At 62.1% G+C, this 57,671-nt stretch carries 36 protein-coding genes and 1 pseudogene (1 of these 37 running past the window's edge); 32 read left to right on the top strand and 5 right to left on the bottom strand.

Features of this window, described 5'->3' with window-relative positions; genetic code table 11:
- From P3G66_RS20455 to P3G66_RS20360, 20 genes and pseudogenes are all read left to right on the top strand, one after another.
- On the top strand, positions 1-1,437 hold the 3' portion of the coding sequence (locus P3G66_RS20455) for a mycofactocin system FadH/OYE family oxidoreductase 1 (protein WP_276117047.1). It extends 495 nt beyond the left edge of the window; the window shows 1,437 of its 1,932 coding nt (coding positions 496-1,932); its start codon lies beyond the left edge, outside the window; it ends in the stop codon at positions 1,435-1,437.
- The gene (locus P3G66_RS20450) at positions 1,434-2,261 is read left to right on the top strand and encodes a mycofactocin-coupled SDR family oxidoreductase (protein WP_003941966.1); all 828 of its coding nucleotides are present in this window, start codon (positions 1,434-1,436) and stop codon (positions 2,259-2,261) included. The genes P3G66_RS20455 and P3G66_RS20450 overlap by 4 nt, the downstream gene beginning before the upstream one ends.
- Positions 2,261-4,210 carry a mycofactocin system FadH/OYE family oxidoreductase 2 gene (locus P3G66_RS20445; RefSeq protein WP_276117046.1) on the top strand — a complete coding sequence of 650 codons (1,950 nt, stop codon included), beginning with the start codon at positions 2,261-2,263 and terminating at the stop codon, positions 4,208-4,210. The genes P3G66_RS20450 and P3G66_RS20445 overlap by 1 nt, the downstream gene beginning before the upstream one ends.
- A gap of 41 nt (positions 4,211-4,251) precedes the next feature.
- Positions 4,252-5,490, top strand: a pseudogene (locus tag P3G66_RS20440) (DUF222 domain-containing protein).
- A gap of 98 nt (positions 5,491-5,588) precedes the next feature.
- Positions 5,589-6,281, top strand: coding sequence for a mycofactocin biosynthesis peptidyl-dipeptidase MftE (mftE, locus tag P3G66_RS20435; protein WP_054186896.1), 693 nt, complete (start codon positions 5,589-5,591; stop codon positions 6,279-6,281).
- A 97-nt stretch (positions 6,282-6,378) separates the two neighbouring features.
- Positions 6,379-7,776 carry a mycofactocin biosynthesis glycosyltransferase MftF gene (gene mftF / locus P3G66_RS20430; protein WP_007730153.1) on the top strand — a complete coding sequence of 466 codons (1,398 nt, stop codon included), beginning with the start codon at positions 6,379-6,381 and terminating at the stop codon, positions 7,774-7,776.
- Positions 7,773-9,254 (top strand): mycofactocin system GMC family oxidoreductase MftG, encoded by a 1,482-nt coding sequence (mftG, locus tag P3G66_RS20425; RefSeq protein ID WP_064689520.1) that lies wholly within the window; start codon positions 7,773-7,775, stop codon positions 9,252-9,254. Before mftF ends, mftG begins: the two co-directional genes overlap by 4 nt.
- Before the next feature lie 105 nt (positions 9,255-9,359).
- On the top strand, positions 9,360-10,673 hold the full coding sequence (locus P3G66_RS20420; RefSeq protein WP_276117045.1) for a helix-turn-helix domain-containing protein: 1,314 nt from the start codon (positions 9,360-9,362) through the stop codon (positions 10,671-10,673).
- Positions 10,674-10,816: 143 nt separating this feature from the next.
- Entirely contained in the window at positions 10,817-12,340 is a 1,524-nt protein-coding gene (gene adh / locus P3G66_RS20415; RefSeq protein WP_007730158.1) for an aldehyde dehydrogenase, read from the top strand.
- Between the two features lie 91 nt (positions 12,341-12,431).
- Complete coding sequence (locus P3G66_RS20410) at positions 12,432-12,992, top strand: DUF779 domain-containing protein (RefSeq protein WP_270008936.1); 561 nt, start codon at positions 12,432-12,434, stop codon at positions 12,990-12,992.
- A gap of 165 nt (positions 12,993-13,157) precedes the next feature.
- Positions 13,158-14,630, top strand: coding sequence for an ethanolamine permease (eat, locus tag P3G66_RS20405; RefSeq protein WP_003941913.1), 1,473 nt, complete (start codon positions 13,158-13,160; stop codon positions 14,628-14,630).
- The gene (locus tag P3G66_RS20400) at positions 14,627-16,051 is read left to right on the top strand and encodes an ethanolamine ammonia-lyase subunit EutB (protein WP_019744243.1); all 1,425 of its coding nucleotides are present in this window, start codon (positions 14,627-14,629) and stop codon (positions 16,049-16,051) included. The genes eat and P3G66_RS20400 overlap by 4 nt, the downstream gene beginning before the upstream one ends.
- Entirely contained in the window at positions 16,048-16,821 is a 774-nt protein-coding gene (gene eutC, locus P3G66_RS20395) for an ethanolamine ammonia-lyase subunit EutC (protein WP_276117044.1), read from the top strand. The genes P3G66_RS20400 and eutC overlap by 4 nt, the downstream gene beginning before the upstream one ends.
- 82 nt (positions 16,822-16,903) lie before the next feature.
- Positions 16,904-18,202, top strand: a complete 1,299-nt coding sequence (locus P3G66_RS20390) for an HAD-IB family phosphatase (protein ID WP_276117043.1) — start codon at positions 16,904-16,906, stop codon at positions 18,200-18,202.
- 142 nt (positions 18,203-18,344) lie between these two features.
- Positions 18,345-18,884 (top strand): hypothetical protein, encoded by a 540-nt coding sequence (locus tag P3G66_RS20385; protein WP_003942083.1) that lies wholly within the window; start codon positions 18,345-18,347, stop codon positions 18,882-18,884.
- A gap of 331 nt (positions 18,885-19,215) precedes the next feature.
- Complete coding sequence (locus P3G66_RS20380; RefSeq protein ID WP_085998903.1) at positions 19,216-20,493, top strand: MFS transporter; 1,278 nt, start codon at positions 19,216-19,218, stop codon at positions 20,491-20,493.
- A 207-nt stretch (positions 20,494-20,700) separates the two neighbouring features.
- A complete protein-coding gene (locus P3G66_RS20375; RefSeq protein WP_039973143.1) occupies positions 20,701-22,338 on the top strand; it encodes an AMP-binding protein in 1,638 nt (545 codons plus the stop codon).
- A gap of 4 nt (positions 22,339-22,342) precedes the next feature.
- Complete coding sequence (locus tag P3G66_RS20370) at positions 22,343-24,010, top strand: helix-turn-helix domain-containing protein (protein ID WP_276117042.1); 1,668 nt, start codon at positions 22,343-22,345, stop codon at positions 24,008-24,010.
- Positions 24,011-24,118: 108 nt separating this feature from the next.
- Complete coding sequence (locus P3G66_RS20365; RefSeq protein ID WP_019744236.1) at positions 24,119-25,618, top strand: aldehyde dehydrogenase family protein; 1,500 nt, start codon at positions 24,119-24,121, stop codon at positions 25,616-25,618.
- A 47-nt stretch (positions 25,619-25,665) separates the two neighbouring features.
- A complete protein-coding gene (locus tag P3G66_RS20360) occupies positions 25,666-26,778 on the top strand; it encodes an NDMA-dependent alcohol dehydrogenase (protein ID WP_003942086.1) in 1,113 nt (370 codons plus the stop codon).
- Between the two features lie 55 nt (positions 26,779-26,833).
- Here P3G66_RS20360 and P3G66_RS20355 read toward each other — a convergent pair whose 3' ends face one another.
- Positions 26,834-28,282: a hypothetical protein gene (locus P3G66_RS20355; RefSeq protein WP_276117041.1), complete on the bottom strand. Its 1,449-nt coding sequence runs from the start codon at positions 28,280-28,282 to the stop codon at positions 26,834-26,836.
- A gap of 224 nt (positions 28,283-28,506) precedes the next feature.
- On the opposite strand from P3G66_RS20355, the gene P3G66_RS20350 reads away from it, so the two are divergent.
- The 3 genes from P3G66_RS20350 (at position 28,507) to P3G66_RS20340 (ending at position 33,737) form a co-directional block, all read left to right on the top strand.
- The gene (locus P3G66_RS20350) at positions 28,507-30,753 is read left to right on the top strand and encodes an MMPL family transporter (protein ID WP_047268953.1); all 2,247 of its coding nucleotides are present in this window, start codon (positions 28,507-28,509) and stop codon (positions 30,751-30,753) included.
- Between the two features lie 183 nt (positions 30,754-30,936).
- Positions 30,937-32,376, top strand: coding sequence for a hypothetical protein (locus tag P3G66_RS20345; RefSeq protein ID WP_276117040.1), 1,440 nt, complete (start codon positions 30,937-30,939; stop codon positions 32,374-32,376).
- Entirely contained in the window at positions 32,373-33,737 is a 1,365-nt protein-coding gene (locus P3G66_RS20340; protein ID WP_230359662.1) for a PQQ-binding-like beta-propeller repeat protein, read from the top strand. The genes P3G66_RS20345 and P3G66_RS20340 overlap by 4 nt, the downstream gene beginning before the upstream one ends.
- Positions 33,738-33,782: 45 nt before the next feature.
- On the opposite strand, the gene P3G66_RS20335 is transcribed toward P3G66_RS20340, so the two are convergent.
- Both P3G66_RS20335 and dctA read right to left on the bottom strand, forming a co-directional pair.
- Positions 33,783-34,616, bottom strand: coding sequence for a glycosyltransferase family A protein (locus P3G66_RS20335; RefSeq protein WP_276117039.1), 834 nt, complete (start codon positions 34,614-34,616; stop codon positions 33,783-33,785).
- A 569-nt stretch (positions 34,617-35,185) separates the two neighbouring features.
- Positions 35,186-36,583 carry a C4-dicarboxylate transporter DctA gene (gene dctA, locus P3G66_RS20330; RefSeq protein WP_276117038.1) on the bottom strand — a complete coding sequence of 466 codons (1,398 nt, stop codon included), beginning with the start codon at positions 36,581-36,583 and terminating at the stop codon, positions 35,186-35,188.
- A gap of 188 nt (positions 36,584-36,771) precedes the next feature.
- Between dctA and P3G66_RS20325 the strand changes: the two genes are divergently transcribed.
- The gene (locus P3G66_RS20325) at positions 36,772-37,032 is read left to right on the top strand and encodes a GlsB/YeaQ/YmgE family stress response membrane protein (protein ID WP_003942027.1); all 261 of its coding nucleotides are present in this window, start codon (positions 36,772-36,774) and stop codon (positions 37,030-37,032) included.
- Positions 37,033-37,189: 157 nt separating this feature from the next.
- On the opposite strand, the gene P3G66_RS20320 is transcribed toward P3G66_RS20325, so the two are convergent.
- Together P3G66_RS20320 and P3G66_RS20315 are read right to left on the bottom strand one after the other, a co-directional pair.
- Positions 37,190-37,936, bottom strand: a complete 747-nt coding sequence (locus P3G66_RS20320; protein ID WP_024487832.1) for a GTP pyrophosphokinase family protein — start codon at positions 37,934-37,936, stop codon at positions 37,190-37,192.
- 48 nt (positions 37,937-37,984) lie between these two features.
- The gene (locus P3G66_RS20315) at positions 37,985-38,584 is read right to left on the bottom strand and encodes a TetR/AcrR family transcriptional regulator (protein ID WP_003941968.1); all 600 of its coding nucleotides are present in this window, start codon (positions 38,582-38,584) and stop codon (positions 37,985-37,987) included.
- Between the two features lie 98 nt (positions 38,585-38,682).
- Between P3G66_RS20315 and P3G66_RS20310 the strand changes: the two genes are divergently transcribed.
- The 8 genes from P3G66_RS20310 to P3G66_RS20275 all read left to right on the top strand — a co-directional run.
- Positions 38,683-40,272, top strand: a complete 1,590-nt coding sequence (locus tag P3G66_RS20310) for a carboxyl transferase domain-containing protein (protein WP_276117037.1) — start codon at positions 38,683-38,685, stop codon at positions 40,270-40,272.
- Between the two features lie 5 nt (positions 40,273-40,277).
- Positions 40,278-42,317, top strand: a complete 2,040-nt coding sequence (locus P3G66_RS20305) for an acetyl/propionyl/methylcrotonyl-CoA carboxylase subunit alpha (RefSeq protein ID WP_042453639.1) — start codon at positions 40,278-40,280, stop codon at positions 42,315-42,317.
- On the top strand, positions 42,317-43,480 hold the full coding sequence (locus P3G66_RS20300) for an acyl-CoA dehydrogenase family protein (protein ID WP_007730190.1): 1,164 nt from the start codon (positions 42,317-42,319) through the stop codon (positions 43,478-43,480). The genes P3G66_RS20305 and P3G66_RS20300 overlap by 1 nt, the downstream gene beginning before the upstream one ends.
- Positions 43,477-43,965: a MaoC family dehydratase gene (locus P3G66_RS20295; RefSeq protein ID WP_003942078.1), complete on the top strand. Its 489-nt coding sequence runs from the start codon at positions 43,477-43,479 to the stop codon at positions 43,963-43,965. The genes P3G66_RS20300 and P3G66_RS20295 overlap by 4 nt, the downstream gene beginning before the upstream one ends.
- Complete coding sequence (locus tag P3G66_RS20290) at positions 43,962-44,789, top strand: CoA ester lyase (protein ID WP_003942031.1); 828 nt, start codon at positions 43,962-43,964, stop codon at positions 44,787-44,789. Before P3G66_RS20295 ends, P3G66_RS20290 begins: the two co-directional genes overlap by 4 nt.
- 3 nt (positions 44,790-44,792) lie before the next feature.
- Entirely contained in the window at positions 44,793-45,548 is a 756-nt protein-coding gene (locus P3G66_RS20285) for a CoA transferase subunit A (RefSeq protein ID WP_007730192.1), read from the top strand.
- Between the two features lie 41 nt (positions 45,549-45,589).
- Positions 45,590-46,195: a 3-oxoacid CoA-transferase subunit B gene (locus P3G66_RS20280; protein ID WP_178377296.1), complete on the top strand. Its 606-nt coding sequence runs from the start codon at positions 45,590-45,592 to the stop codon at positions 46,193-46,195.
- A 457-nt stretch (positions 46,196-46,652) separates the two neighbouring features.
- Positions 46,653-57,671 (top strand): non-ribosomal peptide synthetase (locus P3G66_RS20275; protein ID WP_276117036.1); only part of this gene is annotated, 11,019 nt, incomplete at its 3' end.

Here is a 57,671-nt window from a genome sequence, read left to right as displayed (position 1 = left end):
AGCATTCTGCGACAATTCCTTTCGGGTCTGACCAACACTCGGCAAGACCGATACGGTAGCGATCGCGTTGCTCTTGTTCGCGAGGTCATCTCGGCAGTGCGCGAGGAATTCGGGTCGGATCACGTTGTCTCCCTGCGGTTGTCCTGTGACGAGGAAGCTCCATGGGCGGGCCTGACGCCCGATCTTGCCATCGGTATCGCGCGTGAGGTGTCTCCGTTCCTCGATCTCCTTGTCGTCGTTCGTGGCGGACTCTATTCGTCCGACCGGTACCGCCCCGATTTTCACTGCCCGCCGAACTTCAACCTCGATCTGTGCCGTGAGATCAAGGCCGCTCTGTCGATTCCTGTTGTCGTGCAGGGGAGCGTCGTGGACATCGCCGACGCTCACGCGGCGCTGGAAGTAGGTGAGTTCGTCGAGATGACCCGGGCCCAGATCGCAGACCCGGACCTGGTTGTGAAAGCCGCGCGCGGCGATCGTCCCCGGCCGTGTGTGCTCTGCAATCAGACGTGCCTCGTGCGTGATCCTCGCAATCCTGTCGTGACGTGCGTCGGGAATCCGAGCGCGGGTTTCGAGACGGTGGACCCCGATGAGCGAGAGCAGATTTCGACACCGGGAGCCGTGCTGGTCGTGGGGGGTGGCCCCGCTGGGATGGAAGCCGCACGGATCTCGGCGGTGGCGGGGCACTCGGTCACACTCGTCGAGAGTTCATCGCAGTTCGGCGGCATGATCCGAACTTTTGCGCGAGGTGACGGCCGTAGCCGGTTCGCACTCCTCGCGCAGTGGTTGGAGGACGAATGCCGTCGTAGCGGCGTGACGATGCGGACCGGGGCGGCGCTCGACGCCCAAGACCTGGGTGACGCACGCAGCCGGGGCGAGTTTGTTGTCGTTGCCTCCGGTAGTGCTGCGAGGCCGCCGACGTATCCGGTCGACGATTCGGTTCGATGGTTGGATGCGTCGGAAGCCTTCGAGAAGTTGAGCACCGTGGGGCCGGGTCCGGTCGCGCTGATCGATCCCCTCGGTGGACCGATCGCGGTGGCGCTCGCAGAAGCACTCGCGGCCCATGGCATCTCCGTCTCGATTGTGACTCCCGACAGCATCGTCGGTTCGAGGCTCGGTGCGAGTGGGGATCTGGTCGGCGCCAACACGCGCATCCAGCAGGCCGGGGTCACCAGGGTGCTCGCGTCACGTGTCACCGAAATCGCTCGAGGGGCCGTCTGCGTCGAACACGTCCATACCGGCGAGCGGTCACAGCTCGAGTGCGAAGTGGTGATCGACTGCTCGCCTCGTCTGCCGAACGAAACGCTGAAGGAAGAGGCCGACATTCAGGTGGGCGACTCGGTTGCCCCGAGAACTGTTCTCGAATCCATCCGCGAAGGGCGCTTTGCAGGGTTTACTACTAGAACGAGTTTCAATTCTGCAGAGAGGGCTGTCTCATGACACAGGGTTCAGTTCGTTCGCTCGAAGGTCGCGTTGCTTTCATCACCGGCGCAGCGCGCGGTCAAGGACGTGCGCACGCGGTCAAGATGGCGCGCGAGGGAGCAGCGATCATCGCGGTCGACGTATGCGCGTCGGTGGCGTCGGACAATTCCTACGACGCAGCAACTTCCGAGGACTTTGCCGAGACGATACGTCTGGTGGAAGCGGAGGGCGGGAAGATCCTCGCCCGCGAGGTCGATGTCCGTGACGGCGCAGCGCTCACCGCGGTGGTCAAGGACGGCGTCGAACAGTTCGGACGTCTCGACATCGTGGTCGCCAACGCCGGGGTCTGCAACTGGAATCGATTCTGGGAAATGTCGGACGAGCAGTGGGAAACCCTGATCGACATCAACCTGACCGGAGTCTGGAAAACCCTCAAGGCCTCGGTGCCGGCGATCATCGAGGGTGGGCGCGGTGGATCGATCATCGTGGTCAGTTCGGTGGCCGGACTCAAGGCGCTGCCCGGACAGGCGCACTACGCGAGCGCCAAGTTCGGTCTCGTCGGTCTGACGCAGGCCGCGGCAAAGGAACTGGGGGAGTACAAGATCAGGGTCAACTCGATCCATCCTTACGGAGTGAATACGCCGATGGGGGTCGACCAGGGCGCTCTCGAGGTATTTGCAAAGTTTCCGCAGTACCTTCCCAACTTCACTCCGATCCTCTCGGACATCGCTTTCGCCGAACCTGACGAGATCGCCGATACCGTCCTGTGGCTCGCCGGTGACGGTTCCCGCACCGTCACGGCAAGTCATATCGCTCTCGATCAAGGAAACTCCAAGGTCTGATGACGCCGTACCCGCGCCTCTTCGCGCCACTGCGCCTGGGCAACCTGACACTCCGCAATCGGGTCGTGTTCTCCGCACACCTGACCAATTACGCGGAGAACGGGTTGCCGACGGAGCAGCACGCGAGCTACTACGAGGCGCGGGCACGCGGCGGTGCGGGTCTGATCATCACCGAGGAGCACTCGACGCATCCTTCGGATCGACCGTACGAGAAGATGATTGCGGGCTATCGGCCGGAAGCGATCGAGGGATACCGGCGGATCACCGACGCCGTTCATGCGCATGGTTCGTCGATTCTCGCGCAGATCAACCACAATGGGGGTCAGGGCGCTGGAACCTATTCGCGATCGCCGCTGTTGGCGCCGAGCGCCGTTGCGGATCCGTTGTTCCGCGAGGTGCCCAAGGCTGTCGACGACGCGGACATTGCCGAGATTCTCGCAGGGTTCGCCCTTGTTGCGCGCAACTGCGTTGCCGGTGGCTTCGACGGGGTGGAATTGCAGGCGTCGCAGTCGTCCATAGTGCGCGCGTTTCTCGCCCCCTCGACCAACCTGCGCACTGATCGCTACGGCGGGGGCGTGGCACATCGTGCACGGTTCCTTCTCGAAGTGCTCGGGGTACTGCGTAAGGCCATCGGCCCTGATCGTGTCCTCGGTGTGCGCCTGAGTGGATACGAAGGAACGCGGGGTGGCATCGAACTGTCCGACGCAGTAGCCACCGCTCAACTCATCGAAGCTGACGGTCACGTCGACTACATCAATACCACCGTCGGAATGGCCACGGAAACACTGCATCTGGTCGAAGCATCGATGGCTGTACCCACCGGCTACGCCAACTTCGTCCCGTCTGCGATCAGGGAGGTCGTCGATCTTCCAGTCGTCGGAGTCGGCCGTTTCAAGACGCCGGAGCAAGCCGAAGCCGCACTCGAGGACGGTGTATGCGATCTGGTGGGAGTAGTTCGCGGGCAGATCGCCGATCCGGATTTTGTGAACAAGGCGCGTGCTGGTCAATCGGTACAGGTGCGAACCTGCCTGTCCTGCAACCAGGAATGCGTCGGGCGGATGGGTCTGGGACGTTGGTTGGGGTGCACCGAAAATCCGCGCGCCGGTCGGGAATCGGTACCGCTGCCGATGCCGCGGCGACGGGGCCGCACGGTGGTGGTGGTCGGTGGCGGCCCGGCCGGCCTGCAAGCTGCGGCTACAGCGGCCCAGCGAGGTCATGCGGTGACGCTGTTCGAGCGTGAACGAAGACTTGGGGGACAGATTCTTACCGCCTCGGTGGTACCGGCTCGCCGTGAGCTCGCCGACCTCGTCCGGAATCTCGAATCTGAGTGTCGCCGAAGTGGTGTGACGATCGAGTTGGATGCTGGAGCTGATCTCGCGATCGTGGAGGAGCGCGCGCCCGAGGTGGTCGTGATTGCAACCGGAGCGCGGCCTGTGCGACCGGCGTGGGCGGGTGGATCAGAGCGTGTGGTGGGTGTTCGAGACGTTCTCGACGGCAAGATTCTGCCGAGTGGAACGGTGCTCGTCTACGACGAACTGGGATTCCATCAAGGTACGTCGGTGGCGGAGTTCCTCGCTGATCGAGGCTGTGCCGTCACGATCGCGACCAACGGCATGGTGGTCGCGCAGGACCTGAGCATCACCCTGGATTTCGAGGGGTGGAACCGCCGAGCGTTCGAGAAGTCGATCGGTCAACGGACAGATCTGATGGTGACTTCGGTGAGCGCTGGGGCCTCGCCGCTCGTGAGCTTGGTTCACCTTCCGACGGGTGTGACCGAGGAAGTTGCAGTCGACTGGGTGGTCTTCGCGACACAGCAGGAACCTGTCGACGAGTTGTGGAACACCTTGCAGGGAAGCTGTTTCGAGAAATTTCGCATCGGTGACGCCTTGTCTCCGAGGCGTTCGCACGCGGCCGTCATCGAGGGGCATCGGGCCGCGTTGGCGATATAGTCGTCCGTTTTGTCCCTGGTTCTCGAAAGTATGTTTTGAGCATGGACAGTCGGGAAGCATGGCAACTGGATAGCGAGGACCTCAAGGGTGAGGTTCTGGATCTGGTGCGCGCCCGACACGAGTTGCAGTCGCGGATGGTGTTGCTGATCGTGGAGATGTTTTCCCGGGAGGTTCTCGGCGGGAAGGGTTTTCGGGCGATCGCTCAGTGGTTGCATGGTTCGACGAATCTGGAGATCGGTGAGTGCAGTCTGCTGGTCGGGTTGGCGCGGTTGTTGATGCTCGAACCCGTTGTGGGCGATGCGTTTCATCGTGGTGACGTGGATGCGTTGAAAGCCCGTCAGGTGGCGTCGTTTTGTCAGCATCCACCGAAGAACATGACCTCGGCGGATGTGGACAAGGCCCGCGGGATCTTGTTGGGGTTGGCGTCGAAGAACATCGCCGATTGTGATGCGGTGCGGGCAGCGATCCGGCGGATCGAGAAGCAGTACGGCAAGCGTGAGGACGGCGTCCCGGTCGGCGAGGATTCCGAACGTAACGAGTTCTACGCCTCGAAAGGCTTGTACGGCAGAGTGACTGTGAAGGGCGAACTGGATGCTGTGAACGGGGCACGGTTGATCACGTTGTTGTCGAGCCTGTCGGCGCCGACGCCGGAGAAGGACGGCGTGAAGGACACGCGTACTCCGGCGCTACGGCGGGCGGACGGGTTCTGCGAATTGTTGCGCCGGTACGAGCGGGCGGGGTTGGGTCCGATCGAGGGCTGAGTGAAACCACACATCACAGTCACCGCCAGCGCAAAAGACATGACCGACCTCAAAGCATTGAAGGATCTACTGCCGTCGACGGAGGAACTCGGGTTTGCGTGGGCGGATTGGGTGGGTCCGATCAGTATCGATACTGCCCGGATGTTGGCGTGCGACTGCACGGTCACGCGGATTTTGTTGGATGAGAACGGGGTTCCGCTCGAGTGCGGTAAGGAAGCGCGAACGGCGACGGTGCCGCAGCGGCGGGCGTTGACGGTTCGTGATGGTGGGTGTGCGTTTCCGGGGTGCGGGACACCGTCGGGGTGGTGCGATGCCCATCATATTGTTCACTGGAACGATGGTGGCCCAACAGATCTCGACAATCTGATCTTGTTGTCCGGTCATCATCACCGGACGCTGCATCACACGGAGTGGCGGGTGGAGATCGGGCCGGATCGCAAATCGGTGTTCTACCCACCGATGTCGATCGATCCGTATCAGCAGCCGATCGGTGGGAACAGCCCACCGACAGCGGCGTGAACCGCGACAACTGACGAATACGCCGGGGCACAACAATCCCCCGGTGTATCCGCATGCAGTGTTGCGGTGGGAGGGGCCCGCACCAATACGATCGGGGGATGAGTTCTCCGCGTGACCTTGCTGCCATCCCGAGTCCTGCGCTCGAGGGCACTGCGCTCACCGTCGTGGTCCCGGTCGGTTCTTTCGAACAACACGGACCGCACCTGCCTCTCGATACCGACACTCGGATCGCGAGAGCAGTCGCACAGGCTCTGCCCGACGTCGTCGTGGCCCCGGCCATCGAATACGGGGCGAGCGGCGAACACGAAGGGTTTGCCGGCACGATTTCGATCGGTGCCGAGGCTATGGAAACCGTCGTCGTCGAATACGGAAGGTCGGCGTTCAGATGGACGAAGCGGGTGCTGTTCGTCAACGGCCACGGCGGAAATGGTCCCGCATTGGCCAAAGCGGTGGCACTTCTGCGGTATGAGGGGCGTGATGCTGCTTGGGCGCCGTGCGCTGTTCCGGGTGCCGACGCGCATGCCGGACACACTGAAACGAGCCTATTGCTGCACCTTTCGCCCGATTTGGTGCACATGAGCCTTGCTGAGACAGGAAATTTGTCTCCTATCGCGGACCTGATGCCAGGAATGCGTTCGGGCGGTATGGTCGCTGTGTCGCAAAACGGCGTTCTCGGCAATCCAGTCGGGGCTACCGCCGAAGACGGCGCATACATCTTCGGTGAGTTGGTAGGACGCGTGACGGATGGACTGGCCCGGTGGGAGCCTGGTCCAGATGGGAGGCTTCGGTGACGACCACGACCGAGTGGGGGCGGACGGTCCACCTGCGACGGCTTTCGAGGCTGCGACGAGTTGCAGCACGACGGGCTACGTCCCTTACGATCATCTGATGCGACCAGCAAGACTCCCCGACGGCTTCGGCATTCGGTTGGACCCCAAGGTGCGCACGTACTCGGGTGGCCGGGTACTCATCGGCGGATCTCCGACGCGGATGCTCAAGCTGGCGCCGACGGCTGCGGCGATGATCGGTGACGGCTTCCTCGAGGTGGTCGATCAGCAGAGCGCTGCGGTTGCGCGACACCTTCTCGATTCAGGTGTCGCGAATCCTCGTCCGATGTCGACGCCGTCCGCTGCCGATGTCACGGTCGTGATTCCGGTCAAGGACAACCAGGCCGGAGTCGAACGCCTATTGCCCGTCCTCAAGGATCTGACCGTCATCGTTGTCGACGACGGTTCGGAAGTGCCGGTGGAGCCCCGTCGCGCCTGCCCGGGCACCGGCACCATCACAGTGGTCCGGCACGAGAGTGCCCGCGGACCCTCGGCAGCGAGAAACTCGGGATTGCGTTCGGCCCAAACACGTTTCGTAGCTTTTCTGGACTCCGACGTCATACCGCGTGCCGGTTGGCTCGAGTTGATGTTGGGCCACTTCAGCGATCCGGGGGTTGCCCTTGTTGCACCCCGCATCGTCGCCCTCGATCCGTACGGGACGGCGCTGGCGCGGTACGAGAACATGCGATCGTCTCTCGACCTCGGACGCAAGGAAGCTGCGGTGAAGTCGGGCAGTCCGGTCGCCTATGTCCCCAGCGCCGCCGTGATCGTCCGGCGCGACGTGGCACTCGAATGCAACGGTTTCGACGAGAGTCTCGAAGTAGCCGAGGACGTCGATTTCTGCTGGCGACTGCAGGCTGCGGGTTGGCGACTGAGGTACGAACCGGTTGCGCATGTCGCCCACGATCATCGAGTTCAGTTCGACAAGTGGTTCGCCAGGAGAGCGTTCTACGGCACGGGTGCGGCGCCGTTGGCTGCAAGACACGAGGGTTCGGTTCCGCCGATGGCGATGTCGTTCTCGACGCTCTTCGCGTGTATCGCCGCTGCAACACTGACCCGTTCCGGCCTTGCCGGCGCACTCGGCGCTTTGCTGTTTACCGTTTACCGGCTGCGAAAGATGTTCACCGGCCTGAGTCAACCCACCCGGATCGCGGCGATCCTCACCGCGCAGGGAGTTGTCGGCGGATTCTGGCAACTCGCCTCGGCAATGTGTCGTCACTACTGGCCCGTGACGCTCCTGGCGGTGATCGCCTCCCGTCGAATTCGGCGGCTGGCCGTCGCTGCAGCAGTCACCGAAGGTTTGGTGGACTGGTATCGCCACCGTGAGCCAGGCGGGCTGGGACCGGTTCGGTACGTCTTCTTCAAACGAGCCGACGACATCGCGTATGGAGCCGGACTCTGGCGTGGCGCATTCGACGCCCGCGACTGGGCGGCGCTGAAACCTCGAATCACCAAGTGACAGAAGCCGACTACGCAGATTTCCTGGTTGTCGGTGGTGGCACGTGTGGTTGCGTGGTCGCAGCCAGGCTCAGTGAAGATCCATCCGCCACGGTGATGCTCCTCGAATCGGGAAGCGGATATCGATCGGCGCTCGAACTCCCGGACGTCCTGGGTGATCCGTACCGACTGCCGGTCGGACCTGCGAGCGAATACACGTGGACCTATCCGGTCGAACTGACGCCGCGTCGGGCGTCCACAATTGCGCGGGGGCGGACACTCGGTGGATCCGGAGCCGTCAACGGTGCGTACTTCACCCGCGCGACCCGTGCTGATTTCGAGAATTGGCCGAGTTCATGGCGATACGACGACGTCTTGCCGTACTTCAAGAAGTCCGAAACGGATCGTGATTTCGAGAGCGAGTTCCACGGGACCGCCGGACCGATCCCGGTCGAGCGTCGAGCGTGGGACCAACTGCATCCACTGAGCGGCGAGTTTCATGCGGCAGCGCTCGGAGCAGGCTTTCCCGACGACGTCGACAAGAATGCGCCGGACTCGTTCGGGGTGGGCCGAGTGCCACTGAACGTGTCGGATCATCGTCGGATCAGTACGGCGATCGGGTATCTGATGCCGGCGTTGCACCGGCCGAATCTGCGGGTGGAATCCGGAGTGAACGTCATTCGTATCGCGTTCTCGGGTACCCGTGCGATCGGCGTCGACGTTCTCGACGACGGTAATGTCCGACGCATTCGTGCCGACCATGTGGTCGTGTGTTCGGGCGCGGTGGCGACACCGCACATTCTCCTGAATTCCGGTGTTGGTCCAGCGGAACAACTTGTAGGGCAGGGAGTTTCCGTCGTTCTCGATCGACCGGGTGTCGGACAGAACTTCGTCGACCACCCGGAAGTGCTGCTGCCGTACCATTTTTCGAAGCCCCGCACGATTCGATCGCAGACTCCGGTGCTGGAGACAGCCCTCAACCTCGCTGAGATCGAAATCCGTCCGTACACCGCATCTTTCACAGACCTGGTTCCCGGCGCGCCTCGCATGGACCACGGCGTCGGAGTGGTCCTGATGGCGCCGCACAGCCGGGGAAGCATCGAACTGGCATCGGGGGATCCCGCTGGGGCGCCGCGTATTCGGTACAACTACGTCGCGTCGGCGCACGATCGAGCTGCCATTCGGGAAGGGATGCGGATCGCCGAGAATCTTCTCGAGTCGATCGCCGAGACGGGGTTGATCGATCGCCCCGTCGTGGAGTACACCGATGAGTGGGTCGAATCCCGCCTGGGAACGTCGCTGCATATGTCCGGTAGTTGCGTGATGGGTGCCGAGGCGGACCCGTTCGCAGTCGTCGACGGTCGGTGCCGTGTGATCGGCGCGCAAGGACTCAGTATTGTTGACACGTCAATCCTGCCGACGATCCCGACCCGCGGCCCGCATGCGACCGCGGTGATGGTCGCGGAACGAGCAAGCGCCATTCTGCTCGGTGACGAGTGACCGCGAGGGGCAGCAGGCTGGGTCGGCAGTCATACCGAATGGTCGTTCTCGCCTATGGGCTGTGATCGGCGTTACAGTGGTCCACGGAGCGGAGGAACGCAAAATATGGCACGTGAACAGGCTGTGCCCGGCAACCCGTGGGTGGCGGTCAGGCCAGGCGATGACGTCGCGTTACTCGCGCGGCGACTTTCGTCTGCCCATCAGTCGTTCATCGATGCCCGCGGCGTGCCCGGCCAGGGGCTGACCGACGACTCGCATGTCCGTTCGGTCGTACTCGAGTCCTGGATGCGGAGCCGCAACAAGGGGGTAAATCCCGATGTGGTCGGCAACCCTGAGATGCTCGAAGGGTTGGAGCTCGAAAAGTATCGCTCCGCGCATCCCATGTCACTGATCCGTCCGGTGATTCGGAAACTCCTGGTGGAAGATGCTGCCGAAACCGGACTACTGATCGCGATCAGTGACGCACACGGTCGACTGCTCTGGGTGGAGGGTGACAACTCGGCCAAGGACAAGGCGTTGTCCATGAACTTCGTCGAAGGCGCCGACTGGAGCGAAGATCGTGTCGGCACCAATGCGCCGGGAACGGCGCTTGCTCTCGATCACTCCGTACAGATTTTCGGATCCGAGCATTTCAACCGAACCGTGCACGACTGGAGTTGTTCGGCCGCACCCGTCCACGATCCCACCACTGGGCAAATCCTTGGTGCCATCGACATCACCGGTGGTCCCAGGGTTGCGGTTCCCGAAGTGCTGTCACTGATCCGTGCAACTGTCGCGGCCGCCGAATCGGAATTGCGATTCCATCTCTTGAACTCGCCCATCCCACTCAGTGCCACGGCTCCGCGCCTCGAAACATTCGGTGCCGGCCGGCCGACCCTGGTTCGCGGCGGTGACCGCATCCCGATTTCGCAGCGTCACGCCGAGATTCTCCTTCTGCTTTCCGAACACCCGGAGGGTCTCAGCTCCGACCACCTTGCGGTCCTGCTCGACGAGGGCGAACTCGACGCAGTGACCATTCGCGCGGAAATGTCGCGGCTTCGTAAGGTTTTCGGCGCCGACCGGCTGGCTTCGCGCCCCTATCGGATCATCACGGAGTTCACGACAGATGTCGGCGAGGTGCGGGCAGCGTTGGATCGAGGCGACGCAGCGACGGCGATGAAACTGTATTCGGGCCCGGTGCTGACGGGCTCGGCGTCACCCGGCATCGAAGAGGTGCGGGAAGAACTACGCACCAGGGTCCAGGCAGCTCTGCTGCGTGGAGGTGACGCCAACCTTCTGGCCCGGTGGACCACGTCGGTACACGGCCGCGAAGACTCCGTCGTGTGGGAGGCCTACCTGTCCACGTTGGATCCTCAATCTCCGCTGTATTCGCAGGTCCAGGCAAGAATTGATCTCCTCGACCGCCAATTGGGCATCTGAGAATCATCCGCGTTTCTCGCACGCAACGTACTTGCAACGTTGCAACTCCTAGTGTTGTGAATCACACCCCACCGGGGGGTGGGATTGCAGTCACCGCTTTGGTGGGTGCGCCCAGGAAGAACACGTTTACATAGGAGCTTGCAATGACCGTGTACGCCCGCCCAGGTACCGCCGACGCGATCATGTCCTTCCAGTCTCGATACGACAACTGGATCGGCAACGAATGGGTTGCTCCGGTCAAGGGTCAGTACTTCGAGAACCCGACACCGGTGACCGGACAGAATTTCTGTGATGTGGCTCGTTCCACCGCAGAAGACATCGAACTCGCTCTCGACGCAGCGCACGCAGCAGCTCCGGCCTGGGGCAAGACCTCGGTCGCCGAGCGCGCGATCATCTTGAACAAGATCGCTGATCGTATGGAGGAGAACCTCGAATCCATCGCACTCGCCGAGTCGTGGGACAACGGCAAGCCGATCCGCGAGACCCTCAACGCCGACATTCCGCTCGCCATCGATCACTTCCGATACTTCGCGGGAGCTATTCGCGCACAGGAAGGTTCGCTCTCGGAGATCAACTCCGACACCGTGGCGTACCACTTCCACGAGCCGCTCGGCGTAGTCGGCCAGATCATTCCGTGGAACTTCCCGATCCTCATGGCCGTGTGGAAGCTTGCCCCCGCCCTCGCTGCCGGCAATGCCATCGTGCTCAAGCCTGCCGAGCAGACGCCAGTCTCGATCCTGCACCTCATCGGCATCATCGGTGACCTGCTGCCTGCCGGTGTTCTCAACATCGTCAACGGCTTCGGCGTCGAGGCCGGAAAGCCGCTCGCGTCCAGCCCGCGTATCAAGAAGATCGCGTTCACCGGTGAGACCACCACCGGTCGCCTGATCATGCAGTACGCGTCGCAGAACCTCATCCCCGTCACCCTCGAACTCGGTGGCAAGAGCCCCAACATCTTCTTCTCCGACGTTCTCGCCTCAAACGACGACTACCAGGACAAGGCACTCGAGGGCTTCACGATGTTCGCCCTCAACCAGGGCGAGGTCTGCACCTGCCCGTCACGTTCGCTGATCCAGGAAGACATCTTCGACGAGTTCCTCGCGATGGCAGCCATCCGCACCAAGGCTGTGCGCCAAGGGGATCCGCTCGACACCGACACCATGATCGGTGCCCAGGCCAGCAACGATCAGCTCGAGAAGATCCTCTCGTACATCGAGATCGGCAAGGCCGAAGGCGCCAAGGTCATCACCGGTGGTGAGCGAGCCGAACTCGGCGGAGACCTGTCCGGCGGCTACTACGTCCAGCCGACGGTGTTCACCGGCAACAACAAGATGCGCATCTTCCAGGAAGAGATCTTCGGACCCGTCGTCTCGGTCACCTCGTTCAAGGACTACGACGAGGCCATCGAAATCGCCAACGACACGCTCTACGGTTTGGGCGCCGGTGTCTGGTCCCGCGACGGCGGAGTTGCTTACCGCGCAGGCCGCGACATCCAAGCCGGTCGCGTCTGGACCAACACGTACCACCAGTACCCGGCACACGCCGCTTTCGGTGGATACAAGCAGTCCGGCATCGGCCGCGAGAACCACCTGATGATGCTCTCGCACTACCAGCAGACCAAGAACCTCCTGGTCAGCTACGCCCAGAAGGCTCAGGGCTTCTTCTGATCTACCCACCGGCACCCGTGAGCCCCTCGCTGCGGGTGCCGGTGAGCAAGACTGCAACACGCGAAACCTGCACAAACACAAGGAGGTTGGAATGAGCGCCACGGACGCACCCGATACCGGCGCCGTTCCACCCCGGTTGGTGACCACCGCTGGGGCGGCTGACCTCCTGCGCCGCCTCAGCGGGACTCACGGCGAACTGATGATGCATCAATCCGGCGGATGCTGCGACGGCTCGGCCCCGATGTGTTATCCCTCAGGCGAATTCATCGTCGGGGACCGTGACGTACTACTCGGAATCGTCGATCTCCGACTTGCTGTCGGAGAGACTCCCGAAGACCTTCCCACCGGAACCGACGCTGTACAGGTCTGGATTTCCGGATCACAGTTCGAAGCCTGGAAGCACACCCAGTTGGTACTGGACGTCGTGCCCGGCCGCGGCAGTGGATTCAGCCTGGAGTCTCCTGAAGGATTCAGATTCCTCAGTCGAGCAAGGGCATTCACACCGGACGAAAACGAAGCACTCGGCGCGTCGAGCATTCTCGTGGGCGCTGATTGGGAAGCGGGCGTGCGTCCTTTGCCCCCGACGGTTCCCCAGGTGGTCGCCGAGGCCGTCGACGCCTGCCCGGTGCCGGGCGCGGCCGCCCGATCCTGAGAACGGCAGCCTGAAGAAGATCTGAACAGACTCGGGGCCGCTCACATGACAGCCAGTTAACAGCACGGTCATCTCCAGGCGACCTTCTCCGTACATCGCCCACATACCGTTCATTTCACGCGACGCATCCACCGTGCGTCGTCTCATTCTTGACCGATTCAGAGGATGGACATGTCTCTTTCCGACCACGCAACCGGCAAAAACGCCGGTGCCGCGGGTGCACACCACGACGGCGCAGACTTCCATGCGGAAGACAATTCGTATCTGGAGAAACGAACACTCCGAAAGGGAACAGCAGGGTGGGTGCTGCTTGCGGGGTTGGGTGTCAGCTATGTGATTTCCGGTGACTACGCCGGCTGGAACAACGGTCTGGCCGAAGGTGGTTTCGGTGGCCTTCTCATCGCGGCGGTTGTCATCGCGGGTATGTACCTGGCGATGGTGCTCGGTATGGCCGAGATGTCGTCGGCACTTCCTGCCGCTGGTGGTGGATACACGTTTGCCAGACGGGCCATGGGGCCCTGGGGCGGATTTGCCACCGGCACAGCAATTCTCATCGAGTACTCGATAGCACCCGCAGCGATCGCGACCTTCATCGGTGCGTACGTCGAGTCCCTGAACCTGTTCGGGATCACCGACGGCTGGTGGGTGTACCTCGCGGTGTACGCGATCTTCATCGGCATTCACCTCACCGGCGCCGGTGAGGCACTCAAGGCGATGTTCATCATCACCGCCATTGCACTCGTCGGCCTGGTCGTGTTCGCGGTTTCGGCTGTCGGCCTTTTCGATTCGTCCAACCTCACCGATATCGCCGTCGACACCAGCGCAGTCGGATCGTCGTCGTTCCTGCCATTCGGTCTGCTCGGAATTTGGGCCGCCGTGCCCTTCGCGATCTGGTTCTTCCTTGCGGTCGAAGGTGTACCGCTGGCCGCCGAGGAAGCACGTGAGCCGGAGAAGAACGTCCCCCGCGGCATCATCATCAGCATGTTGATCCTGATCGTCACAGGCGCAACGGTTCTCTTCCTCGCCACCGGTGCGCTCGGCGCAGACGCCCTGTCCACCTCCGGAAATCCGCTCGTCGAGGCTCTGGGGGACAGCGGAGCGGCAAAGGCCGTCAACTACATCGGACTTGCCGGTCTGGTCGCGAGCTTCTTCTCGATCATGTACGCCTACTCACGCCAGACGTTTGCGCTCTCCCGCGCCGGCTATCTGCCGAAGAACCTGTCGGTGACCAACAAGCGCAAGGCCCCCACTCTCGCGCTCGTCGTACCCGGAATCATCGGCTTCGCGCTCTCACTCACCGGTGAAGGTGCAATGTTGCTCAACATGGCGGTGTTCGGCGCGGCAGTAAGCTACGTCCTGATGATGGTGAGTCACATCGTTCTTCGTAAGCGTGAGCCGAACATGCCGCGCCCGTACCGCACGCCCGGCGGTATCGCCACCACCTCGTTTGCGCTCGTGATCGCGGCAGTGTCGGTGGTGGCCACCTTCCTGGTCGATCCCGTTGCGGCATTGCTGACGTTGGTTGCCTTCGGAGTTCTGATGGCGTACTTCGGTCTCTACAGTCGTCACCACCTTGTTGCCAACTCGCCGGACGAGGAGTTTGCTGTACTTGCACAGGCGGAAGAAGAATTGGGATGAGTCGCGGGATGGCCAAGTATCACCAGCAGGTATCCGGAACCAACTACTCGTTCGACGGTCTCGTCGATCTGATGGCAAAAGCGACACCACTGCGGTCGGGTGACGAACTAGCCGGTTGCGCGGCAAGCTCCGACGCCGAACGTGCTGCTGCTCAATGGGTTCTGGCTGATCTTCCGTTGACGGTGTTCCTCGAAGATCTGTTGGTTCCGTACGAGGACGACGAGGTAACCAGGCTCATCATCGACAGCCACGATCGCCTGGCCTTTGCGCCGGTGGCCCACCTGACTGTTGGCGGACTACGAGACTGGTTGCTCGAGACCGCGTCGGCGCCGGAAGCTTCCGCACGGTTGTCCGCCGTAAGTCCCGGGCTCACCCCCGAGATGGTTGCGGCGGTCAGCAAGATCATGCGCAATCAGGACCTGATCGCCGTCGCGAAGGCCATCACCGTGACCGCGGGGTTCCGTACGACCATCGGACTGCCCGGCCGGCTGAGCACGCGACTCCAACCAAACCACCCGACAGACGATCCACGCGGCATCGCGGCGGCCACATTGGACGGTCTCCTGATGGGATGTGGCGACGCCGTCATCGGTATCAACCCCGCGACGGACTCACCCCAGGCCACCTCGGATCTGCTCCACCTGCTCGACGACATCCGTCAGCGATTCGAGATCCCGACTCAGTCGTGCGTGCTCTCGCACGTGACCACCACGATCGGACTGATCGAATCGGGGGTGCCGGTCGATCTTGTCTTCCAATCGATTGCCGGTACCGAAGGCGCCAATTCCGGTTTCGGAGTGAACATTCCGCTCCTGCGTGAGGGTAACGAGGCCGGGCGCTCCTTGAACCGCGGAACGGTCGGCAACAACGTCATGTACCTGGAGACGGGGCAGGGGTCCGCCCTCAGCTCAGGTGCCCACTACGGCACCGGCGGAGCCCCGGTCGATCAGCAGACACTCGAGACCAGGGCATACGCAGTGGCACGTGATCTCGAACCGCTGCTGGTCAACACCGTGGTCGGCTTCATCGGTCCCGAGTATCTCTACGACGGCAAGCAGATCATTCGCGCGGGCTTGGAGGATCACTTCTGCGGAAAACTCCTCGGGCTGCCGATGGGAGTGGACGTTTGCTACACCAACCACGCCGAAGCCGATCAAGACGACATGGACAACCTGCTCACCTTGCTGGGCGTCGCCGGCGCGGCGTTCGTGATCGCGGTGCCCGGCGCCGACGACGTGATGCTCGGCTATCAAAGTCTGGCGTTCCACGACGCGCTGTATGTGCGTAAGGTTCTCGGTTTGCAGCCCGCCCCGGAGTTCGAGACCTGGCTCCACAACTTGGGGATGACCGACGCAAACGGTCGGGTTCTTCCGATCGATGCCGAAATGTCGCCGTTGCGGGCTTTGACGGTGAACTCATGACCGAGGATCAGGCACCGATCCTCGATTTCTGGGGTCCACTGCGCAAGACCACACAATCGCGTATCGGGCTGGGGCGTGCCGGAGATTCGTTGCCCACCAAGCGGGTTCTCGAATTCAAGGCAGCTCACGCCGCAGCCCGCGACGCGGTCCACGAGCCACTCGACTCCGAGACGCTTGCCAGTCGGGTCGAAGGGGTGGGCATCGGGGCGCCGGTGGTGGTGGCGAGCAGCGTCTCCACCCGCAGTGAGTATCTCCGGAGACCCGACCTGGGGCGCCAGCCGGCTGACCTGGGTGCGATCTCGAGTTCCGACAAGGAAATCGGGTTCATCCTCGCCGACGGACTCTCGCCGCGCGCACTGATGGACCACGGCGAGCAATTGCTGTCCGCATTGGTCAAGGTGTTGGGGGAGCGGTACTCGATCGCGCCGCCCGTGATCGCCACGAATGCCCGTGTGGCACTGGGTGATCACATCGCTGCCGCGATGGGAGTGCAGACGGCGATCGTCCTGATCGGCGAACGTCCAGGGCTCTCCGTTGCGGACAGTGTCGGGATCTATCTGACTCACCTTCCGCGCGTCGGTCGTACCGACGCGGATCGAAACTGCATTTCCAATGTCCACCCACCCGAGGGACTCGGATACGAGCAGGCTGCTCGTGTCGTCCTGGGATTGGTGGCGGGAGCGCGCCAGTTGGGCCGCTCCGGCGTCGACCTCAAGGACACCTCTCGCGCCGATGCCGTTGCGTCGGGAGAAGTGCTGACGCTCGATTAATTGACAACTGCACGGCATACCCGGGTCGATCGACACTCGGGTATGCCGTCGTACCCGAATCACGACGAAAACGAGGGAATCGATGTTCCGTTCGCTGCATGCCCGCGCCCTGTGCGCTTTGGCGGTAGGTAGTGTCCTGTTGAGTGCAACTGCATGTAGTTCGGCCGAGAGCGCCCCGAAAGAAGATGTGGCGCAGAGTGGTTCATCCTGTGCTGCGTTGGATCCCAGTCTTGCGTGGTACGGCGACAACCGTGTGACGTTGGATGCCATGATGACGGAGTTCGGAACGTGTGGAGCTGCAGGTGATGTCGATGACGGAGCTCCGTTGGCGCTCTTCGACTGGGACAACACAGTTGTCAAGAACGACATCGGAAGCGCCACCGCATTCTGGATGATCAAGAACAACAAGGTGTTACAGCCTGCCGGAGGGGACTGGGCAACCACCAGCCGCTTCATGACGCCAGCCGGCGCTGCCGCACTTTCCGCCGCGTGCGGCTCGGAGACCACCCCGGGTCAACCCTTGGTAACCAGTACCGACTTGGACTGCGCGGACGAGATCGTTGCGGTACTCGAGGAGAAGACTCGCGACGGGCAGGCCGCATTCGACGGTTACGATCACCGCCGGACAAAAGCCGCATACGCGTGGGCCGTGCAGTTGATGGCAGGGCGCACCGAGGACGAGATCACCGAGTACGCTCGCGCAGCGCGTGCCGAGAATCTCGCTGCTGCAGAAGGATCCGATCAGATCGTCGGTACGACGGAAGTCGACGGCTCGGTGCGGTACTACGCGCAAATCGAAGATTTGGTGAAATCCCTCGGCGCTCATGGATTCGACGTGCGGATCATCTCCGCGTCGGCCGAACCGGTCGTTCGAGTCTGGGCGGAACAACTGGGATTGGACGCCGATCACGTGATGGGAGTTCGGCCCATCGTCGAGGGCGGGCTTCTCACCGGGCGCCTGCGTGGGTGTGGTGGCGTTGCGGACGGCGACGACTCGGTCATTCCGTACATCGACGGCAAGCGGTGCCAGGTCAACGAGGTTGTCTACGGGGTTCAAGGGCCTACGGCGTTCGAGCAGTTGGCCGCCGATCGACGTCAGGTATTTGCTGCCGGTGATTCTGTCACCGACGTGACGTTCCTCGGAGATGCGACCGGTGCGCGCCTGGTGATCAACCGCAACAATCCCGAACTGATGTGCAATGCCTACGACAACAGTGACGGGAAATGGCTGGTCAACCCCATGTTCATCGAACCGAAGTCCCGGGCGGACGCTCCCTATCACTGCTCGACCGATGCTTACACCGACGCGGCCGGGGCAAAAGGTGCCGTGACTCGCGTAGACGGCAGCGTGATCCCCGATCAGGCCGATACCGTCGCGTGACGGTCGACTTGTCGCGGTGACTTCACAACGATCGATCGGGGTGTGATCTGATTCTGTCGAGCCCCTTGTCGGGCTGCGGAAACCCAGGGGTGTCCGCTGTGATGCTGGAGCCGCAGAGGCGGCACGTGAGTAGGAGAAATCGATGGCCTTCGCTGGCAATGTGGACGAGTTGGCACTGCTCCAAGCAGTACGTCTCAAGGAGCGGGTCGGAGCGGTCGTCCTGGCCGAGCACCTGGGCGTCAGCGCGGCTTCCGGCCAAGCTGCGTACGACGCACTTGTCGCGCAGGGCAAAGCGGTCGAAGCGGAAAACGCCATCAGCCTGACCGAGAAAGGTTTGGCAGAACTCGAAGATCAGTTGGACGCCGAGCGCGTCTCGATCGACGAGGACTCCATCGGTGAGGTGTACGAGGCGTTCCTTCCCTTGGACGAGGAGTTCGCCGCGCTCATCGACGACGCAGATGCGGATTCCCTTGCCGAGTTGGATCGCCGGGCTGCAAACCTGTTCGACGATCTGTCGGCATTCGTTCCGCGGTTGTCTCGTTACCAGGATCTCTTCTCGGATGCTCTCGCGAAAGTGCAAGCGGGGGAGTCCAAGTGGATTTCCGAACCGATCATCGACTCCTACGCCACGGTGTGGGGCGAGATCCGTCAGGAACTGTTCGGGGCTGCCGGTAAGGCTTGATCCGTAGCGTTGCACCGTGACGTCGTTTCTCGAGGGCCGTCCGATTCGTGAGAACGAATCGGACGGCCTGCGGCATGTCGAGGGTCGTGAAACTCGTTACCATTGCATACAAGTGGTGACCGAGATCACTCCTACCCCCTTTCGGGGGTAGTGCGGGGGTGAGCCACATCACTACCTTTCCTCCTATTGACGGTGATGCCCACAGGGCGACACCACGGGACCACGGAGGAATCGAGTGACCACAGTCTCTCCCACAGGCGGCACCAGTGCCGCCGGCGCCGGGGGTGCGAGTGCCGCAGGTGCGACGCAGCCCCCGCAGAACACCACCAGTGTGCGGCGCGTCGCAATCGCGAGTTGTATCGGCACGACTATCGAGTTCTACGACTTCTTCATCTACGGAACCGCTGCGGCACTTGTCTTTCCGACGGTGTTCTTCCCCGCGCTCGGTGCCACTGCGGGAACTGTCGCATCGTTTGCGACTTTCGCAGTCGCATTCATCGCCCGGCCCGTCGGCGCAATGTTGTTCGGACACTTCGGTGATCGCATCGGTCGCAAGAAGACGCTGATCTCGACGCTCCTGCTCATGGGTATCTCGACGCTCCTGATCGGCTTGCTGCCGGGTGCTGCAACCATCGGTGTCGCGGCCCCGATCATCTTGGTGCTCTTGCGATTCGGCCAAGGTTTCGCGGTCGGTGGTGAGTGGGCAGGCGCAACCTTGCTCACGGCGGAATACGCTCCACCGGGCAAACGTGGTCTGTATGCGATGTTCCCGCAGCTCGGCCCTGCAATCGCCTTCGTTCTCTCGAGCAGCACCTTCCTCATCACCGGCGCAGTTCTCGGCGACACCAACCAGGCTTTCCTCGATTACGGCTGGCGTATCCCGTTCCTGTTCTCCATCGTGTTGGTCGGCATCGGCCTCTACATGCGACTCGCTATCGAGGAGACTCCCGTCTTCAAGGCGGAGCAGGCAGAGCGCGTCGCGGAGCAGAAGAACGAAGCACCGCGCACCCTTCCGTTCCTGGATGCTTGGCGGTTCCAGACCAAGGAGATCCTGCTCTCGGCAGGCGCCCTGGCTTGCCTGTTCGCGTTCTTCTACATGGGCACGGCTTTCCTGACGAGCTACGGAACAAAGACCCTCGGCTTCTCCCGTCCGTTCGTCCTGTCGGTCGGTATCGCTTCCGCGGTTGTCTTCGGTGCGGCGATCGTCGTTTCCGCTCTGTACTCGGACCGCATCGGGCGCCGCAAGGTCATCATGATCTCGTGTGGTCTGGCCGTCGTCTGGGCGCTGGTGCTGTTCCCGCTCCTCGACACGGGATCGCCGATCGCGTTCATCATCGGAATGTTCGGCACGCTCATGATCTTCGGAATCGCCTACGGCCCCTGCGGTGCGCTGCTTCCGGAAATGTTCCAGACCCGCTACCGCTACACCGGTGCCGGCCTCGGCTACAACCTCGCCGGAGTGCTCGGTGGGGCAGTGCCGCCGCTGATCGCCGCACCGCTGGCCTCGGCCTACGGGAGTATGGCCATCGGAGTCATGTTGGCGATCCTGGGTGTGTTGAGCCTGATCTGCACCTGGGCGCTCGTCGAGACCAAGGACCACGCGCTGTAACCACTGTGCGCCTTTATTAACCGCCGGCGGTTAATAAAGGCGCACAGCAGGCGGGTGGGGTGTCCGGACTCTGAACAGTTACGGCCACCCCGCACCGGGAAGTATGTCGTGCATCACACCGAATCGAGTAAATTCGTAGATGAGAGGGTCCGCTGCGGCGGCCCCTCTCATAGGTGCCTGAACAGGTAACCGGAGAGGACAGAACACATGAGTACGCCGCTGCCCAGCTATACGTCCGGAGTATGGGACGGTCCGATGCTGGGCGACACCATCGGAGACAACCTCGATCGCACGGTTGCCGCACACGGCGACCGCGATGCGTTGATCGACCACGCCAGCGGTCGACGATGGACGTACCGGGAGTTCGCCGAGCAGGTGAACGGGCTCGCTGCCGGACTACTTTCCCGTGGTGTGGGGAAGGGCGATCGGGTAGGAATCTGGGCTCCCAACTGTCCGGAATGGACGTTCACGCAATACGCGACGGCAAAGGTCGGCGCGATCCTGGTCAACATCAATCCGGCGTACCGCTCGCACGAGTTGCAGTACGTGCTCGAGCAGGCCGGGATCTCGACGCTGGTGTCTGCGGCCAGCTTCAAGACCTCGGACTACGCGTCGATGATCGAGACGGTGCGGCCGCAGTGCCCGGATCTGACGTCGGTGCTCCTGCTCGGTTCACCCGAGTGGGACGCGGTGCTTGCAGACGGCTTGGCGGCGCAGGCAAGCGATCCGGCTCCGCTCGCCGCAGCCCAGGCCGCGTTGTCGGCCGACGACGCGATCAACATCCAATACACCTCGGGTACTACCGGTTTCCCGAAGGGCGCGACGCTCAGTCACCACAACATCCTCAACAACGGCTATTTCGTCGGCGAGTTGTGCCACTACAGCGAGGTCGATCGGGTGTGCATCCCGGTGCCGTTCTACCACTGTTTCGGCATGGTAATGGGCAACCTTGCGTGCACCAGTCACGGTGCTGCCATGGTCATTCCGGGTCCGGCTTTCGATCCGCGTGCTTCGCTCGAAGCCGTTCAGGCCGAAAAGTGCACGTCCCTCTACGGCGTTCCGACGATGTTCATCGCGGAGTTGGCGTTGCCGGACTTCGACAGCTTCGATCTGTCGTCCCTTCGCACCGGCATCATGGCGGGCTCGCCCTGCCCGGTCGAGGTGATGAAGCAGGTCATCGATCGCATGGGCATGTCGGAGGTGTCCATCTGCTACGGCATGACGGAGACCTCGCCGGTGTCGTTGCAGACCCGCTCGGACGATTCGATCGAGCAGCGCACCGAAACGGTCGGACGGGTAGGGCCGCATCTCGAGATCAAGATCGTCGATCCGGCAACCGGATTGACGGTGCCCCGTGGCGAGCCGGGTGAACTGTGCACGCGTGGTTACTCGGTCATGCTCGGATACTGGGAGAACCCGGAGAAGACCGCCGAGGCGATCGACGCTGCCCGGTGGATGCACACCGGAGACATCGGAGTCATGGACGAGGCCGGATACGTCGCCATCACGGGACGCATCAAGGACATGGTCATCCGCGGTGGCGAGAACGTCTATCCGCGTGAGATCGAGGAGTTCCTCTACACCCACCCCGACATTCTCGATGCGCAGGTCATCGGTGTACCCGACGCAAAGTACGGCGAGGAATTGATGGTGTGGGTCCAGATGCGCGAAGGTGCAGACGATCTCGACGCCGATTCGGTCCGCGCGTTCTGCACCGGCAAGCTCGCGCACTACAAGATTCCGCGGTACGTCCATGTCGTCGACGAGTTCCCGATGACAGTCACGGGCAAGGTCCGCAAGATCGCGATGCGAGAACAGGCGATCGAATTGATCGGTCAGGCCTGAGAGTATGTCCGCGAACCCAGGGGAGCGTGAGCCGGTACGCCCCGAGATCGCGCTCTCCTGGAAGCGTTCTCGACTGAGTGGCCTCGACCCGTCGTCGGCCATCGCCGTGGACACCGAGCAGCAGGACGGTGAGTCTCGTCTGCTCCGGGCCGCCGCACCCGTGCTCGACGAAGTTTCGCAACAGATCGCGGGCACCGGTTTCTGCGTGCTGCTTGCTGATCGAGAATGCCGCGTCGTCGCTTCGGTGTACTCCGACAGTCGCGTCGAGCGAACGATCGAGCGGTTGGGTGTCGTCAACGGTTCACGCTTCGGTGAAGAGCACGCCGGCACCAACGCGCTTGGTACGCCCCTCGAGGTCGGACGAAGCGTGGTGATCCACGGTGACGAGCATTTCCTCGACAGTCTCAAGGGTTTGAGCTGCTACGGACAGCCGATCCTGCATCCCGTCACACGTCGTGTCGAGGGCATTCTCGACATGACCGGCGTTGTCTCGCAGGCCAACCCACTGTTCGCGCCCTTCCTTGCGCGTGCTGCAGCGGACATCGAGAAACGGTTGCTCGAAGGCTCGAAAGCATCGGAGCAGCGGCTGGTCGACGCATTCCAGCGAGTTTCACATCAGCGCCACATTGCCGTCGCGGCCATCGGCGACGACATCCTGCTGAGCAACCGAACCGCTTTGGATCTGCTCGACACCGCAGACCATGTATCGCTCCGTTCCTTGATTGCCGACCTGAATCCGGACCAATCACGATTGGTGACAGTCGAATTGGCGTCCGGCGCGCTGGCGCGAGTTCAAGCCGACCGGATTTCCGGGGCTGACGGTGGTGCGCTCTTCCTGGTCGAACCACTCCAACGGGAACGGGCACCGATCCGCAGAACGCACGAGCGGGCACCGTCTCCGGGCGAACGACTGCGGCGCGACCTGATGCGGGCGCGGGCAACCTCTGCCGCCGTGGCGATCTCGGGTGAAGCGGGATCCGGCCGAACCTCGGCAGCATCGGACGTAGTCGGCAGTGTCGATGCGAGTTGGCTCGATGCCACGCGAATCGCGTTCGACGGCCGTGAGCAGTGGGTCACCGATCTCGTGCGAGCAGCCCGTAAGCGTTCGGGCGTGGTCGTGATCGAACAGGTGCAACTCCTTCCTGACTCGGTGTTGCCGCTGGTCGCAGACCTGATCGACGCCAGCGCCGAGGGGCCGAAAATCGTACTGACCAGCGGAGCGGCAGTTGATCTTCCACCGACCATCGCCGCGCTGCTCTCACGATGCGCCTCCAGGGTTGTCATCACCCCACTGCGCGAGCGACAGGCTGAGATCGCCGAGTTGGCACAAGTAATGTTGGAGGGGATCTCGCCAGAACTGAGGTTGACCGCCAGCGCTGCCGAAGCACTCGCGGCGGCCAACTGGCCGGGCAACCTGGCCGAATTGCGCGTCGTGTTGAATCGCGCCTCGGATGAACGCTCGAGCAATCGCATCGACGTCGCTGATCTGCCCGAGGACTATCGCACCACGACCAAGGTGTCGCGGTTGGCAGGGCGGGAGAAAGCCGAGCGCCAGGCGATCATCGGAGCGTTGAAAGACTGCGGCGGCAACAAGGTTCACGCGTCGGCGCAACTCGGAATCAGCCGAAGCACTCTCTATACACGGATGCGGGCGCTCGACATTACTGTGTAGTTTGCTGTCCGACTTCAGTTGTACAAAGTTCGGACAGTTAGCACCCCTGGAAGCGCGGAAGTATGGCGTGCATCACATTCGCACCTCACTACTTCAGGGGAGTTTCCGATGACGGCAGTAGCCGAACACACCATCAGTTCCGCGGTACAGGGTTTCCTGAACGGACCGAAGAAGCTCTACATCGGCGGCGAATTCGTCGATGCCGCTTCGGGTCAGACCTTCGCGACGTACAACCCGGCTGACGGACAGAAGCTCGCAGACGTGGCACACGGTCAGGCTGAAGACATCGACCGCGCGGTACGTGCCGCTCGAACGGCTTTCGAGGACGGCCCCTGGTCACGTATGAAGGCAAACGAGCGCGAGCGGATGATCTGGCGCGTCGGCGACATTCTCAGTGCTCGTGCCGAGGAATTCGGTCAGCTCGAAGCTCTCGACAACGGCAAGTCCGTTGCCATCGCCACCGCCGTCGACGTAGCTTGGGCCGCAGACGTTTTCCGCTACTACGCGGGTTGGGCCACCAAGATCGAAGGCAGCACCGTCAACGTGTCGATGCCCTTCTCTCCGGGCGGCGAGTTCCACGCCTACACCCTGCGTGAGGCAATCGGCGTCTGTGGACTGATCGTGCCGTGGAACTTCCCGCTGCTGATGTCGTCGTGGAAGCTCGCCCCCGCGCTCGCCGCCGGCAACACGGTGATCCTCAAGCCCGCTGAGCAGACCCCGCTCACCGCACTGCTTCTCGCGGAGGTCTTCGAAGAAGCCGGCTTCCCGCCCGGTGTCGTCAACATCGTTCCCGGCTTCGGCGATGCAGGTGCTGCTCTGTCCGGCCACGACGACGTGGACAAGGTTGCGTTCACCGGTTCCACCGAGGTGGGTAAGAAGATCGTCGACGCCGCCAAGGGCAATCTGAAGAAGGTTACGCTCGAGCTCGGTGGCAAGAGCCCCAATATCGTGTTCGCCGACGCCGATTTCGATTCCGCGGTGGAGGGTTCGCTCAACGCGTGGCTGTTCAACCACGGACAGTGCTGCGTTGCGGGTACTCGTCTGTACGTCGAGGACACCATCTTCGAGAAGTTCACCGAGGCCGTCGCGCACGCAGCGAGCCAGGTCAAGATCGGACCCGGCCTCGATCCCACCACCCAGCTCGGACCGCTGGTCTCGCAGGAGCAGTTCGACAAGGTGACCGGCTACCTGCGTGAGGGAATCGCCGACGGCGCACGTGCACTGACGGGCGGCAACCGCTGGGGCGATCAGGGCTACTTCGTCGAGCCGACCGTCTTCGTTGACGTCAAGCCCGAATTCTCCATCGTTCAGGAGGAGATCTTCGGACCCGTCGTGGCGGCGCTGCCGTTCAACGCGGACGACGGACCGATCACTGCCGCAAACGATTCCATCTACGGCTTGGCCGCCGGCATCTGGACCCGGGACATTTCCAAGGCTCACCGCACGGCGAAGCGCTTGAAGGCCGGTTCGGTGTGGATCAACCAGTACAACGGCTTCGACACTGCAATGCCCTTCGGTGGATACAAGCAGTCCGGCTGGGGCCGCGAGCTCGGCGCTTCGGCTATCGATCTCTACACCCAGACCAAGGCCGTCAACATCGCTCTCTGACCGACCCCATCGCTCATTCTCTCGTCCGACAATCAAGGAGATCACCAGTGAAGACCAAAGCTGCTGTACTGCTCGAGCCCGGAAAGCCTTTCGAGATCATGGAACTCGACCTCGACGGCCCGGGTGTGGGTGAGGTACTGATCAAGTACACCGCTGCCGGACTGTGCCATTCGGATCTGCACCTGACCGACGGTGATCTCCCGCCGCGTTACCCGATCGTCGGCGGACACGAAGGCTCGGGCATCATCGAAGAGGTCGGCCCAGGCGTCACGAAGGTCAAGCCGGGCGACCATGTCGTGTGTAGCTTCATCCCCAACTGCGGCACCTGCCGCTACTGCTCGACCGGTCGCCAGAACCTCTGCGACATGGGTGCCACCATCCTCGAAGGCTCGATGCCCGACGGTTCCTTCCGTTTCCACGGCAACGGAATGGATTTCGGCGGAATGTGCATGTTGGGAACGTTCTCCGAGCGGGCCACCATTTCTCAGCACTCGGTAGTCAAGATTGACGACTGGCTTCCCTTGGAGACGGCAGTGGTCGTCGGCTGCGGCGTGCCGTCGGGTTGGGGAACTGCCGTCAACGCAGGCAACCTCCGCGCCGGTGACACCGCGGTGATCTACGGCATCGGTGGCCTCGGCATCAATGCCGTTCAGGGTGCGGTTTCGGCCGGCTGCAAGTACGTCGTTGTGGTCGATCCGGTTGCTCTCAAGCGTGAGACCGCACTGAAGTTCGGTGCCACGCATGCCTTTGCAGACGCCGAGAGCGCCGCTGCCAAGGTCAACGAGCTGACGTGGGGACAGGGTGCCGACGCGGCGCTCATCCTTGTCGGCACCGTCGACGAGGACGTGGTCAGTGCGGCGACGGCAGTGATCGGCAAGGGTGGCACCGTGGTGATCACGGGACTCGCCGACCCCGCCAAGCTGACCGTTCACGTGTCGGGTACCGACCTGACGCTGAATCAGAAGACGATCAAGGGCACGCTGTTCGGGTCCATGAATCCGCAGTACGACATCGTGCGACTGCTGCGTCTCTACGATGCCGGTCAGCTCAAGCTCGACGAACTGATCACCAACACCTACAGCCTCGAAGACGTCAACAAGGGCTACCAGGATCTACGTGACGGCAAGAACATCCGTGGCGTGATCATTCACGACAAGTAACCCCAAGTGCTGTGCGCCTTTATTAACCGCCCGCGGTTAATAAAGGCGCACAGCACTATTTCTTGGCTTTCGACAAAATCTGCATCAACTGAAGTAGCGCCGAGAACTTCGCGAACACCGAGCGCGAGACCACCGGACCGAAAGCCGCGGTGTCGGTTGCGTCGAAGGCGTCGAGCAGATCGCGGAAACTTTCGACCTGTTTGACCATCGCGTCGAGATCGACGTGCGTGACTGTGTCGGCGTCACGCAGAGCGAGCAGGTACTGCGGCGCCGTCACCAAGGCGACCGCCGGTATCTTCCGCTCGAACAACGGTTCACCCTCACCGAAATGAATGACCGGTCCTGGCGCCACGATTCGGCGATCGCCTGCCCCGATGTCGCGCCACAGCGGTGCAACGATGTCGTGTACTTCCCGACTCGTCGCGTAGAGCAGTTCCGGTTCCGGAGTGGTCTCCAACGAATAGCTGCCGGTCGAGGTGTTCTCGGTATCACCCAGTGCGCCGAGGTGTTCGATTGCGATCCCCGCTACTGCGCGCGCCTGACCGGCTTCGCCCTTCCACATCTCGGGGTGCGCTTCGAGCCAGGTGGACGTTGCCTGTCCGTGCTTGGACACCGCTGGAATACGAAGGTGGCCAGTCGTCAGGACAAAAACGTTCGACCGTCGATGCGGCTGCGCCACGGCGTGCCGCGCCAACGCCAACATTCCCAGATGGCCGTTCTCCTCGACACCGTTGGTTCCGTCGCTGTGAGTGATGAGCAGAATCGTCTCTTCGGGTGAGGTTCCGGGGGACACCGCCCACACCGTGTCGGTCCGGGTGTCCGGATGCAGAATCGCATCCAGTACCAGAGTCGCCAGCTGACCGGAGCGAGCTGCAGCGACAACCTTCGCGCCCTCGTCGCCGGCCACCCAGACGGCGGGGATGTCGTGATATGGCTGCGTGAACGGAAGATATTGTCCCAGTGCGTTGTCCGGAGCGATGTCACGCCACACCGCGATCACGCCGAGGACACCGGCCTTGCGGGCCTTGTCGAGCTTCGGGCCCAGAAGTGTTGCGGAGAGAACCGGATTTCGAAGTGTCTCGTCGGTGGCGATCGGGCCCCACTCGCTGACCAGTAGCTTGCGGGGGAGATCGATGTGCGGGACCTCGATCACTGCGATCGCGCCCTTGGCCGCCGACCACTTGGGGCGTCGCGCGCTGACGTAGACCAGGGGAGCGGAGATTCCCTGTGGCCCGGTCAATCCGGAGTAGGGGAATGCGGACGAAACTCTGATCGGTCCCGTCGGCAATTCGATGCGAAGTCCGTCAGGTGTCGCCGGCAGATCCCAGCGTTCGAAAGTGTGTGAATCACGCCGGACGTCGAGGCCCAGTTCGGTCAGTTCGTTCGCGACTTCTTCCACCACCTCGTGGTGTGCAGGAGAGCCCGTCAATCGTGGGCCCAGCGCGTCGAGTCGCTGTTGGCCGGCAAGGAGGAGATCGCGATCGACGGCCTGGACGTGATTCATGGGATTGCCTTTCGTGCTACGCGACGTCTGCTCTGGTGAGGCGCCTGCCCGTGTCGTGTCCACGGTACCGAGCGGTCTGAAAAGGAGACGGAGAGCGCGCCGGATATGCCGTTTTCGCAGATATACCAGGTGCCAACGAGCCGGTCGGTCCGTACCGTATGACCTTGGCACCGAAAGACTCCGTGTTCTTCGGACAGACCAGTCCACGGCGAGAGAGGCCTACGTTGGCTACGTATCTTTACAGGTTGGGGAAGTTCGCTTTCCGCCACAAGTATCTTGTGGTGGCCGCGTGGATTATCGTGATCGCGGTGGTGGGGGGCGCTATCAGCGCCACAAATCCGACGTTCTCCAAAGAATTCAACCTTCCGGGCACCGATTCACAGCGTGCGACCGAGTTGATGAACGAGAACTTTGCAGCTGCAGCGGAGCAGCAAACTCAGGCGTCGACCAGTATTCTCATCGCGGCAGACGACGGGCTTGCCGCGCACAGCGATCAGATCGATCAGTTGATCGCGCAGGCGAAGACATTGCCGGACATCGTCGATCCCGAGAAGATCGTCAATCCGGTCACTCTCGCGGAGGCCAATCCAGCGGTGGCGTCGGCCGTTCTCGGCGACAACGGCAAGGTCGGGCTGATCCAGCTCAATCAGTCGATTCGCATCGAGGATCAGACGCAGGCCAACAAGACCGCGTTCCTCGACTTGATGGCAAAGTTCCGCACCGGCGGCTTGCAAGTCGAAGGAACCGGCTCGATGATGCAGGTGCAGGCCGCGGGCGGTCTGTCGGAGATGCTCGGCTTCGCGGTGGCGTTCATCGTGATGATCGTGGCGTTCGGTGCACTCATCGCGGCGTTCATCCCGTTGTTCACTGCAATTCTGGGAATTGCGCTGGCCACTCTGACTGTCACCCTCGGCTCGGGCTTCTTCGACATCAACGAAGGCGTCACGGGAATCGTCACGATGATCGGCATCGCAGTCTCGATCGACTACGCGTTGTTCATCGTGTCGCGCTACCGCAGTGAGCTCAACCTGGGCGGAACCAGGGAAGCCGCCGCCGGACGCGCAGTAGGTACTGCCGGTTCGTCTGTCGTATTCGCAGGCCTGACAGTGGTGGTTGCGCTGGCGGCCCTGGCGGTGGTCGGGGTTCCGATGATCACGCAGATGGGAATCTCGGCAGCGGTTGCCGTCATCATCGCTGTGCTCGGCGCAATCACATTGATCCCAGCGGTTCTGGGTATCTTCGGCCGATTCGCGTTCTCGCCTCGTATCCCCGGGCTGCGCCACGGTGACGAGCCCGAGACGATGGAATCCAACGGACATCGCTGGGCCAAGATAGTCACCAAGTACCCGTGGCCGATCGCGGGTGCTGCGCTGGTGCTTCTGGTGATCGCGGCTATTCCGATGACGAAGCTCGAACTCGGACTCTCGTTCACTCAGGACGAAGAGCGGCCGGCACTTGCCCTGCTGCAACGTGGGTTCGGTGAAGGCGTCAATGGCGAATTGTTCGTCGTGCTCGACGCGCCTGACGGCACCGACATCACCGCGATTGCCGAAGGCACTGTCGCGCACATCAAGGGCCTCGACAACGTCGCAACTCCGGATCAGTTGATGTGGGTCGGAAACGGACCGGACGCAGCAAACCCGATGGCGGGCGCCAACTCTGCGCTGATCGCGGTCACCCCGCAGATGTCGCCGAGCGGCCCCGAAACCCACGAGCTGATGAATCAGATCCGGGATTACGGATCGACGGTGAAATCGGAAGGCGCAGAACTCGGTGTAGCGGGGCAAACCGCGATCGTTGCCGACATGTCGTCGAAGCTCAGTTCCGCGCTCATCCCGTATCTCATCGTGGTTGTGGGGCTGGCGTTCATCATCATGATGGTCGTCTTCCGCTCGATCCTGGTGCCGCTGACCGCAACTCTCGGATTCCTGTTTTCCGTCTGTGCGACCTTCGGCGCCACGGTGGCCATCTTCCAGGAGGGCGACTTCGGGCTGATCGAGCACACACAACCCATCATCTCGTTCCTGCCGATCTTCATGATCGGTGTGGTCTTCGGGTTGGCGATGGACTATCAAGTGTTCCTCGTGACGCGAATGCGCGAGGAATACGTGCACGGATTGTCGGCCAAGGACGCCATCATCTCCGGCTACACCCATGGTGCTCGCGTGGTCGCGTCGGCGGCCATCATCATGATCTCCGTGTTCGGCGCATTCATGCTGTCCTCGGAGACGACAAGCAAGATGATGGGCTTCGGCCTCGCGGCTGCAGTCTTCTTCGACGCCTTCATCATCCGCATGATCGTGATCCCTGCGGTCATGTCGATTCTCGGTGATTCGGCATGGAAGTTGCCGGCGTGGCTCGACAAGATCCTGCCGAACGTCGACATCGAGGGTGAAGCGATTCGACGGATTCCGATCGAGCAGGATCCGGATTCCGATCCAGACCCGAATCAGGTGCCTGTGAGGGTGTAAGCACTCAGGCAGTCAGAACGGGGTGCCGGTTGCACAGCAACTGGCACCCCGTTCTTCTGTGTTCATACGGAGCCCGCGCGATAGGAAACCATCCGGTTGGTAACAGAAATTGCTGTGATCGCGACAGGAATTCCAGAGGCGACGCGCATCGGGGGCGAGCCGTGACGGTGACTGCGAGGGTACGTGTCGAAGGAGCAAACCGATTTGAAGCGGGCCGAGAAGTGGACCTTCGCGCTGACGGTCGTCTCCCTGATCGCCGGTGGGACAGTGGTTGCCGGGCTGGTGGATCGGTGGAGCAGTTCGCCGTCCGATGACATCTCGGTAGCTGCGTCATCTTCGATCACCATGACATCCACACCGGACGAGATTCCGGCGGAAGACGTGCCTGAATTCTCGTACGTCACGCCGAGCGCGGTGTACCCGACCACGATTCCGGGTTGTGAGAGTGTCGAAGCGCCGGAGGAGGATTCGTTCTTCTCCTATATTCTCGACGGATCTGATACGTACGACGATCCACGCTTTCCGTGGTTCTCGAGTGCCAAGGCCGCCGCGATGTCGGAAGCGGTCAAGCAGGCGCTCCCGAAAGATGTCGAGCTGAAGTTCGCCAGCCCGGGTAATTCGCTGCAGTTCGGGCCGATCTCTGCACCTTCGAACACAGATGGGCTGCCCGAGGGTTTCTCGCTCGAGGAGTTGGCGTCCACCACTGCGTCCGGGACGCTGATTCGGGACGGGAAGATCGGCGCGCTCAGCCTGATGCTGCACTCGAGTTCTGATCCGATCCCATCGTGTGTTGCGGGGTCGCTCGTCGAACGTCGGGTGCTGGCTGACCAGTCGGTAGTGGCTCTGCAGGATACGTGGAGCGAAACCAATGGTGTACGCACTCTTGGTCGGTCGGCGATGTTGTACGGAGTCGACGGGACCCGTATTCAGGCGTATGTCAACGACACTAACAACGACGGAGGTCGGAACGCCGAGAGTTCCGGCGTGGTGCCACTGACTCTCGACGACCTTGTAACCCTTGTCGAAATGCCACAGCTGCGAATCACTACTCCAATTCCCCCGGGTACGGCACCGCTTTCGCCCGGGTGCCACGGGATCCCTCGAGACTCTGGCGACGTGGCCGAACTCGATCGCGCGACGATCGAACGTCTCAACGCCGTACTCGAAGTCAGATGGCGCGCTGTACCTCCGGGTTTTCCGATTCTTGATGCCGGACCGGGCACTCTGACGGTCTCGGAGAATGACAGGTCCACCGCATGTCAGAGACTTCTCACTCGGACGGGAGACAGCGAATCGACGCTCAACATGACAATTACCGGCGGACAACCACTCCCCAAGGAGCCCAACAAATACGACCCCTCCTACTACGGGCACCCCTTGGAGTTCGTGACGCGACCGGATGGATCCGTGATCGAGCGAGACGAACGGAACTACGCGACCGTGCCCATGACAAATGACGGCTCGAAAGCAGAATCGACGCAGGAAACGAGCAGGTCGGTGGTCGTCACCCGCCCGAATGGGACCCAAGTCTCGGTTTCGTCGTCGGCTGCGATCCCGAACGATCCGATGACGTTCGCGCAGTTGGAGTTTCTCGCGACGACCGAAGGCCTGGAGATTCGATGACCACCAGATTCTCCCCGAAATCGCGACTTCGGATCGCGGCCGCCGCAGCCGTAGTCACCGTCACTGCCGCCATCGCCACGGTGGTCACGTCGACGAGTTCCGAACCGACAGCGATCTCGTCGCCGCTATGGAGCGTCGAGGCCTCCGAGATTCTCGGGCGCGAGTTCGCGATCTTCCGGAGCCCACTTGTTGGGACCGAATTCAACATGGACATGGGCGGATTCATCGACGCCGGATCACTCGTGGTCACGATGATCGGTATGCCGGATCGTCAGGCGTATTCGTTGGACGACGCAGAATTGGTCGGATTGGACGCCGAAGATGGCACAGTTCGTTGGCGCACGTCGGCGGTCGACATCGGTGGTTGCTCCGAGACTCTGCTCGGCAGTTCGGTGCTGTGTTTCTCCGGGCCGTACGTATCCGGTGGTTCGTACTCGCTGTTCGACATCGAGACGGGAGAGCGGCGAGACATCAAGACACCGTGGTCGCCGATCGTCGCGGTTGTCTCGGGCGACACCGTCCTCGCGCTCGAAGGTGATATCGAGAGCAACGACGTTCGCGTGCACAGCGGAACCGTCGACGATCCGGAAGCGAACTGGTCCAAAGCGTTCGACATCGGTGGATCGTGGGAAGCCGGATACGTCGATCCGGTGATGTCGGTTCACGGCGACCTGGGCGTGATCGCTCTCGACGAGTCCTTGGGATTTGACCTGAAGACCGGCGAACAGCGGTGGGTACACGGTTACTCCACCTGCTCGACCGCGCACACATCGTCGGACGGCGTGACATTGGTGTCGGATGGCGGTTGCGAAGGCAATGGCCGTCCGACAAGTGAGTACGCGCTCGATCAGAACGGGCGCGAGTTCGCCAGGACAGACGAACTGCCCTCGGAGTCCTCGTACTACGGCGGGCGATACAGCCGAGATAATCCCGCAGGAGGATCGACTCCGATCATTCTGGGACACAGCGGTTTCGACCGGACTTCGGGTGAGAAGTTGTGGTCCAACAGTGAAGTCTTCGACACCGCACAGTCGTTGGCGGTGATCGGCAACGTGGTTGCCGTGACCCGTTCTGGTTCCGAGCCCGAGGTCCAGTTCGTGGACCTGCTCACCGGTGAGGTCCTGTGGCGATCGAACGCCGAGCGCGCCGGGGAGGTTGTCTGGCACGGCGATGTCGTTATCGACGAGGGAAACGTCTACGGAACGAATGTCCGTACAGGCCAACGTAGTTGGGAGATTCGGGTGGACCGGGACGGGGACGACGAGTTCACGCCTTGGATGATGCCGCGCGAGCTGTGGGCGGGAGAGAAGGTGCTATTGCGTTCCAGTGAAGACCGCATCACGGCGTTGAAACTGTCGTGAAATTCGGTGGCTGCGAACCTTCGGTGATTAGCGAAATTCGATGGGTTACTGGTGAACTGGCATGATTCGACCTTTCGACATGCCGAACAAGCGCCTGAACTCCAGGCGCTCCTGCTCGAAGTTGTAGATGCGGTAGACGGGCCACACGAGCGCGTGGAGCATCGAGTCGCCCCAGATGGTCAGTTTGAGGCGCCAATTCATGATGTTGTGAAGGTGCAGAACCGATTCGGATGCTTGGTTGTACTTCAGGTACTCCAACGGAGGGGTTTCACCGCGTCGACCGGACGTTTCTGCTCGCATGTCGGCGATCTGACCGATCGTCATCCCTTCCTCCCGAAGGCACAGTGAAAGGTCGATATCTTCGTGGATGTCCGGCCGGTCACTGACTTGCTCGCGGACGGCCAGCCATGCGCTTTTTCTGATCGCCATGTTTGCTCCGGCGACAGCAAGTACTTGACGTTCGCAATCGAACTTTCCCTGCTTGACCTGACGGTCCAGTGCGAAACGGTGGATTCGGGCAAACGGCGATTCGAAGAGATAGGTGAGTCCGGCGACCGCTGAATGCGCAGTGCTGCGCTGGAAGAAACCTTTGACCGCACGGGCCCATCCCGGTCGGACCCGCGTGTCTGCGTCGATCCGACCGATGATGTTGCCGGTCGAGGCGTCGAAGCCGGCGTTCCGCGCATGAACGACGCCTTGCCGGGCCTCGAAGACATATCTCACTCGGTCGTGCTTCTCGGCGAACTTGTGAATAATCGATGCGGTGCTGTCCGTCGAGTTGTTGTCGACGACCAGAATCTCGTCGATTTCGGACTGGATCAGTAAGCGCTCGATGCAGTTCGAAAGGGAGTTTTCTTCGTTGAATACTGGAACAACCACGGAGAGTCGATTAGTGGACAAGTGTTCAATTTCTTGCATGGACTCGGTCACTTGGCTCCTTTGCTGGGCAATTAGTCCAGTCCTTCGCAAAGGTTACGATAGCAATGGGTGTCCGTTTCGGCAATTTGGAGTGGTGAGATTTCGGTCATTTTTGCAAATGCCCACTCCGTCGAGGAGTCGACATAAGTGCAGCTAGATGCACGTTTCTGTGTTCGGAAGAATGGTTTCCGCAATGTTTGATTCTTTGCTCACTCGAGTCTGTTTGTCGGCTGAACAGTGGACTTTAGTCCTTCTATTTTCGGCAAACATAATGCTGGCAGTTCGCTGATCTTCGGATCTCAACAATGGCAACCGCGTAGCAATATTGAGATAGTGGAGGATGCTTTCCCTGGTGCCGAGTTAGCCCAGCGCACGTGGAATATCTGTGAATTCACCAGTCCTTAGTCGGCAAGCTCGCCACCCCCTGCAAATATTTGCGTTCGGGCGTGCTGGTCTGAGTATTCCGGTCAAGTACGTCCCCGCGAACCTTCAGCACCGATTCCGACGCGCAGCCGGTGGTCACCATCTCCTCAACGGGGCACGGCGCCCTCGGCTTCGGGTGCCGGAACAGTTTTCCCGGTGATCGGATCGACTTCCTCGAGCGGTGGAACGTCTTCTCCGTCGAGCACTCGGCGCATGCGCTCCTTGTCGAGCTGCCCCTCCCAATTGGCGACCACGAAGGTTGCGACACAGTTCCCGAGCAGGTTCACCGACACCCGCATCGAATCCATGATTCGATCGGCGCCCAGTAGGAGAGCGACTGCGGCGACGGGAATTGCGCCGTGACCGATTGCGGCCACGGTGGCCGACAGCGCCAGGAATGACGATCCCGGCACGCCGGCCATTCCCTTGGACGTGAGCATCAGTACCAGGACGGCAGTGATCTGCTCACCGAGTGTCAGGTCCACACCGAGTGCCTGAGCCAGAAACAGCATGCAGATCGACAGGTACAGCGTCGCGCCGTCGAGATTGAACGAGTAGCCGGTAGGCACCACCAATCCTGTTGTAGTGCGCGAGCATCCGGCGTTGGTGAGCTTGACCATGATTCGGGGCAGAACTACTTCGGTCGACGCCGTTCCCAAAGCGAGGAAGAGTTCGTCCTTGATGTACTTGACGAACTTCCACAGGTTCACGCCCGCGAAGTACCCGACTATCGCGGCCAGGATGAGGATGAACAGGACGGCGGCGAGATAGCATGCGGCGATCAGCTTTCCGTAACTTCCGAGCGAAGCGATCCCGTACTGACCGACGATGTACGCCATCGCGCCCAAAGCGCCCAACGGCGCCAGTCTCATGATCCAGCCGATGATCGTGAAGAACAGATGGCTCAGACGATCGACGAGTTCGAACACGATCGGTGGTCCACTCTCACCCGCCTTGGCCAATGCGAGCCCGAACAGTACGGCGAAGAAGAGGACTTGGAGGAGTGCGTTCTCGGCGAAGGCCGAAACTATCGACACCGGAATGATATTGAGCAGGAATTCGACGGTGTGGGGAAGTTCGCCACTTCCGGTCTTGGCGGCCACGGCGTCCGCACCGTTCGCCAGCGTCTCCGGATCGATGTCGAATCCCGCACCCGGCTTCATCAGATTTCCGATGAGCAGCCCGAACAACAGGGCGAAGGTGGTCACGACCTCGAAGTAGATGAGTGCTTTGACGCCGATACGCCCCACGGCCTTCAGATCCCCGACGTGGGCGATCCCGATCACAACGGTGCAGAAGATGATCGGCGCGATCAGCATTTTGATCAGCTTGATGAATCCGTCGGCGAGGGGCTTGAGGTTCGCGCCGAATTCCGGCCACAACCAGCCGATGAGAACACCGATGACGATAGCGGCGATCAATTGCACGAACAGTGATCGGTACCATGGCGGCTTGTTGGCGAGTCGCGCGAGCTCGCTGTTCGGCAGTTTTACGGAAGTTGGCATGGATGGGAACGGTAGGTCCGCTTGATTGCGAAAAAATAACTCGCGAATGTCGTGGATGTAACGCGTCGAGGTTGCATCTCGGACAACAATTCGGTCAACAAGCGACAGTTGTGTGTGACTGTGGTTATTGTTTCCCTGAGCGGTGATCTTCCGTCCGCGTGCATGCACGACGTGTGAGAGGGGCTGTCATGGGGCAAATTATCGGAACCATCATTTTCGGCGCAGTCATCGGAATCCTGGCTCGTCTCGTACTGCCAGGTAAGCAGCAGTACGGCATGATCGTGACCGTCGTGCTGGGTATCGCCGGAGCGCTTATCGGGTACTGGGTCTGGGGAGCGATCTCGGACAAGGGCGACACGGGCGGAATCGACTGGATCCGCTGGATCATCAGCATCGCCGCGGCGGCCGTGCTCTCGATCGGCTACAGCGCCGTCACTGGCAAGAAATAGCAAGCCGACCCAATTCGAGAAGTGCGCCCTCCCGAAGTTCGGGAGGGCGCACTTCTTTTTGTTTGCCCTAGTTGTCCGACCCCAGTTGTGAGCGAACGGCACTTTCGTCGCCTCAGATGCGCCGAAAGGCGCGTTCGCTCAGGGCAGGGGACCGAATTCAGAGCGCCCGTCGCTGAAGATGCAGCGCCTCGAGGAACTGCGCCGGCAGATCCTGCTCGAGGATTTCGTCGTCAGGATGCGGTAGCGCTTTGATTTTGGCGAACTCGTCGTTGAGTCGTTCCATCTTGACATCGAGACGGTGTGCCGCGGCAGCAGCCTCGGTGAGTTCGTCGAGGAGTTCGACGGGAACCTCGCGGTTGTACTTGTAGTAGATCTTGTGCTCGAGGCTCGCCCAGAAATCCATTGCGATCGTGCGGATCTGAAGTTCGATCGGTACGTGCCTGACGCGGTCACTCATGAAAACCGGGACCTCGACGATCAAGTGCAAGCTCTTGTAGCCGTTGGGTTTCGGATCGGCGATGTAGTCCTCGCGCTCGATCACCCGAAGGTCCGTCTGGCTGGTGAGCATCTCGGCGATTCGGTACGTGTCGGAAATGAAGCTGCAGGTGATACGTACTCCAGCGATGTCGAAGATGTTCTTCGAGATGTCGTCGATCGTGAGCGGGACGTTCAGGCGTTGAGCCTTACGCAGGATGCTGTCCGGCGACTTGACCCGTGACGTGACGTGTTCGATGGGGCTGTACTGATTGATGTGAGTGAACTCGTCCTTGAGGATGTTCACCTTGGTCATCAGTTCGGAGATTCCGAATTGGTACAACATCATGAAGCGGGAGAACTCGGTCCGCAGTTCGGCGAAATCGGCCCTGCTGACCCCACTGCTGTCTTCCACGTTCGGCACCCTCATCTGTTAGCTGGTGTAACCAGTCTGCCACCGATTGTGCCGTGTCCGGTTTCAGTGGGTGCGCAGTGCGGCGAGCGTCATATCCCGCAGGACTCGACGCGCGCGTGCCGGCGAAGCGGGGTTGGCGCTGTGAGGGGTCGAGTTGATCAGACCGAAGGTGGCATGCGCTTTGATTCGTGCGTCCGCCTGATCGAGTTGGGGATCGAGTTGCTCGAGCACCCCGACCCAGACCTCGACGTACTTGCGCTGCGTCTGGCGTACCTGTCGACGCGCGTCGGCCGGCAAGCTTTCGAGGTCGCGGTCCTGGATGCGGATCAGGTCCGGCTCGCCCAGTGCGAAGTCGAGGTGGAACTCCACCAGTGCGTCGAGTGCGGCGCTCGGTGAGTCCGCTGCCTCCGCTGCCGCAGAACCTCCTTCGTGCAGGCGCGTGCTGATGCCGACGAGAAGTTCCACGAGGACGGCGTCCTTGTTCGGAAAGTGCCGGTACACGGCCGGGCCGCTGATACCGACGGCCGCGCCGAGGTCTTCGAGTCGCACACTCACGAATCCGCGTTCGGCGATCAACCGTGCGGCGGCGTCCAAGAGCTGACGTCGACGGTCGGCCTTCATCTGATCGCGTCGCGTCGGAGCTGCTACCTGCTCAGAGGTCATTCTCTCGATCTTTCTTCGCTTGTGTTCTGGACAACTCAGTTAATCATAGTTAATCTAGTTTCAGTTATCGAGCATTAACTCATGGCGAAGGCGGCGGGATGACTCCCAGTGGAATCACGCAAGGATCGGGCTACCGGTCCGATCACACCGTTCTGGTGGACGAACTGAAGAAGAAACTGGCGCAAGCAGCGCTGGGTGGCAACCAGCGCTCTCGCGAGCGTCACGTGAGCAGAGGGAAGTTGCTGCCGCGAGATCGCGTCGACTCGCTGCTCGACCAGGGCAGCCCGTTCCTCGAGCTGTCCCCACTGGCGGCCAACGGCCTGTACGACGACGAGTGCCCGGGCGCCGGCGTCATCACCGGTATCGGCCGTGTGTCGGGTCGCGAGTGCGTCATCGTTGCCAACGACGCGACGGTCAAGGGCGGCACCTACTACCCGATGACGGTGAAGAAGCACCTGCGCGCGCAGGAAGTTGCGCTGCAGAACAACCTTCCCTGCATCTACCTCGTCGACTCCGGCGGCGCCTTCCTGCCGCGCCAGGACGAGGTCTTCCCGGACCGTGAGCACTTCGGCCGGATCTTCTACAACCAGGCGACCATGAGCGCCAAGGGGATTCCCCAGATCGCCGCAGTTCTCGGTTCGTGCACCGCGGGAGGCGCCTACGTGCCCGCGATGAGCGACGAAGCAGTGATCGTCCGCAACCAGGGCACCATCTTCCTCGGCGGACCGCCGCTCGTGAAGGCTGCCACCGGTGAGATCGTGACGGCCGAAGAGCTCGGCGGCGGCGACCTGCACTCCAAGGTTTCCGGCGTCACCGACCACCTGGCCGAGGACGACCGCGACGCACTTCGGATCGTGCGCAACATCATTGCCACGCTCGGCCCCCGCTCCGAGCGCCCGTGGGACGTCATCTCCACGGTTCCGCCCGTCACCGATCAGAGCGAGCTGTACGACGTCGTTCCGACTGATCCCCGTACTCCGTACGACGTGCACGAGGTCATCACCAAGCTCGTCGACGGTGGCGCGTTCCAGGAGTTCAAGGCTGAATACGGCAAGACGCTCGTCACCGGTTTCGCGCACATTGAGGGCCACCCGGTCGGCATCATCGCCAACAACGGCGTGCTCTTCGGCGAATCCGCCATGAAGGGAGCACATTTCATCGAACTGTGTGACAAGCGCAGTGTGCCGCTGCTGTTCCTGCAGAACATCGCAGGCTTCATGGTCGGACGCGACTACGAGGCCGGCGGCATCGCCAAGCATGGCGCCAAGATGGTCACGGCAGTCGCGTGTGCACGGGTCCCCAAGCTGACAGTCGTCATCGGCGGCTCGTACGGCGCCGGCAACTACTCCATGTGTGGACGCGCGTATTCACCTCGCTTCCTGTGGATGTGGCCGAACGCGCGCATCTCGGTCATGGGCGGCGAGCAGGCCGCGTCGGTGCTCTCGACGGTTCGTAGTGACCAGCTCGACAGCGCGGGTAATCCGTGGTCGGCCGAGGACGAAGAATCCTTCAAGGCGCCGATCCGCGAGCAGTACGAGGCTCAGGGCAATCCGTACTACTCCACTGCGCGGCTGTGGGATGACGGTGTCATCGATCCCGCAGATACCAGAACTGTTCTCGGCCTGGCCCTTTCGGTGTGCGCGAACGCGCCGATCGAGCCGGTCTCCTACGGCGTCTTCCGGATGTGAGCGAAATGACTGAGTTGCGCACTATCGATACTGTTCTCGTGGCCAACCGCGGTGAGATCGCGGTTCGCGTGATCCGCACGTTGCGTGAGTTGGGAATTCGCAGCGTCGCCGTCTACAGCGACGCCGACGCGAATGCTCGCCACGTCCGCGAGGCCGACACTGCCGTCAACATCGGACCGGCCGCGGCGCGTGAAAGCTACCTCGTCATCGACAAGGTCATCGACGCTGCCAAGTCCACCGGTGCTCAGGGTATTCACCCCGGTTACGGCTTCCTGTCGGAGAACTCGGCGTTCTCGGCTGCCTGTGCGGCTGCCGGAATCGCCTTCCTCGGCCCCTCCGAGCACGCCATCGAGGTGATGGGTGACAAGATCACCGCGAAGAACGCCGTTGCCGCGTTCGACGTACCGGTGGTCCCGGGTATCGCTCGCCCCAATCTGACCGACGAAGAACTGATCGCAGCGGCCGAGGACATCGGCTACCCGGTGTTGGTCAAGCCTTCGGCCGGCGGAGGCGGCAAGGGAATGCGTCTGGTCGAGGATCCGGCCAATCTGGCCGAGGCTCTTCGCAGTGCCCGCCGTGAGGCCGCGTCGTCGTTCGGCGACGACACCCTGTTCCTCGAGCGATTCGTCCTGCGGCCCCGGCACATCGAGGTCCAGGTTCTCGCCGACCAGCACGGCAACGTCGTTCACCTCGGTGAGCGCGAATGCAGCCTGCAGCGGCGTCATCAGAAGGTCATCGAAGAGGCTCCCTCGCCGCTGCTCGATCAGGTGACCCGTGACCGGATCGGCGCGGCAGCGTGCAACACCGCTCGAAGCGTCGATTACACCGGCGCCGGCACCGTGGAGTTCATCGTCTCCGCCGACAAGCCGGACGAGTTCTTCTTCATGGAGATGAACACCCGCCTCCAGGTCGAGCATCCCGTCACCGAAATGGTGACCGGACTGGATCTGGTCGAATGGCAGGTCCGTGTGGCAGCAGGGGAGAAGTTGGCCTTCTCCCAGAGTGACATCACGCTGACCGGGCACGCCATCGAAGCTCGTGTGTACGCGGAGGATCCGGGCCGTGGATTCCTGCCGACCGGCGGCAGCGTCGTCGATCTGGTCGAGCCGTCAGGTTCCGGCGTGCGCGTCGATTCCGGACTGCTCGCGGGCACCGTCGTCGGCAGTGACTACGACCCGATGCTCAGCAAGGTCATCGCCCACGCTCCCGACCGCGCGGGCGCACTGCGCAAGCTCGATCGCGCACTCGGTGACACCGCAGTGCTCGGAGTCGTGACCAACATCGAATTCGCACGGTTCCTCCTCGCTGATCCGGATGTGATCGCGGGCAACCTCGACACCGGTCTGCTCGATCGTCGCGTCGAAGACTTTGTCGCAGCCGACGCCTCCGACGAGGTGCTCATTGCTGCCGCGGCGTATCGCTGGCTCTCGCGGTGGACAACTTCGGAATCCGTTGATCCCTGGGACGTCCCGAGTGGGTGGCGCGTCGGAACTCCCGCTCCGACCAGCATCAGGCTCTCCGCCGGCACCCGAACGGCGCACGTTGCGATCGTCGGCGTTCCCGCGGATGCAAAGGTCGAGGTCGAAGGTTCACAGCCTCGCGCATTCAGCGCGACCCTGACGGGATCCGAACTGGCGGTGGTGATCGACGGACGTCGACGCACGTTTGTCGTCGCCCAGACCGATGGCGGTCTGTGGCTGGCAGGCGGCGGAACCTGGCACGTGCGCGAGGTAGCCGAAGTCAGCGTTCGCGGTGAGGACAAGCATGCCGGTGACGCCGAAATCGCCAGCCCCATGCCCGGTGCCGTCATCGCAGTCAACGTCGAGAACGGCGCGGCAGTGAGCGCGGGACAACCACTCGTCGTGGTCGAGGCCATGAAGATGGAGCACTCCTTGACGTCCCCGATCGACGGGATCGTGGAAGTGCTTGTCCGTCAGGGCGATCAGGTGATGGTGGATCAGGTTCTGGCCCGCGTGGTACCTGTCGCGGACGAAGAGACTGCAGAAGTAAAGACCGAGAACACGACGCAGAAGGAAGACGCCTGATGTCCGATTACCTTGCCACCGGAGCGCTTCCGGACGAATACCAGCAGCTCGCCAAGACGGTTGCGGATTTCGCGAAGACCGTAGTGGCACCGGTTGCTGCCGAGCACGACGCCAACCACACCTTCCCGTACGAGGTAGTGGCCGGGATGGCCGACATGGGACTGTTCGGCCTGCCGTTTCCCGAGGAGTACGGCGGAATGGGCGGCGACTACTTCGCACTCTGCCTGGCGCTCGAAGAGCTGGGCAAGGTCGACCAGAGCGTCGCGATCACTCTCGAAGCTGGTGTGTCCCTTGGTGCCATGCCGATCTACCGTTTCGGTAACGAGGCACAGAAGCAGGAGTGGCTTCCGCAGCTCACCAGCGGCAAGTCGTTGGCTGCCTTCGGCCTGACCGAACCCGGTGCGGGTAGCGACGCCGGCGGCACCAAGACCACCGCGAAGTTCGACAGCGGTGAGTGGATCATCAACGGCAACAAGCAGTTCATCACCAACTCGGGCACCGACATCACCAAGCTCGTGACGGTCACCGCGGTCACGGGTGTCAAGGACGGCGGCAAGAAGGAGATCTCGACGATCCTCGTGCCGACCACGACGCCCGGCTTCACGGCCGAACCGGCGTACAACAAAGTCGGTTGGAACGCATCCGACACCCATCCGCTCACGTTCGCCGATGTTCGTGTCCCCGAAGAGAATCTGCTCGGTGAGCGCGGCCGCGGCTACGCGAACTTCCTGCGCATCCTCGACGAAGGCCGCATCGCCATCTCCGCGTTGAGCGTCGGTGCCGCCCAGGGCTGCGTCGACGAGTCGATCAAGTACGCCAAGGAGCGCGAGGCGTTCGGTCGCCCCATCGGACACAACCAGGCCATCGCGTTCAAGATCGCGCGTATGGAGGCTCGTGCCCACGTCGCACGTACCGCGTACTACGACGCGGCCGCACTCATGTTGTCGGGCAAGCCGTTCAAGAAGCAGGCGTCCATCGCCAAGCTGATTTCCTCCGAAGCTGCCATGGACAACGCCCGTGACGCCACGCAGATCCACGGCGGATACGGCTTCATGAACGAGTACGCCGTCGCGCGCCACTACCGTGACAGCAAGATCCTCGAAATCGGTGAGGGAACGACCGAGGTGCAGTTGATGCTCATCGCTCGTGAGGCAGGGCTGTGACGAACCCCAAGAAGATCACTCAGCGCGGGCTCTGGTTCGAGGAGTTCGAGGTCGGCGCGATCTACGAGCATCGCCCAGGCCGGACGGTGACCGAGGCTGACAACGTCCTGTTCACGACTTTGACCATGAACACGCAGGCGTTGCATCTCGATGCCGCGTACAGCGAGGACACTCAATTCGGTGTGCGGCTTGTCAATTCGATGTTTACCCTGTCGACCATCGTCGGCCTGTCCGTCGCGCAGTTGACGCAGGGCACCATCGTGGCGAACCTCGGTTTCTCCGAGATCAGCTTCCCGAAGCCGCTCTTTCACGGCGACACCTTGTATGCCGAGACGCTCATCGCGGACAAGCGCGAGTCGAAGAGCCGTCCAGGTGAAGGCATCGTGACCCTCGTGCACACCGGGCGTAACCAGCACGGTGACGTCGTCGCACTGGCCACGCGCAAGACACTGGTGCAACTGCGTCCGGCAGAGGTGTCCTCATGACGTGGACACCGCCGGGGCCGGCGTGGTTGTTCTGCCCGGCGGATCGTCCCGAGCGCTATGCGAAGGCCGCGGCTGTTGCCGACGTCGTGATCCTCGATCTCGAAGACGGTGTGGCTCCGGCCGACAAGGAAGCCGCACGTGCAGCCCTGATCGACACGCCTCTCGATCCGGAGCGGACGGTCGTGCGCGTCAATCCGGTCGGTACACCTGATCACGAACTCGATCTGATCGCGCTGGACGGCACACACTATTCGCGTCTCATGCTGTCCAAGTGCGAATCGGCCGAGGACGTCCTCTCGCTCGCACCGGCGGACGTGGTTGCACTCGTCGAGTCCCCGCGAGGAGCCCTCGCCGTGGCCGACATCGCGCTTGCTGCGAACGCCATCGGTGTCATGTGGGGAGCCGAGGATCTTGTGGCCGGTCTCGGCGGTAATTCGAGCAGGCACCCGAACGGCTCGTACCGCGACGTTGCCAAGCACGTCCGATCGACGTCTCTCCTGGCTGCGAAGAGCTACGGCCGGTTGGCTGTCGATTCCGTGTACCTCGACATCAAGGACCTCGTCGGCCTGGGTGTCGAGTCCGCTGATGCCGTCGCAGTCGGCTTCGACGTGAAGGTTGCGATCCATCCGAGTCAGGTCGAGGTCATCCGCGGGGCCTTCGCACCTTCGGAAAAAGAGATCGACTGGGCCACACGAGTGCTTGCCGCGGTGTCTACTGAACGTGGTGTGTTCGCGTTCGAGGGCAAGATGGTCGACGCTCCCGTTCTCCGTCACGCCGAGAAGCTTCTTCACCGAGCCGGAATCTTTCAGCAGAAGGAGAACTAACGGATGAGCAAAGTCGTGAATACGGCAGCTGAGGCAGTTGCCGACATCGCGAGCGGATCCAGGCTCGCAGTGGGCGGCTTCGGGCTGTGCGGTATTCCCGACGCACTGATCGCGGCGATCGCCGACGGCGACGCCACCGATCTCGAGGTGTTCTCCAACAACTGCGGTGTCGACGACTACGGTCTCGGCATTCTGCTCGGCGCGCACCGGATCGCCAGGGTGACGGCGTCGTACGTGGGGGAGAACAAGGAGTTCGCGCGCCAGTATCTCGCCGGTGAGCTCGAAGTGGAGTTGACGCCGCAGGGGACGCTGGCCGAGCGGCTGCGAGCTGGCGGTACCGGCATCCCGGCGTTCTACACTCCGGCCGGCGTCGGCACCCCGATCGCCGAGGGCGGCTTGCCGTGGCGATACAACCCGGACGGTTCGATCGCCGTGGCGTCGCCACCGAAGGCGACGGCAGTGTTCGGTGGCCGCACGTATGTATTGGAAGAGGCGATCACCGCTGACTTCGCGCTCGTGCACGCGGACTACGGCGACACCGAAGGAAATCTCGTCTTCAACAAGACGGCGATGAACTTCAACCCGCTTGCTGCCATGGCCGGCCGGATCACCATCGCGCAGGTGGAGAACCTCGTCGAGCCGGGCGACATCGACCCCGCACACGTGCACCTACCTGGTGTGTTCGTCGCGCGGGTCGTGCACACAGGCCCACAGGAGAAGCGGATCGAGAAGCGGACCGTCTCAGGAGGTACCAAGTGAGCAGCGCAGAGGAAACTCGTATCGGTTGGACCCGCCACGAGATGGCCGCTCGCGCTGCTGCCGAGATGCGGCCGGGTGAGTACGTCAACCTCGGCATCGGCCTGCCGACGCTGATCCCCAGTTACCTGCCCGAGGGTGTCAAAGTGGTCCTGCACAGCGAGAACGGCATCCTCGGTACCGGACCGTATCCGACCGATGATCAGGTCGATGCCGACCTCATCAATGCCGGTAAAGAAACCGTCACCGTCAATCCTGGTGCCGCGTTCTTCGACTCGGCCCTCTCGTTCGGGATGATCCGCGGTGGTCACATCGACACCGCGGTGCTCGGCGGGATGCAGGTATCGAAGACCGGTGACCTTGCCAACTGGATGGTGCCGGGCAAGATGGTCAAGGGCATGGGTGGGGCGATGGACCTGGTCCATGGAGCCCGCCGCGTCATCGTCGTGATGGAGCACACCGACCGCGACGGCAATCCCAAGATCGTCGAGGCCTGCACGCTGCCGCTTACCGGTCAGAGCGTCGTCAACCGGATCATCACCGACCTGGCAGTGCTGGACGTCACCGCGGACGGGCTGCAGCTTGTGGAGCTGGCTCCAGGGGTCAGCAGCGAGCACCTGAAGAGTGTGACTGGTGTGGGCTTTTCCTGAAGCTTCGTACCGTAAATCGAAGAACGCGCCGACCGCTGGTCGGCGCGTTCTTTCGTCGGTCTGTCGGCGAGTACCGATAGTCTCGATCAGCGACTGTCGAATCTTGTTCGAGCTCAGACACCCAGTACCTGGCGGCCCTGTAAATTGTCCGAGGTGACTGATGTGGGTTGGGGTGTAGATCGTCGGTTGCAATTGATTGTCCCAGGGGGAGAGGTGTCGCGCGCCGCGTCTGAACGGTGCGTTTCGGCAATGCGATCGGGGGGTAGATGAGCTGGGCGATTTGTAACGAATTGCAACAAAACCATCGATACACCGGGGTATGGATTTCTCTTGTCACCTATGTATCGGAGACAATGGGTGGTTCTGGCTCGTCGAGGTTGGATGAGGTCGGTAGCTGCTGCGAATCGGACGTTCGGCTCGCACGGGTGCGCAATGGTGTGGAAGAGAGGCTGTGGGCGTGAATTCGCTGGGTAACGGAGAACTGGGGAGCGGCAAGCCGGAGGTCGGCAGCTCGCCGGAAGACGTTCAGCGATCCGACGCATTCCCGCTTTCCGCGGCCCAGCTCGGTATGTGGTTCGCGCAACACCTCGATCCCGCCGTTCCGGTCAACATCGCTCAGTACGTCGAACTCCGTGGTGCTCTGGAACTTGACGCCCTTCGGCAGGCCTGCGCAGACGCCGGTCGCGAAATCGGGTCGGCCTTCGTCCGGATCTTCGAGATCGACGCCCAGCCTTACCAGATCATCGACCCCACACTCGATGATTCGGTCGGTTACGTCGACCTTCGTAGTGAAGACGACTCGCACGACGCTGCCATGCGGTGGATGCGAGCAGATCGCAGCCGGCCGATCGACATGCTCACGGACCGCTTGATCTCTGCCACGATCCTGCGGCTCGGCGAGAATCGCTACTACTGGTACACACGGGTCCACCACACAATTCTCGACGGTTTCGGTGCGTCGACGTTCGTCACTCGTGTGGCGGAGCTGTACTCGGCGCGCGTGGAGGGCCGGGATCCGGAGCCGAGTGAGGCCTCCGATCTCCGGAACGTCTACGAGGTGGACAACAAGTACCGCCAGTCGAGTCGTTTCGAAACCGATCGCAAGTACTGGGCAGACAAGATCGAGAATCTCGACGAGATCTCGAGCCTCGCGGGTCGAAGTGCCGCGCCGGCTCCAGTCAGTCGGATCGACAGTGCAGCGCTGTCCAACCACGTCGAGGCTCTGCTCGGGCGGTTCCTCGAGCGCATCGAGAAGACCACTGTTGCCGGCACTGTCGTCGCGGCGTTTGCGGCGTACCTCGCTCAGATGACCGGACGAGAGGACGTGTCGCTGAGTCTGCCCGTTTCCGGTCGAACAACGGCCGTGCTGCGTCGATCCGGAGGCATGGTCTCCAACGTCGTGCCGCTGCGCCTGACCGTCACCGCGGACACCACCGTCCAGGAGCTTCTGGACGATGTCAGGAACGAAATGTCCGGCGCACTGCGCCACCAGCGATACCGACACGAGGACATGGTTCGCGGCGGGGACGGGCCGGGCCGGGGCGGATTCTTCGGCCCCTGGATCAACATCATGATGTTTTCCACCGAGTTGGCGTTCGGGCCCCTCGTCGGCGAACTTCACATCTTGTCCACGGGTTTGATCGAAGACCTCGGTGTCAACCTGTATCAGAGCGTCGGCGATACCCGCACACACATCGACTTCGAGTCGAATCCCAATCTGTATGCGCCCGCGGACGCCCAGCGAAATCACTCGCGGTTCGTGGAGTTTCTCGAGAAGTTCGTCTCGGCCGAAACGAGCCGCAAGGTCTGGGATCTTCCTGTCGCAACCGACGAGGAGCGAAACAAGGTTGCCTTGTGGAACCGCACCGGCTTCCACGTTGCCTCGCAGACCATCACCGAAGCATTCGAGCGTCAGGTCGAGAGAACTCCCGATGCCACCGCTGTCGTTTTCGAAGGCGCCAGCCTCACGTACGCCGAATTCGACTCTCGCGCGAATGGTTTGGCTCGTCAACTCATCGCCATGGGTGTTGGGCCCGAATCGCTTGTAGGACTGTCGATCCGCAGGTCTTTGGACTTGATGGTCGGTCTGTACGCGATTGCCAAGGCCGGCGGAGCCTGGGTGCCGGTGGATCCCGACCACCCAGCCGACCGCACCGCCTACATTCTCGAGTCGGCGCAGCCCACGTGTGTTGTGACCACTGCGCGGGACGACGTGGATCTGCCCTCGGGCACACGGGTCATCGAGATCGACACACTGGACTATGGGCAGCTCGACAGCAGACCGATCGTCAACGCGGATCGCCTGTCTCCCTTGCATTTCTCGAACACTGCGTACGTGATCTACACCTCGGGTTCGACCGGTCGACCCAAGGGTGTCGCGGTCACTCACGCGGCGATCAACAATCAGCTTCAGTGGATGAACGCCGAGTACGGGCTTTCGGCGTCGGACATTTACCTGCAGAAGACCGCTACGACATTCGACGTGTCGCTGTGGGGATTTTTCATGCCGTTGCAGGTCGGCGCCACGCTCGTCGTCGCGACTCCGGACGGTCATCGAGACCCGATCTACGTGGCGAACAAGATCGCGGAGCTCGGCGTCACGATCACCGACTTCGTGCCATCCATGCTCACGCTGTTCACTGCGAATGCACCTGCCGGATCTTGTGATTCGTTGCGCCACGTGTTTGTCATCGGCGAGGCGCTCCCGCCCGAGACGTCTTCCGCCTTCCGCGAACTCTGTGGAGCCGGACTGCACAACCTGTACGGTCCGACCGAAGCCGCGGTATCGGTCACGTACTACGAGGCCGTGGCCACGGATACTACTTCCGTGCCGATCGGTATGCCGCAGTGGAACACTCAGGCGCACGTACTGGACGGACAACTTCGCCCGACCCCCATCGGGCAGCCGGGTGAGCTCTATCTCGCCGGCGTTCAACTCGCGCGCGGATACGTTGGTCGACCGGACCTGAGCTCGGATCGGTTCGTAGCCAATCCGTACGGCACGGCCGGTGAGCGTATGTACCGGACCGGCGACCTCGTTCGTCGCCGTGAGGACGGAAATCTCGACTACATCGGGCGTACAGACTTCCAGGTGAAGTTCCGCGGGCAGCGCATCGAACTCGGCGAGATCGAGACCGTCCTTCTGGCGCACCCCGACGTTTCGCAGGCTGTCGTTTTGGTGACCGTCACCCCGACCGGTGATCAATTGGTCGGCTACGTCGTGCCGGGTCCAGGCCGAAACATCGATGCTGCGGTGCTCAGTGAGTTCGCCGGCCGAAGCCTCCCGTCGTACATGGTTCCGGCCGCGTTGATGGTGCTCGATGCGTTGCCGCTCAACACGAGTGGCAAATTGGATCGTGCCGGGTTGCCCGAGCCGGTGTTCGCGAGTGCGAAGCAGTACCGCGAGCCCCGCACCGAAATCGAACGCATCGTGGCGGACGTGTTTGCCGACGTTCTCGGTGTCGAGCGCGTCGGTATCGATGACGACTTCTTCGAGCTCGGTGGAAACTCTCTGGTTGCAACACAATTAGTGACGCGAGTGGGTTCGGCATTGGGAGTGCAACTCGGCGTTCGAGAGCTCTTCGAATCCACCACGGTCGCCACCCTGGCGGCCCGCGCCGAGTCGGTGGCGGGCAACGCCAGGCAGCTGACCCCGCTGATCGCCAAGCCTCGTCCCGAGGTCGTCCCGCTCTCGCTTGCGCAGCAGCGCATGTGGTTCATCAACCGTCTCGATCCGTCGACGCCCGCCTACAATCTTCCGTTCACAGTCCGGCTCACCGGTTCGGTGGACCCGTCCGCCCTGCATGCCGCGGTGATGGATCTTCTCGAGCGACACGAGTCCTTGCGGACGATCTACCCTGATGTCGACGGAACCGCGCAACAGCTGGTTCTGCCGGTCGACCGGGCCGCGGTGGAGTTGAATCCGGTCAAGATTCGGAATTCGCATCTCGACGCGGCGCTGTTCGACGTGGCGTCTCGCGGCTTCGACGTGACGCTCGAAATCCCGGTACGGGTTGCCCTCTTCGAGGTGTCTCCGACGGACTACGTCCTGGTGATGGTTCTCCATCACATCGCTGCAGACGGACTGTCGTTCCGTCCGCTCGCACGTGACCTTCTCGTCGCCTACTCGGCGCGAAGTGAGAAGTCTGCGCCGGCGTGGACGCCGCTGCCAATTCAGTACGCCGACTACGCCGTGTGGCAGCGCGAAGCACTGGGATCCGACGAAGACCCGCGCTCGGAGTCGTCTCGCCAGATAAACTTCTGGCGCCGGGCACTTGCCGATCTGCCGGATCAGTTGGATCTGCCGACCGACCGACCTCGTCCTGCCATCGCGTCCAATCACGGCGCCAAGCACCATTTTCAGATCAGCGAACGCACGACGCGCAAGTTGAACGAGTTGGCGCGCTCGAGGAGCGTCTCGCTGTTCATGGTGTTGCAGGCGGCATATGCAACGCTGTTGAGCCGGCTCAGTGGTACCTCCGACATCGCGATCGGTGCCCCGATCGGCGGGCGAGGCGATCAAGCGCTCAACGACGTGATCGGCATGTTCGTGAACACCCTGGTGCTTCGCACCGAGGTCGATCCGAACGAACGATTCGAAGAGTTGCTCGCTCGGGTAAGGGAATCGGGCTTGTCTGCCTACGGGCATGCCGATGTGCCGTTCGAGCGGTTGGTCGAAGTCCTGAGTCCGGCGCGTTCGCAGGCTCGTCACCCGCTGTTCCAGGTTGCGCTCACTGCGGAGATCAGTGGACGACGCGAACTGGAATTCTCAGGTGTCAAAGCAGTTGCAGCTGAATTGGAAGTACCGGTCGCCAAATTCGATCTCGAGCTCATGGTGTCCGAGAATCCTGAAGGCAGCGAAGACTCGGACGTCTTGAGCGCCACCTTCACCTATGCCACGGACCTGTTCGATCCGGCCACGGTGAACACTTTCGCTACTCGGTTCGTGCGCATCCTCGATGCCGTGGCTACCCGACCTGAAACGATCGTCGGCGATATCGACCTGCTCTCACGCTCCGAGCGCACCGATCTGACGGTCGTAGCCGCGGATGACACGATGCCCCGGCAGAGTCTCGTCGACATCTTCCTGTCCGGCACGGCTGAGGCGGATTCGGTTGCTGTGCGCTTCGAGGGTCGATCGATCACCTATCGAGAGCTCGATGAGCAGTCGTCGAAGCTCGCACGGGTTCTGATCGGACGTGGCGCCGGCCCCGAGACCATTGTTGCTCTCGCCTTTCCTCGCTCGTACGAGATGGTCTGTGCAGTATGGGCGGTGGCGAAGTCAGGGGCGGCATACGTCCCAGTCGACCCGAGTTATCCGGAAGATCGTGTCCGGCACATGCTGGCCGATTCTTCGGCCGCGATCGGACTCACGTCGGGACAGTTCGTAGATCAGCTTCCTGCGGTCACAGAATGGTTGGTCCTTGACGGCCAGGCGCTGAACGGAGAACTGTCGGCGCAATCTTCAGCGCCGGTCACGGACGAGGACCGAATCGCTCCGATTCACAGTTCTCACGTTGCATATGTCATTTACACATCCGGTTCCACGGGAAAACCGAAGGGTGTCAGCGTCACTCACGGTGGACTCCGTGGCGTCAGAGACGCAGCACAGCGTCGCTACGGGGTAGAACAGTCCTCGCGCTTCCTCCATATCTGTTCACCGAGCTTCGACCCGTCGGTACTCGAATGGATGGTCGCCTTCTCCGCGGGTGCAACTTTGGTGATCGTTCCGTCGACAATTATCGGTGGACACGAGTTGTCGGATCTTCTTCATTCCGAGAAGGTCACACACGCGATCATCACTCCCGCAGTACTCGGGACCATGGAGCCGGCAGAGCTGCCTGAATTGCGAGTCGTCTCCGTCGGCGGTGACGTGACCACTCCCGAGTTGCTGGCGAAATGGGCCCCAGGGCGCGCCTACTTCAATGGGTATGGTCCGACCGAGACCACTATCATCTCGTCGTTCGGCGATCTCGCGATCGGCCGATCGATCGACATCGGGCGTCCCGTCGAGGGCATGTCGGCACTGGTACTCGACGAGCGTCTGCATCCTGTTCCAGTCGGTACCAGGGGAGAGCTCTACTTTGCGGGCGCTGCATTGGCTCGCGGCTACCATGAGCGGCGAGGCCTTTCTGCGGAACGGTTTGTCGCCAACCCGTATTCGCCGGATGGCGAGCGAATGTACCGGACCGGCGATGTCGTGCGCTGGACCGGCGGAGACGCGCGCGGTGACGCGGGGGTTCTCGAATACGTCGGCCGCAGTGACTTCCAGGTCAAGGTTCGCGGATTCCGTATCGAACTCGGTGAGATCGACGCAGTTCTGTCCTCGCACGAGTCTGTGCGCTTCGCGGTGACGGTCGGAAGCGAAGGCGCGGCGGGTGTCACAACCCTCGTTTCCTACGTCGAACTGGCTGACGGGTCGAGTTTCGATCGGGACGTGCTCGCCTCGTTCGTGGCGGAGGCTCTGCCGAGCTACATGGCTCCGTCCGTCATCATGGAACTCGCTGAGGTTCCGTTGACCCCGGTGGGCAAATTGGATCGCCGGGCTTTGCCGGAGCCTGTTTTCGAGGTCCGCGAGTTTCGTGCACCCACCACGCCGGTGGAAGAGATTGTCGCGCAGGTGATTGCGGATGTTCTCGGAGTGGAACGAGTCGGCCTCGACGACGACTTCTTTGAACTCGGTGGCAACTCCCTGGTGGCCACTCAGGTCACCTCCCGATTGGGGCGGGCGCTCGACACTACGGTGCCGGTGCGAACGCTATTCGACGTTTCCACCGTCGAGGCGCTCGCCGCACACATCGAGTCGCACGTAGGTAGCGGCGGGCAGAAGGCGCTCGTCGCACAGGTGCGTCCCGCGGAAATTCCGTTGTCGCTGGCGCAGCAGCGCATGTGGTTCCTGAACCGCTTCGACACCGACTCAGCTGCTTACAACATCACTTTTGCTCTGCACCTGACTGGTCATCTCGATACTGCCGCGATGGAAATGGCGCTGGAGGACGTACTGGCCCGGCATGAGGTGCTCCGAACGGTATATCCGGACGGGGCTTCCGGACCGAAGCAGTCGATTCTGTCGCTCTCGGAGGCGTTCGGCGGGCTGACCGTGGAGTCGGTTTCGGATCAGGACGAGCTCGAAAGTCGAGTCGCTGCAATCGGATCCTCAGCGATCGACGTCACCGTCGACGTGCCGATCCGTGTCCGCCTGTTGACGGTCAGCGACACCGAGCACACCCTTGCGATCGTGGTTCATCACATCGCCGCTGACGGTTGGTCGATGGCGCCCCTGGCTCGCGATGTCATGATTGCCTACTCGGCACGCAAGGACGGGATCGCGCCGGCGTGGCAGCCGTTGACTGTGCAGTACGCCGACTATTCGTTGTGGCAGCGTGAGGTTCTGGGGTCGGAAGACGACTCGGAATCACTGATCTCGCAGCAGATCTCGTACTGGACCGAGACTCTGGCAGACCTACCGGATGTGATCGAGCTTCCGTCGGACCGGTCTCGGCCTGATGTGGCGTCGATGCGCGGCGAGCGATTCGCGTTCGAGATCTCCGGGGATGTGCACCGTCGATTGGACGCGCTGGCACGGGAGAACAACGCGACGCTCTTCATGGCGTTGCACTCGGCGCTTGCCGTTCTGATGGCCCGACTGAGCGGAGCCTCGGACATCGCCGTGGGCACTCCCGTTGCCGGTCGTGGCGACGAGGCGCTCGACGATCTCGTCGGCATGTTCGTCAACACGCTTGTTCTGCGGACCGAGGTCGACCCGGCCCAGGCATTCACGGATCTGCTGGCTGCGGCGAGTGATTCTGCGCTCGGAGCGTTCGCTCACTCGGACGTGCCCTTCGAGCGGTTGGTGGACGTCTTGGCTCCCGCCCGGTCGCAGGCCAGACATCCGCTGTTCCAGGTCGTGCTGTCCTTGCAGAATCTCGCGCAAACGGCATTGGAACTGCCGGGACTGGCGATCAAGGCCGCCGAAATCGACACGACCACTGCCAAGTTCGACCTCGAACTCGCAGTGACAGAGTCGATCGGCGAAGACGGGATCCAGCAAGGGCTCTCGGCCGAATTCACGTTTGCTGCAGATCTGTTCGACGTTTCGACGGTCGAGGGGTTTGCTCGGCGTCTGGTTCGTATCCTCGAGACTGTCGTGTCGGTTCCTTCGATTGTCGTCGGTGACATCGATATTCTCGATGCGGCCGAGCGGGGTGTGCTGGCCGATGTTCATGGAGGTCAGTCGGTCTCGGGAACCCTGGTCGAGATCCTCACAGCGGCGGCCGCTTTGGATCCGTCGGCGGATGCGATTCGCTTCGACGGTCAGTCAATCAGCTACCGCGAACTCGACGAGCGGTCGTCGCGACTCGCTCGTGTTCTGATTGAGAAGGGCGTCGGGCCGGAGGATCGGGTCGCGATCGCGATTCCGCGTTCGGCCGATTCAGTTCTCGCTCTGTGGGCAGTGGTGAAAACGGGTGCTGCATTCGTGCCCGTCGACCCGACGTATCCGGTTGACCGTATCGCCCACATGATCTCCGATTCCGGTGCGGTGCTGGGTCTTGCGCTCAGTGACGTCGAGGCAGGATTGCCGTCGGCGTTGACGTGGGTTGTTCTCGACGACGAGAAGACAGTGGCGGCGTGCGCGGCAGAATCTTGCGCGCCGGTGAGTGATTCGGATCGACGCAGTGCGATCGACGAGCGGCAGCCTGCTTACGTCATCTACACCTCTGGCACCACGGGTCTGCCCAAGGGCGTTGTGGTCACCAATGCGGGTGTGGCGAACTTCTGCGCCGAGCAGGTCGAGCGCTATGCGCTGACCGCGGATGCTCGAACGCTGCATTTCGCCTCGCCGAGTTTCGATGCTTCTGTTCTCGAGTTGCTGATGGCATTCGGCGCAGCATCGACGATGGTGATTGCGCCGACGACGGTGTACGGCGGCGCGGAATTGGCCGAGATCTTGCGCTCGGAGGGCGTGACGCATGCGTTCGTGACGCCCGCTGCGCTGGCATCAGTGGATCCGAGCGGGCTCGACGCGTTGCGGGTGGTTGTCGTCGGTGGCGAAGCCAGTTCGCGGTCTCTCGTTGCCAAGTGGGCGGTGCCGCTTCCGGATGGCGGTGTGCGTGGATTCTTCAATGCGTACGGTCCGACGGAGTCGACAGTCGCCTCGAACATCAGCGATACGCTGACCGCGTTTGATCGTATGAACATCGGCGGCCCGATTCGGGGAATGGCCGCGCGGATCTTGGACGGCCGCTTGCAGCCCGTTCCGGTTGGTGTCGCAGGTGAGTTGTACGTGTCGGGTGTTCAGGTCGCTCGTGGATACCTGGGACAGCCGGCATTGACAGCGGGTCGTTTTGTCGCAGACCCGTTCGGGGCGCCGGGAGAGCGGCTGTACCGCACGGGTGACGTGGTCCGGTGGATCGACGGTGGCGCAGTGGAGTACGTGGGCCGCAGTGACTTCCAGGTCAAGATCCGTGGGTTCCGTATCGAACTCGGCGAGATCGAGGCCGCGCTGACCCGTTGCGCGGGCGTTGCGCAAGCTGTTGCTCTCGTTCGTTCCGACGATCACTTCGGAGATCGTCTCGTTGCATACGTCGTGCCGCAGGCCGGCGCCGAGGTGGATCCCGCACAGGTCATCGAGTCGGTGTCGACGTTCCTGACCGGCTACATGGTCCCCGACTCGGTACTGGTACTCGATTCGATTCCGTTGACCACCGCGGGCAAGACGGACATCAAGGCTCTGCCCTCGCCCGTGTTCGAGTCCAAGGTGTACCAGGCGCCGATCACGACCGTCGAAGAGACTGTCGCGCAGGTGTTCTCCGAAGTTCTTGGAGTCGCACAGGTTGGCCGCGACGACGATTTCTTCGAACTCGGCGGCAACTCGTTGATCGCGACCCGTGTCGCCGCTCGGCTGGGAGAGGCGCTCGACACAAGCGTTCCGGTTCGTGCGCTCTTCGAAGCGTCGACCGTGCAGTCACTCGCCGTCCGGCTCGAGCTGCACGCCGGTTCGGGCGCCACCGCCCCACTGGTGCAGCAGCCCCGGCCAGCTCGGATCCCACTTTCGTTGGCGCAGCAGCGCATGTGGTTCCTGAACAGGTTCGAACCCGCGTCGGCAGTGAACAACGTCCCGGCGGCGATCAGGATTTCGGGCGCCCTCGATGTGGCAGCTCTTGACGCCGCCGTGATCGATGTCGTGGGCCGACACGAATCACTGCGAACTGTGTATCCAGACGTCGACGGCGTCGGCTATCAGGACGTCCTCGACGTCCAAGACGTTGTCGTCGATCTCAGCCCCGTGTCGATCACGGAAGATCGCCTGGCTGCGGGCGTCGCCGAGCTGGCGACAGTCGGCTTCGACGTGACGTCCGAAGTCCCGTTGCGCGCCAAGCTCTTCAAAGTCGGCGACAGCGAATACGTCCTGGTGTTCGTCGTGCATCACATCTCGACCGACGGTTTCTCGATGGGTCCGTTGACCCGTGACGTGATGGTTGCCTACGAAGCGCGTACACGAGCGTCGGTGCCGGCTTGGACGCCGTTGCCGGTGCAGTACGCCGATTACTCGTTGTGGCAGCGTGAGGTTCTCGGGTCCGAGGACGATCCGCGGTCCGTGATCGCGAAGCAGATTGCGTTCTGGTCGGATGCGTTGGCTGATCTTCCGGAGCAGTTGGATCTGCCTGCCGATCGTCCGCGTCCCGAGGTCGCTTCAGGGCGTGGAGCCGAGGTCGAGTTCGATATCGACGCCACCCTGCACGAAGCTGTCAATTCGATTGCGCACAGCAGTAACTCGACACCGTTCATGGTTGTTCACGCAGCGCTCGCCGTCGTACTTTCTCGTTTGTCCGCAACGACCGACATCGCGATCGGTACACCGATCGCGGGTCGCGGTGAGGCGCAGCTCGACGATCTGATCGGTATGTTCGTCAACACTTTGGTGTTGCGCACCGAGGTTGATCCGTCGATGTCGTTTGCCGAGTTGTTGGCGTCGGCGCGTGAGGTGGATTTGCAGGCGTTCGCGCATGCGGATGTTCCGTTCGAGCGTGTAGTGGAGGTTCTCGATCCGGTTCGTTCGCAGGCTCGTCATCCGTTGTTCCAGGTGGCGTTGACGTTCCAGAACCACGAACAGACAACGCTCGAACTGGGCGACCTCGAAGTGTCGATCGAAAGTGCCGATCTTGCGTTGGCGAAATTTGACCTCCAGTTGACCCTGACCGAACGAACCGACGAGGCCGGCGCACCCGCCGGAATGTCCGCCTCTTTGACGTATGCGACGGATCTGTTCGACGAGTCGACCGTTGTGGAATTCGGTGATCGGCTGGTAAGGACCTTCCGTGCGGTGACTGCTGATCCCACCGTAGCGGTGGGTGACGTTGACATCTTGGTCGATGGAGAACGAAACCTGCTGTCCCGCTTCAGTGCTGGCCAGATCGATCATGGTGTGGATTCGACGTTGTCGGCGTGGTTCGATGATGCTGCTGCGCGGTTTGGT

Source organism: Rhodococcus sp. C3V, from assembly GCF_029269915.1.
In the GTDB taxonomy this organism is placed as follows: domain Bacteria; phylum Actinomycetota; class Actinomycetes; order Mycobacteriales; family Mycobacteriaceae; genus Rhodococcus_F; species Rhodococcus_F qingshengii.
Note: the sequence above shows the minus strand (reverse complement) of the source record. Positions and strands in the feature narration are given on the sequence as shown.

What these genes read in the sequence shown, in the direction of transcription:
- P3G66_RS20450 (WP_003941966.1), top strand. Translation starts at nt 1,434, where the DNA reads ATGACACAGGGTTCAGTTCGTTCGCTCGAAGGTCGCGTTGCTTTCATC.
- P3G66_RS20445 (WP_276117046.1), top strand. Translation starts at nt 2,261, where the DNA reads ATGACGCCGTACCCGCGCCTCTTCGCGCCACTGCGCCTGGGCAACCTG.
- mftE (WP_054186896.1), top strand. Translation starts at nt 5,589, where the DNA reads ATGAGTTCTCCGCGTGACCTTGCTGCCATCCCGAGTCCTGCGCTCGAG.
- mftF (WP_007730153.1), top strand. Translation starts at nt 6,379, where the DNA reads ATGCGACCAGCAAGACTCCCCGACGGCTTCGGCATTCGGTTGGACCCC.
- P3G66_RS20420 (WP_276117045.1), top strand. Translation starts at nt 9,360, where the DNA reads ATGGCACGTGAACAGGCTGTGCCCGGCAACCCGTGGGTGGCGGTCAGG.
- adh (WP_007730158.1), top strand. Translation starts at nt 10,817, where the DNA reads ATGACCGTGTACGCCCGCCCAGGTACCGCCGACGCGATCATGTCCTTC.
- P3G66_RS20410 (WP_270008936.1), top strand. Translation starts at nt 12,432, where the DNA reads ATGAGCGCCACGGACGCACCCGATACCGGCGCCGTTCCACCCCGGTTG.
- eat (WP_003941913.1), top strand. Translation starts at nt 13,158, where the DNA reads ATGGACATGTCTCTTTCCGACCACGCAACCGGCAAAAACGCCGGTGCC.
- P3G66_RS20400 (WP_019744243.1), top strand. Translation starts at nt 14,627, where the DNA reads ATGAGTCGCGGGATGGCCAAGTATCACCAGCAGGTATCCGGAACCAAC.
- eutC (WP_276117044.1), top strand. Translation starts at nt 16,048, where the DNA reads ATGACCGAGGATCAGGCACCGATCCTCGATTTCTGGGGTCCACTGCGC.
- P3G66_RS20390 (WP_276117043.1), top strand. Translation starts at nt 16,904, where the DNA reads ATGTTCCGTTCGCTGCATGCCCGCGCCCTGTGCGCTTTGGCGGTAGGT.
- P3G66_RS20385 (WP_003942083.1), top strand. Translation starts at nt 18,345, where the DNA reads ATGGCCTTCGCTGGCAATGTGGACGAGTTGGCACTGCTCCAAGCAGTA.
- P3G66_RS20375 (WP_039973143.1), top strand. Translation starts at nt 20,701, where the DNA reads ATGAGTACGCCGCTGCCCAGCTATACGTCCGGAGTATGGGACGGTCCG.
- P3G66_RS20370 (WP_276117042.1), top strand. Translation starts at nt 22,343, where the DNA reads ATGTCCGCGAACCCAGGGGAGCGTGAGCCGGTACGCCCCGAGATCGCG.
- P3G66_RS20365 (WP_019744236.1), top strand. Translation starts at nt 24,119, where the DNA reads ATGACGGCAGTAGCCGAACACACCATCAGTTCCGCGGTACAGGGTTTC.
- P3G66_RS20355 (WP_276117041.1), bottom strand. Translation starts at nt 28,282, where the DNA reads ATGAATCACGTCCAGGCCGTCGATCGCGATCTCCTCCTTGCCGGCCAA.
- P3G66_RS20340 (WP_230359662.1), top strand. Translation starts at nt 32,373, where the DNA reads ATGACCACCAGATTCTCCCCGAAATCGCGACTTCGGATCGCGGCCGCC.
- dctA (WP_276117038.1), bottom strand. Translation starts at nt 36,583, where the DNA reads ATGCCAACTTCCGTAAAACTGCCGAACAGCGAGCTCGCGCGACTCGCC.
- P3G66_RS20325 (WP_003942027.1), top strand. Translation starts at nt 36,772, where the DNA reads ATGGGGCAAATTATCGGAACCATCATTTTCGGCGCAGTCATCGGAATC.
- P3G66_RS20320 (WP_024487832.1), bottom strand. Translation starts at nt 37,936, where the DNA reads ATGAGGGTGCCGAACGTGGAAGACAGCAGTGGGGTCAGCAGGGCCGAT.
- P3G66_RS20315 (WP_003941968.1), bottom strand. Translation starts at nt 38,584, where the DNA reads ATGACCTCTGAGCAGGTAGCAGCTCCGACGCGACGCGATCAGATGAAG.
- P3G66_RS20310 (WP_276117037.1), top strand. Translation starts at nt 38,683, where the DNA reads ATGACTCCCAGTGGAATCACGCAAGGATCGGGCTACCGGTCCGATCAC.
- P3G66_RS20305 (WP_042453639.1), top strand. Translation starts at nt 40,278, where the DNA reads ATGACTGAGTTGCGCACTATCGATACTGTTCTCGTGGCCAACCGCGGT.
- P3G66_RS20300 (WP_007730190.1), top strand. Translation starts at nt 42,317, where the DNA reads ATGTCCGATTACCTTGCCACCGGAGCGCTTCCGGACGAATACCAGCAG.
- P3G66_RS20290 (WP_003942031.1), top strand. Translation starts at nt 43,962, where the DNA reads ATGACGTGGACACCGCCGGGGCCGGCGTGGTTGTTCTGCCCGGCGGAT.
- P3G66_RS20285 (WP_007730192.1), top strand. Translation starts at nt 44,793, where the DNA reads ATGAGCAAAGTCGTGAATACGGCAGCTGAGGCAGTTGCCGACATCGCG.
- P3G66_RS20280 (WP_178377296.1), top strand. Translation starts at nt 45,590, where the DNA reads ATGGCCGCTCGCGCTGCTGCCGAGATGCGGCCGGGTGAGTACGTCAAC.